Origin of the sequence: Williamsia sp. DF01-3 (assembly GCF_023051145.1) — a bacterium.
GTDB lineage: Bacteria > Actinomycetota > Actinomycetes > Mycobacteriales > Mycobacteriaceae > Williamsia.
This window is the reverse complement of sequence record NZ_JALKFS010000005.1, coordinates 3,273,500-3,331,170: the sequence shown is the minus strand read 5'-3', so window position 1 is coordinate 3,331,170 and position 57,671 is coordinate 3,273,500. Positions and strand designations below refer to the sequence as shown.

The 57,671-nt window shown below is 64.9% G+C and carries 49 protein-coding genes and 5 pseudogenes (2 of these 54 running past the window's edge); 31 read left to right on the top strand and 23 right to left on the bottom strand.

Annotated features, from left to right (window positions below):
- From MVA47_RS17790 to MVA47_RS17765, 6 genes and pseudogenes are all read right to left on the bottom strand, one after another.
- A pseudogene (locus MVA47_RS17790) lies at window positions 1-886 on the bottom strand (hemolysin family protein) (it extends 190 nt beyond the left edge of the window).
- Window positions 879-2,267, bottom strand: coding sequence for a hemolysin family protein (locus MVA47_RS17785; RefSeq protein WP_247209006.1), 1,389 nt, complete (start codon window positions 2,265-2,267; stop codon window positions 879-881). Before MVA47_RS17785 ends, MVA47_RS17790 begins: the two are co-directional and overlap by 8 nt.
- Before the next feature lie 170 nt (window positions 2,268-2,437).
- Entirely contained in the window at window positions 2,438-3,880 is a 1,443-nt protein-coding gene (locus MVA47_RS17780; protein ID WP_247209004.1) for a GuaB1 family IMP dehydrogenase-related protein, read from the bottom strand.
- 120 nt (window positions 3,881-4,000) lie between these two features.
- Window positions 4,001-5,443: an NADP-dependent phosphogluconate dehydrogenase gene (gene gndA, locus MVA47_RS17775; RefSeq protein WP_116915230.1), complete on the bottom strand. Its 1,443-nt coding sequence runs from the start codon at window positions 5,441-5,443 to the stop codon at window positions 4,001-4,003.
- Between the two features lie 42 nt (window positions 5,444-5,485).
- Window positions 5,486-6,433, bottom strand: a complete 948-nt coding sequence (locus MVA47_RS17770) for a M56 family metallopeptidase (RefSeq protein WP_030162622.1) — start codon at window positions 6,431-6,433, stop codon at window positions 5,486-5,488.
- 9 nt (window positions 6,434-6,442) lie between these two features.
- Window positions 6,443-6,859 (bottom strand): BlaI/MecI/CopY family transcriptional regulator, encoded by a 417-nt coding sequence (locus tag MVA47_RS17765; protein ID WP_247209003.1) that lies wholly within the window; start codon window positions 6,857-6,859, stop codon window positions 6,443-6,445.
- Window positions 6,860-7,197: 338 nt separating this feature from the next.
- Between MVA47_RS17765 and MVA47_RS17760 the strand changes: the two genes are divergently transcribed.
- The 8 genes from MVA47_RS17760 to MVA47_RS17725 all read left to right on the top strand — a co-directional run bounded on the left by MVA47_RS17760 (window position 7,198) and on the right by MVA47_RS17725 (window position 13,412).
- On the top strand, window positions 7,198-7,596 hold the full coding sequence (locus MVA47_RS17760; protein WP_281505425.1) for a PaaI family thioesterase: 399 nt from the start codon (window positions 7,198-7,200) through the stop codon (window positions 7,594-7,596).
- 11 nt (window positions 7,597-7,607) lie between these two features.
- The gene (locus tag MVA47_RS17755; protein ID WP_247209001.1) at window positions 7,608-8,864 is read left to right on the top strand and encodes an aldolase/citrate lyase family protein; all 1,257 of its coding nucleotides are present in this window, start codon (window positions 7,608-7,610) and stop codon (window positions 8,862-8,864) included.
- A gap of 104 nt (window positions 8,865-8,968) precedes the next feature.
- Entirely contained in the window at window positions 8,969-9,271 is a 303-nt protein-coding gene (locus tag MVA47_RS17750) for an urease subunit gamma (RefSeq protein WP_030162630.1), read from the top strand.
- Between the two features lie 10 nt (window positions 9,272-9,281).
- Window positions 9,282-9,608, top strand: a complete 327-nt coding sequence (locus MVA47_RS17745; RefSeq protein ID WP_247209000.1) for an urease subunit beta — start codon at window positions 9,282-9,284, stop codon at window positions 9,606-9,608.
- Window positions 9,609-11,330, top strand: a complete 1,722-nt coding sequence (locus MVA47_RS17740; protein WP_247208999.1) for an urease subunit alpha — start codon at window positions 9,609-9,611, stop codon at window positions 11,328-11,330.
- Window positions 11,330-12,016 carry an urease accessory protein UreF gene (locus MVA47_RS17735; RefSeq protein ID WP_247208997.1) on the top strand — a complete coding sequence of 229 codons (687 nt, stop codon included), beginning with the start codon at window positions 11,330-11,332 and terminating at the stop codon, window positions 12,014-12,016. The genes MVA47_RS17740 and MVA47_RS17735 overlap by 1 nt, the downstream gene beginning before the upstream one ends.
- Before the next feature lie 66 nt (window positions 12,017-12,082).
- Window positions 12,083-12,781 (top strand): urease accessory protein UreG, encoded by a 699-nt coding sequence (ureG, locus tag MVA47_RS17730; protein ID WP_247208995.1) that lies wholly within the window; start codon window positions 12,083-12,085, stop codon window positions 12,779-12,781.
- A 16-nt stretch (window positions 12,782-12,797) separates the two neighbouring features.
- Window positions 12,798-13,412: an urease accessory protein UreD gene (locus MVA47_RS17725; RefSeq protein WP_247208993.1), complete on the top strand. Its 615-nt coding sequence runs from the start codon at window positions 12,798-12,800 to the stop codon at window positions 13,410-13,412.
- A gap of 69 nt (window positions 13,413-13,481) precedes the next feature.
- Here the strand turns inward: MVA47_RS17725 and MVA47_RS17720 are convergent, their stop codons facing one another.
- Together MVA47_RS17720 and MVA47_RS17715 are read right to left on the bottom strand one after the other, a co-directional pair.
- Window positions 13,482-14,984, bottom strand: coding sequence for an NAD(P)/FAD-dependent oxidoreductase (locus MVA47_RS17720; RefSeq protein WP_247208991.1), 1,503 nt, complete (start codon window positions 14,982-14,984; stop codon window positions 13,482-13,484).
- Between the two features lie 133 nt (window positions 14,985-15,117).
- Window positions 15,118-15,771, bottom strand: a complete 654-nt coding sequence (locus MVA47_RS17715) for a GNAT family N-acetyltransferase (RefSeq protein WP_374474245.1) — start codon at window positions 15,769-15,771, stop codon at window positions 15,118-15,120.
- A gap of 267 nt (window positions 15,772-16,038) precedes the next feature.
- Between MVA47_RS17715 and MVA47_RS17710 the strand changes: the two genes are divergently transcribed.
- The 4 genes and pseudogenes from MVA47_RS17710 (at window position 16,039) to recD (ending at window position 25,138) form a co-directional block, all read left to right on the top strand.
- On the top strand, window positions 16,039-16,584 hold the full coding sequence (locus MVA47_RS17710) for a thioesterase family protein (protein ID WP_247208990.1): 546 nt from the start codon (window positions 16,039-16,041) through the stop codon (window positions 16,582-16,584).
- Window positions 16,585-16,655: 71 nt separating this feature from the next.
- Window positions 16,656-19,991, top strand: coding sequence for an exodeoxyribonuclease V subunit gamma (gene recC, locus MVA47_RS17705; RefSeq protein WP_247208988.1), 3,336 nt, complete (start codon window positions 16,656-16,658; stop codon window positions 19,989-19,991).
- Window position 19,992: 1 nt separating this feature from the next.
- A complete protein-coding gene (locus MVA47_RS17700; RefSeq protein WP_247208987.1) occupies window positions 19,993-23,292 on the top strand; it encodes a UvrD-helicase domain-containing protein in 3,300 nt (1,099 codons plus the stop codon).
- A pseudogene (gene recD, locus MVA47_RS17695) lies at window positions 23,289-25,138 on the top strand (exodeoxyribonuclease V subunit alpha). The gene MVA47_RS17700 and the pseudogene recD overlap by 4 nt, the downstream one beginning before the upstream one ends.
- Window position 25,139: 1 nt before the next feature.
- Here the strand turns inward: recD and MVA47_RS17690 are convergent.
- Window positions 25,140-25,916 carry a PIG-L family deacetylase gene (locus tag MVA47_RS17690; protein ID WP_247208986.1) on the bottom strand — a complete coding sequence of 259 codons (777 nt, stop codon included), beginning with the start codon at window positions 25,914-25,916 and terminating at the stop codon, window positions 25,140-25,142.
- A 117-nt stretch (window positions 25,917-26,033) separates the two neighbouring features.
- Between MVA47_RS17690 and MVA47_RS17685 the strand changes: the two genes are divergently transcribed.
- The 4 genes and pseudogenes from MVA47_RS17685 (at window position 26,034) to MVA47_RS17670 (ending at window position 30,135) form a co-directional block, all read left to right on the top strand.
- Window positions 26,034-27,737: an alpha/beta-hydrolase family protein gene (locus MVA47_RS17685; RefSeq protein WP_247208984.1), complete on the top strand. Its 1,704-nt coding sequence runs from the start codon at window positions 26,034-26,036 to the stop codon at window positions 27,735-27,737.
- A gap of 21 nt (window positions 27,738-27,758) precedes the next feature.
- A complete protein-coding gene (locus MVA47_RS17680; protein ID WP_247208982.1) occupies window positions 27,759-28,352 on the top strand; it encodes a sulfite oxidase-like oxidoreductase in 594 nt (197 codons plus the stop codon).
- On the top strand, window positions 28,328-29,065 hold the full coding sequence (locus MVA47_RS17675; RefSeq protein ID WP_308280566.1) for a ferredoxin reductase: 738 nt from the start codon (window positions 28,328-28,330) through the stop codon (window positions 29,063-29,065). Before MVA47_RS17680 ends, MVA47_RS17675 begins: the two co-directional genes overlap by 25 nt.
- A gap of 24 nt (window positions 29,066-29,089) precedes the next feature.
- Window positions 29,090-30,135: pseudogene (locus tag MVA47_RS17670) on the top strand (low specificity L-threonine aldolase).
- A gap of 18 nt (window positions 30,136-30,153) precedes the next feature.
- Here the strand turns inward: MVA47_RS17670 and MVA47_RS17665 are convergent.
- The 3 genes from MVA47_RS17665 to MVA47_RS17655 are packed head-to-tail and all read right to left on the bottom strand — an operon-like array spanning window position 30,154 to window position 32,833.
- Window positions 30,154-31,500 (bottom strand): TIGR01777 family oxidoreductase, encoded by a 1,347-nt coding sequence (locus tag MVA47_RS17665; RefSeq protein WP_247208980.1) that lies wholly within the window; start codon window positions 31,498-31,500, stop codon window positions 30,154-30,156.
- 9 nt (window positions 31,501-31,509) lie between these two features.
- Window positions 31,510-32,256 carry a cyclopropane-fatty-acyl-phospholipid synthase family protein gene (locus MVA47_RS17660; RefSeq protein ID WP_247208979.1) on the bottom strand — a complete coding sequence of 249 codons (747 nt, stop codon included), beginning with the start codon at window positions 32,254-32,256 and terminating at the stop codon, window positions 31,510-31,512.
- A gap of 52 nt (window positions 32,257-32,308) precedes the next feature.
- The gene (locus MVA47_RS17655; protein ID WP_308280565.1) at window positions 32,309-32,833 is read right to left on the bottom strand and encodes a VOC family protein; all 525 of its coding nucleotides are present in this window, start codon (window positions 32,831-32,833) and stop codon (window positions 32,309-32,311) included.
- 35 nt (window positions 32,834-32,868) lie between these two features.
- Here MVA47_RS17655 and MVA47_RS17650 point away from each other — a divergent pair, with 35 nt between their 5' ends.
- Window positions 32,869-33,717 (top strand): helix-turn-helix transcriptional regulator, encoded by an 849-nt coding sequence (locus MVA47_RS17650; RefSeq protein WP_247208978.1) that lies wholly within the window; start codon window positions 32,869-32,871, stop codon window positions 33,715-33,717.
- Between the two features lie 14 nt (window positions 33,718-33,731).
- Here MVA47_RS17650 and MVA47_RS17645 read toward each other — a convergent pair whose 3' ends face one another.
- Window positions 33,732-34,115, bottom strand: a complete 384-nt coding sequence (locus MVA47_RS17645) for a hypothetical protein (RefSeq protein WP_247208976.1) — start codon at window positions 34,113-34,115, stop codon at window positions 33,732-33,734.
- A 148-nt stretch (window positions 34,116-34,263) separates the two neighbouring features.
- Here MVA47_RS17645 and MVA47_RS17640 point away from each other — a divergent pair, with 148 nt between their 5' ends.
- The gene (locus MVA47_RS17640; RefSeq protein WP_247208974.1) at window positions 34,264-35,925 is read left to right on the top strand and encodes an FAD-binding dehydrogenase; all 1,662 of its coding nucleotides are present in this window, start codon (window positions 34,264-34,266) and stop codon (window positions 35,923-35,925) included.
- Between the two features lie 18 nt (window positions 35,926-35,943).
- Here the strand turns inward: MVA47_RS17640 and MVA47_RS17635 are convergent, their stop codons facing one another.
- Window positions 35,944-37,047, bottom strand: coding sequence for a hypothetical protein (locus MVA47_RS17635; protein WP_247208973.1), 1,104 nt, complete (start codon window positions 37,045-37,047; stop codon window positions 35,944-35,946).
- 125 nt (window positions 37,048-37,172) lie between these two features.
- Between MVA47_RS17635 and MVA47_RS17630 the strand changes: the two genes are divergently transcribed.
- From MVA47_RS17630 to MVA47_RS17610, 5 genes and pseudogenes are all read left to right on the top strand, one after another.
- Window positions 37,173-37,637 carry a cupin domain-containing protein gene (locus MVA47_RS17630; protein ID WP_247208971.1) on the top strand — a complete coding sequence of 155 codons (465 nt, stop codon included), beginning with the start codon at window positions 37,173-37,175 and terminating at the stop codon, window positions 37,635-37,637.
- A 19-nt stretch (window positions 37,638-37,656) separates the two neighbouring features.
- Complete coding sequence (locus MVA47_RS17625) at window positions 37,657-38,475, top strand: SDR family oxidoreductase (RefSeq protein ID WP_247208970.1); 819 nt, start codon at window positions 37,657-37,659, stop codon at window positions 38,473-38,475.
- Between the two features lie 77 nt (window positions 38,476-38,552).
- Window positions 38,553-39,777: pseudogene (locus MVA47_RS17620) on the top strand (acyl-CoA dehydrogenase family protein).
- Window positions 39,774-40,805, top strand: a complete 1,032-nt coding sequence (locus MVA47_RS17615; protein ID WP_247208969.1) for a phosphotransferase family protein — start codon at window positions 39,774-39,776, stop codon at window positions 40,803-40,805. The pseudogene MVA47_RS17620 and the gene MVA47_RS17615 overlap by 4 nt, the downstream one beginning before the upstream one ends.
- A 42-nt stretch (window positions 40,806-40,847) precedes the next feature.
- Window positions 40,848-41,738, top strand: coding sequence for an SDR family oxidoreductase (locus MVA47_RS17610; RefSeq protein WP_247208965.1), 891 nt, complete (start codon window positions 40,848-40,850; stop codon window positions 41,736-41,738).
- Here MVA47_RS17610 and MVA47_RS17605 read toward each other — a convergent pair whose 3' ends face one another.
- Entirely contained in the window at window positions 41,739-42,428 is a 690-nt protein-coding gene (locus MVA47_RS17605; protein WP_247208963.1) for a helix-turn-helix domain-containing protein, read from the bottom strand.
- Window positions 42,429-42,587: 159 nt separating this feature from the next.
- Here MVA47_RS17605 and MVA47_RS17600 point away from each other — a divergent pair, with 159 nt between their 5' ends.
- Window positions 42,588-43,424: a class I SAM-dependent methyltransferase gene (locus MVA47_RS17600; RefSeq protein ID WP_247208961.1), complete on the top strand. Its 837-nt coding sequence runs from the start codon at window positions 42,588-42,590 to the stop codon at window positions 43,422-43,424.
- Window positions 43,425-43,431: 7 nt separating this feature from the next.
- Here MVA47_RS17600 and MVA47_RS17595 read toward each other — a convergent pair whose 3' ends face one another.
- Complete coding sequence (locus MVA47_RS17595) at window positions 43,432-44,391, bottom strand: S9 family peptidase (protein WP_247208960.1); 960 nt, start codon at window positions 44,389-44,391, stop codon at window positions 43,432-43,434.
- Between the two features lie 130 nt (window positions 44,392-44,521).
- Window positions 44,522-45,709 (bottom strand): polysaccharide deacetylase, encoded by a 1,188-nt coding sequence (locus MVA47_RS17590; protein ID WP_247208958.1) that lies wholly within the window; start codon window positions 45,707-45,709, stop codon window positions 44,522-44,524.
- 261 nt (window positions 45,710-45,970) lie between these two features.
- On the opposite strand from MVA47_RS17590, the gene MVA47_RS17585 reads away from it, so the two are divergent.
- Window positions 45,971-46,411, top strand: a complete 441-nt coding sequence (locus MVA47_RS17585; protein ID WP_247208957.1) for an SRPBCC family protein — start codon at window positions 45,971-45,973, stop codon at window positions 46,409-46,411.
- A gap of 74 nt (window positions 46,412-46,485) precedes the next feature.
- Here the strand turns inward: MVA47_RS17585 and MVA47_RS17580 are convergent, their stop codons facing one another.
- From MVA47_RS17580 to MVA47_RS17570, 3 genes are all read right to left on the bottom strand, one after another.
- Window positions 46,486-46,680, bottom strand: a complete 195-nt coding sequence (locus tag MVA47_RS17580) for a hypothetical protein (RefSeq protein ID WP_023958137.1) — start codon at window positions 46,678-46,680, stop codon at window positions 46,486-46,488.
- Window positions 46,681-46,754: 74 nt separating this feature from the next.
- A complete protein-coding gene (locus MVA47_RS17575; RefSeq protein WP_247208955.1) occupies window positions 46,755-47,465 on the bottom strand; it encodes an HAD family hydrolase in 711 nt (236 codons plus the stop codon).
- A gap of 118 nt (window positions 47,466-47,583) precedes the next feature.
- Entirely contained in the window at window positions 47,584-48,183 is a 600-nt protein-coding gene (locus tag MVA47_RS17570) for a QsdR family transcriptional regulator (protein ID WP_247208954.1), read from the bottom strand.
- A 60-nt stretch (window positions 48,184-48,243) separates the two neighbouring features.
- On the opposite strand from MVA47_RS17570, the pseudogene MVA47_RS17565 reads away from it, so the two are divergent.
- Window positions 48,244-49,475 (top strand): annotated as a pseudogene (locus MVA47_RS17565) (acyl-CoA dehydrogenase family protein).
- Window positions 49,475-50,623: an acyl-CoA dehydrogenase family protein gene (locus MVA47_RS17560; RefSeq protein WP_247208953.1), complete on the top strand. Its 1,149-nt coding sequence runs from the start codon at window positions 49,475-49,477 to the stop codon at window positions 50,621-50,623. Before MVA47_RS17565 ends, MVA47_RS17560 begins: the two are co-directional and overlap by 1 nt.
- Window positions 50,624-50,736: 113 nt before the next feature.
- Here the strand turns inward: MVA47_RS17560 and MVA47_RS17555 are convergent, their stop codons facing one another.
- Together MVA47_RS17555 and MVA47_RS17550 are read right to left on the bottom strand one after the other, a co-directional pair.
- Window positions 50,737-51,021 (bottom strand): 4a-hydroxytetrahydrobiopterin dehydratase, encoded by a 285-nt coding sequence (locus MVA47_RS17555; RefSeq protein ID WP_247208951.1) that lies wholly within the window; start codon window positions 51,019-51,021, stop codon window positions 50,737-50,739.
- 39 nt (window positions 51,022-51,060) lie between these two features.
- Window positions 51,061-52,542, bottom strand: coding sequence for an MFS transporter (locus tag MVA47_RS17550; protein ID WP_247208949.1), 1,482 nt, complete (start codon window positions 52,540-52,542; stop codon window positions 51,061-51,063).
- 129 nt (window positions 52,543-52,671) lie between these two features.
- Here MVA47_RS17550 and MVA47_RS17545 point away from each other — a divergent pair, with 129 nt between their 5' ends.
- A complete protein-coding gene (locus MVA47_RS17545; RefSeq protein WP_247208944.1) occupies window positions 52,672-53,913 on the top strand; it encodes an alpha/beta fold hydrolase in 1,242 nt (413 codons plus the stop codon).
- On the opposite strand, the gene MVA47_RS17540 is transcribed toward MVA47_RS17545, so the two are convergent.
- Window positions 53,914-55,401, bottom strand: coding sequence for an NAD(P)/FAD-dependent oxidoreductase (locus MVA47_RS17540; RefSeq protein WP_281504799.1), 1,488 nt, complete (start codon window positions 55,399-55,401; stop codon window positions 53,914-53,916).
- A gap of 159 nt (window positions 55,402-55,560) precedes the next feature.
- Here MVA47_RS17540 and MVA47_RS17535 point away from each other — a divergent pair, with 159 nt between their 5' ends.
- The 3 genes from MVA47_RS17535 to MVA47_RS17525 form a co-directional block, all read left to right on the top strand.
- Window positions 55,561-56,688, top strand: coding sequence for a beta-mannosidase (locus tag MVA47_RS17535; protein WP_247208942.1), 1,128 nt, complete (start codon window positions 55,561-55,563; stop codon window positions 56,686-56,688).
- 313 nt (window positions 56,689-57,001) lie between these two features.
- Window positions 57,002-57,490 carry a MarR family winged helix-turn-helix transcriptional regulator gene (locus tag MVA47_RS17530; RefSeq protein ID WP_247208940.1) on the top strand — a complete coding sequence of 163 codons (489 nt, stop codon included), beginning with the start codon at window positions 57,002-57,004 and terminating at the stop codon, window positions 57,488-57,490.
- Between the two features lie 45 nt (window positions 57,491-57,535).
- On the top strand, window positions 57,536-57,671 hold the 5' end (the start) of the coding sequence (locus tag MVA47_RS17525; protein ID WP_247210872.1) for an MDR family MFS transporter. Its footprint extends 1,448 nt past the window's final position; 136 of the gene's 1,584 nt are visible here — the first part of the coding sequence; the start codon lies at window positions 57,536-57,538; its stop codon lies beyond the right edge, outside the window.

Below are 57,671 nucleotides of genomic sequence, written 5' to 3'. Positions count from 1 at the left end.
TCGACACCGATGATGCTGTCGGGACCCACCGATTCGTCGAGGATCTCGTCGAGGACATCCTTGAGGTGCAGGTAACCGGTGTAGGTGCCGTCGGTGCCGCGCACCGGGTAGCGCGAGAATCCGGTGTCGGTGACTGCTTGCTCGATCGAGCCGAGAGTTGGCCCGACACGGCCGGTCTCGGCGTCCTTGGTCACCTGCACACTGCGCAGTTCGCTGAGCGGGATCGCCACTTCGAGCACCGTGCGGCCAGAGGTCTGGAGTGCGCGCGTGAGCCGGTCGTGCTCTTCCTCGTCGATGAGGCCCTCTTGCCTCGACTCGCCCAACATCTGCGACAGCTCGTTGGCCGAGACGGTCGCGTCGAGTTCGTCCTTCGGCTCCACCCGCATGATGCGTAGGGAAACATTCGCCGACCAGTTGTAGAACGCGATCAGCGGCCTGGCGATCTTGATGAACAGCAGGTGCACCGGCACCAGGAGCATCGCCGAACGTTCGGGGCGGCAAGCGCGATGTTCTTCGGGACCATCTCGCCGAGGAGGATGTGCAGGACGACCACCAGCGACAACGCGAGCGCGAAGGCGATCGGGTGCAGAAGGCCGTGCGGTACGTGGACGAGTTCCAATGGCTTCTCGATGAGGTGGGCGATCGCCGGTTCACCGACCCGTCCGAGCAGGATCGAACAGATCGTGATGCCCAGCTGGGCTGCGGCCAACATCAGCGACAGATGTTCGCCTGCCTCGATGACCGTGCGCGCCCGGCGCTTGCCTTGCTCCTCGAGTGCCTCGAGGCGGTCACGACGAGCCGAGATCAGTGAGAACTCGGCGGCGACGAAAAAGGCGTTGCCGCCCAGGAGGAACACCGTCAGGACAACACCGAAGAGATCACCCATCGGAATGCTCCACATCTGACCCGGACAACGGCGTCAACGCGACGACGTCGATCCGGCGACCTTCCATCCGGACCACGCGCGCCTGCCACCGTTGATCAGACTGCGTCAGCGACGAATCCTCGTCGTCCTCGGAAGCGGTTGTATGGACGGGGAGATCGATCACGTCACCTTCTCTGGCGATACGGCCGAGCTGGAACATCAACAGCCCGCCCAGGGTGTCGTATTGGCCGTCCGGTGCCCGGTATCCGATCGCATCCAGCAACTCGTCGATTCGCAGCAGGCCGTTGCAGATGTATCCGTCCCCATCCCGCTGGACGTCGGCTTGCTCGTCGTCGTGTTCGTCGGTGACGTCGCCGACGATCTCTTCGATCAGGTCTTCGGTGGTGACGATGCCGGCTGTGCCGCCGTATTCATCGACGACCACGGCCACCTGGAATCCGTCTGCCCGGATCTGCTGCATCAATGCGTCACCGTCGAGACTTGCCGGAACCACGGGGACGTCCCGCGCGAGGGTGCCCAGTTGCGTGGTGGCGCGCGCGGTCAGAGGGACGGTGAACGCCTGCTTGATGTGGACGATGCCGATGATGTTGTCGAGGTCGCCGCCATCGAGGATCGGGAATCGGGAGTAGCCCGTCCGGGATGAGGCGAGGATCAGATCACGAACGGTGTCGTGAATGTCGAGGGACTCCACGGTCACCCGCGGGGTCATCAGTTCCTCGGCCGTACGTTCGCCGAACTGCAGGGAGCGGTCGACGAGAGCAGCGGTGCCGGGGTCCAGGGCGCCTTGCCGGGCCGAATTGCGAACCAGGCTGCCGAGTTCCTGGGGGGAACGCGCCGACCGTAGTTCCTCGGCGGGCTCGACGCCGAGGCGCCTGACCACCCAGTTCGCGGTGCCGTTGAGAGCGTTGATCAGCCACCGGAAGGTTGCCGAGAACAAACTCATCGGGCCGGCGGTGGCCCGGGCTGTGGGCAGTGGCTTGGAGATCGCCAGGTTCTTCGGGATCAACTCACCCAGAACCATCGACAACGACGTGGCGATGACAAGGGCGAGGATGAGCGAGACAGCCGTTGTCGCGCCGTCCGGGAGCCCTACCGCTTCGAAGGCCGGCTCGAAGAGCTGGGCCAAGACCGGCTCGGCGATGTAACCGGTGACAAGCGTGGTGATCGTGATGCCGAGTTGGGCACCGGACAGCTGGAACGAGAGCGACCGGTGGGCCTTGCTGACCTGCCTCGACCGAAGGTCACCCCGAGTCCGTACGTCGTTCTCGACCGTGGACCGTTCAAGAGCGGTCAGCGAGAACTCGGCCGCGACGAACAGAGCCGTTCCCAAGGTCAGTGCGACGAAGCCGAGAAGGCTGCCGGCCAGGATGAGCGCTTGCATCAACGATCACCACGGCCGTCTACGGGTTCCGATGACACAGCGAGGCGGAATTCGCGCGGTGACGTTCGTGACACGAGAACTTCGCTCCGCTCCTGGTGGAGGCGCAACAATCCAGCCTCCAGATGTAGGGCAGTGAAAGGTGATGCCGGAATATCAACGATCTTAACGGGTCACCAACCCGTCGGTAATGGCCGTCCCTCCGCGAAGCCCGCTGCCGACTGCACCCCCAGGACAGCTTTGTCGTGCAATTCGTCGAGCGAACGCGCGCCCGCGTACGTCGCCGTCGAGCGAACTCCCGCGCAGATGTGGTCGATGAGGTCTTCGACGCCGGGCCGCTCGGGGTCCAGGGCGATCCGCGAGCTCGAGATCCCTTCCTCGAACAGCGCCTTGCGTGCGCGGTCGAACGCGCTGTCGGTGGCTGTCCGTGCCGCGACCGCTCGTTTGGAGGCCATGCCGAAGCTCTCCTTGTACGGTCTGCCGTCGCGGTCCCACTTCAGGTCACCCGGACTCTCGTACGTTCCGGCGAACCAGGAACCGATCATCACGTTCGACGCGCCCGCGGCAACGGCCAGAGCCACGTCACGGGGATGCCTCACTCCACCGTCTGCCCAGACGTGGGCGCCCGAACCTCTTGCCGCCGAGGCGCATTCGGCGACAGCAGAGAACTGAGGCCGACCCACGCCGGTCATCATCCGAGTGGTGCACATGGCGCCCGGCCCCACCCCGACCTTGACGATCGACGCACCCGCGGAGATCAGGTCCTTGGTGCCCTGCGCCGAGACCACGTTGCCGGCGCACAGGGGCACGCCGAGATCGGCGTCGGCGATCTGCCCCAGCACCGCCAGCATGCGTTCTTGGTGACCGTGCGCGGTGTCGACGACGAGCAGATCGGCACCGGCCTCGACCAGCGCAGTCGCCCTGGCCGTCACGTCGCCGTTGATGCCCACCGCAGCGGCGACGCGTAGTCGCCCCGCGCCATCGACATTGGGTTGGTAGATGCCCGCGCGCAGAGCACCCACGCGGGTCAACACTCCCGCGAGGCTTCCGTCCGGCTCGGTGAGTACGGCCAGGTCGGTGTGGGCTCCCTCGAGCAGCTCGAAGATCTCTCGCGGCGGGGTTCCCGCGGGGGCGGTGACGAAGTCGGGATCGAGCACTTCGGTGAGCCGCGCGAACCGGTCCACGTCGACGCAGGCCCGCTCGGTCACCACTCCGATGGGCGTCGCCGCATCGGTGTCGAGGACGACCACCGCGCCGTGGGCACGCTTGGGCAGAAGCGCCAGGGCATCTGAAACAGCTGCGTCGCCATCGAGGACCACAGGGGTGTCGGCGACCAGGCGCCGTCCCTTGACGAACGAGATCATGTCGGCGGCCGCGCTGATGGGAAGGTCCTGCGGTAGCACCACGAGTCCACCACGCCGCGCCACGGTCTCGGCCATCCGCCGTCCTGCGACAGCGGTCATGTTGGCGACGACCAGGGGAATGGTGGTTCCCGAGCCGTCCGAGGTGGACAGATCGACATCGAATCGAGAGGTGACGTCGGTTCGACCGGGGACGAGGAAGACGTCGTCGTAGGTCAGGTCATGGCTCGGGAAATGCTCGTCAAGGAAGCGCACGTGAGGCAATTCTACCCGCGAAGCCCGAAAGCCCCGACCTTGTGCCGTTGTGACAGACCAACCTGCAGGTGGGAGGTGTCACAGCAACACAAGACCGGGGGCCGGTCGTCCAATCGGGGATCAGGCCTCGATCTCCGTGCGGTCTTCACTCCACAGCGTGTGGAACGTGCCTTCTTTGTCGACGCGCTGGTAGGTGTGCGCGCCGAAGAAGTCACGCAACCCCTGGGTCAGAGCAGCCGGCAGTCGCTCGGCGCGCAGGGCGTCGTAGTAGGAGAGCGACGACGCGAACGCCGGAACGGGGATACCCATCGTGGTCGCGGTGGCGACGACGCGGCGCCAGCTGTCCACAGCGTTCTCGACCGCATCGCGGAAGTACGGAGCGAGGAGCAGGCTGGGCAGCTCCGGGTTCTCCGAGTAGGCGTCCCGGATGCGGTTGAGGAACTTGGCCCGGATGATGCAACCGCCCCGCCAGATGGTGGCGAGGTCGCCGGGATGCAGGTTCCAGTCGTATTCCTTGCTGCCTGCCGCGATCTGGTCGAATCCCTGTGCGTACGCGACCACCTTGGACGCATAGAGCGCCTTGTTGATGTCGTCGATGAAGGTCGCCTTGTCCGAAGGTGCCGCCGCCAGAGTGCCCGACGCCAGGCCTTGTGCCTGCTTTCGCTGATCGGTTGCGCTCGACAGCGCTCGCGCGAAGACCGCCTCGGCGATGCCGGTGGTGGGGATGCCCAGATCGAGAGCGGACTTCACGGTCCAGCGGCCGGTGCCCTTCTGACCCGCAGCATCGACGATGACGTCGACGAGTGGCTTGCCTGTCTCGGCATCCACCTGGCTCAGGACCTCGGCGGTGATCTCGACGAGGTAGCTGTCGAGGTCTCCCGAGTTCCATTCGCGGAAGACGTCGGCGATCTCGGCGACGGGGAGATCCAGGGCCTTGCGCATGAGGTCGTACGCCTCGCCGATGAGCTGCATGTCGGCGTACTCGATGCCGTTGTGGACCATCTTGACGAAGTGCCCGGCACCGTTGGGGCCGATGTGGGTGCAGCAGGGCTCCCCGTCGACGTGGGCCGAGATCGACTCGAGCAACGGGCCGAGGGACTCGTAGGACTTGGCCGGTCCGCCCGGCATGATCGACGGTCCGTTGAGCGCACCTTCTTCGCCGCCGGAGATACCCGCACCGACGAAGTTCAGGCCGCGCTCGGACATCGCGGCTTCGCGCCGGATGGTGTCCGTGTAGAGCGAATTGCCGCCGTCGATGATGATGTCGCCTTCCTCCATCTCGGCGGCGAGCTCCTCGATCACCGCGTCGGTCGGGGCGCCGGCTTTCACCATGATCAGGACACGACGGGGCTTCTCGAGCGCCGCGACGAATTCGGCGACTGTCTCGGTCCGCACGAAGTCTCCCTCGTGGCCGTGCTTTTCGATCAGTGCGTCGGTCTTCGCGATACTGCGGTTGTGCAGTGCGACGGTGTGGCCGTGACGGGCGAAGTTTCGGGCGATGTTGGAGCCCATCACCGCCAAACCGGTGACACCGATCTGGGCGCGGGCAGCTGTTTCAGTCATGCGTACACCCTATGACTAAGCTCACCGGACCTCGCGGCGAGATCAGTTGTCGATCAGGCGATGCAGCTCGGTGAGCCAGGGAACGGCCACGGCGACCGTCGGGATCACCAGGATCGCGGCGGCGGCGACGTAGGCGAACGCAGAGATGGCCGTGGCCGGACGGGTGTCGACGAGCCGCTGCACTCGGGTGAGGGTGCTGGGTCCGCCGATGGCCATCGCGCCGCGAGGCGCCACCGAATCTGCGCACGCGACCAGGGCACGGCCGAGCTGCTTGCGCCCGGCACAGCGGATGGCGGTGTCGTCGGCGAGCAGCTCGACGAGCAACTGCACGGCACCCAGCGCTGAACGGCTACGGACGAACCGGGGAAAGGCTTCATGAACGGCGATGAAGGCTTCGAGTATCAGGTCGTGTCGGGCGCGTAGATGTGCGCGCTCGTGACTGATCACGGCGTCGAGTTCATCCCGGCGCAATCGGGCCACGGTGCCCTCGCTGATCACGACACGCTGTCGCAGGCCGGGCAGGCAATACGCCATGGGCTGATCGACCTCGAGCATGCGCACGTCGCGCGCACTGAGCGGATCGCCGGGGACGGTGCGATCCATCCGGTCGAGCAGGTCGATGAGTTCGCGGTGGGCCGACCGGCGCGCCCTGGTACGCATGGCGACCCGGATCACGGTGTAGAACAGCCGCGCTCCGATGAGGAGTGTGATCAAGAACACGCTGACGTAGACCGTCCAGAGCACCACGCCGAGGCTTTCGATCTCGTCGAACGGGTTCGTCGTGGGTCGTCCCTGCGCGTCGGGGACGAGAAGATTTGCGGCGATGGCGAGGCCGCAGCTGAACGCGGAGAGCACTGCCGCGATGGCGATCGACTGCCACAGAGCCATGGCCGCACGCGGGGCGCGGAGCGGCCACTGCGCGCGCGCGAGCCACGACGGAGCCGGGCCCACGAGCACGAGAGCCACGATCCCGAACACCAACGCGGTCAAAATAGGTTCCTAGGGCTCAGAAGATCGATATGACTCGCTGTGGGCTCCGCGGGCCGATTCCAGTTCATCCAGTGCACGTCGAAGCGCTTCCGCCTCGTCGGCGCCGACCCGGCCCACAAAGGAAACCAGGGCGGCCTGCCGTGATCCAGCCTCGTCCGCTTCGCTCAGCGCGTCAACCATCAAGCTCGCCACGAGGTGCTCACGCGGATGGGTGGCCGAGTAGCGGTGGGCACGGTCATCGCGCAGCTGCGTGACGAGATTCTTCTTCGCCAGTCGCTGGAGCACGGTCATCACGGTCGTGTACGCGAGTTCGCGATCCGCCGACAGAGCCGCGTGCACCTGCCGCACCGTTTGCGGTTCGGCGGACGACCACAAATTGTCCATGACTGCCCGCTCGAGCTCACCCAACCCGTTCATTCTTCTCACTTTACGTTTCTTCTCATCAAACAGCTCAACGCGTGGTGCCATCAATTTTCTTCCGTCGCAGTTGACAGGTTGGTAAGGCTAGCCTACATTCATTCTCACGTGGGACCGAGCGAGTGTCCTGAGGGCTGCAGAGACCCCCGGTCCGCGCCACAGCAGGCCCCACCGAGAGGTGGGGCCTGCTGATTCTTTTGTCGTGCCCATCCGATCGGGAGGGTCACCGCGGGCGGACTCGTCATCCGGGTTTTGACAGACTGTCGATCACGCGACGCGTAGTCCGAGAGCGCGGCCTCAGGCAAGGGAGAACCACGGTGACAGACAACATCGATCTGACCGAGACGATGGGCACGCTGCCCAAGGGCTTCGACAACGAGCTCGGGTTGCAGATGCAAACGGCAACAGCTGACGAGGTCACCGCGACGTTCGAGATCGCCCCCAAGCTCCTGCAGCCCTGGGGCATCGTTCACGGGGGCGTGTACTGCTCGGTGGTCGAATCGGTCGCGAGTACGTCGGGTCAGATATGGCTGCACAGCAAGGGGATCACCGATTCCCATGTCGTCGGGGTGAACAACAGCACCGACTTCCTGCGCGCGGTGAGCACGGGCACCATGACTGCACGTTCGAAGCCGATCCACCGGGGCCGTCGTCAGCAGCTGTGGGAGGTCGACATCACCGACCAGTCGGGCAAGTTGATCGCACAGGGCCGGGTACGGCTGCAGAACATCGCCGCCGAGAACTGATCTGCGTCGGTATGGGACACGATGCGGCACCGGCCGCGACACGATTGTCCGACCCGGCGCGAGCCCGCATCGATGCGGTCCTCTCTGCCGTCGATGTCGAACTCGACCGGGCTTATCCCGGCGATCGCGCCGAGAAGCAGCCTGCCCACACCGTCTATGTGAGTGCCGCCGACGTGGACGCGGACACCCCCGGCACCTGGGGGGACCGGGCGTCGGCGATCGCCGATGACGCCGCCGCCGTGGTTGCGGACCTCGATCGCACCGGCATCGCCTCGCTGGTCCAGGCCCGATTGCGGGGGCAGCCGATCGAAGACCTCCGAATAGACCTTGAAGACGGTTACGGCTGGCGACCGGATGCGGTCGAGGACCGCGACGCTCGAGCGGCCGGTCGCACGATCGCCACATGGTCTGCCCGACCTGAGCAGGCGCCCAGCGCCTACGGTGTTCGCTGCAAGGGGCTGGGCGCCACTGAGCGGGCGCGTGGCTTGCGGTCACTGGAGCTTGTGCTCGATGCTGCCGGCGGGGTGCCGGACGGGTTTGTGTTCACCGTCCCCAAACTGCGCGCGGCAGTCCAGGTGGATGCGGTGGTGATGATCTGTGAGGAGCTCGAACGCGCGCACGGACTGCCCGAAGGCGCATTGCGTTTCGAACTGCAGATCGAGAGCCCTCAGGCGGTGCTCGGTGCCGACGGACGGGCCACGGTGGCCGAAGCGATCCATCGTGGCGTGCCGCGGCTGACCGGATTGCACTATGGGACATACGATTACAGCGCCGCCTGCGGCATCGTGTCGTCCCAGCAGTCGCTGGAACATCCGGTCGCCGACCATGCCAAGTCGGTGATGCTCGTCGCGGCAGCACAGACCGGGGTCTGGGTGTCGGACGGGTCCACCCAGGTGTCCCCGGTCGGTTCCGCCAAGGTCGTCGAAGCGGCTCTACGCCGTCATCACCGACTCGTCACCCGCAGCCTGGAGCGTGGCTTCTATCAGGGGTGGGACATGCACCCGGGCCATCTCGTCACTCGATGGCTGGCGGTGTACGGCTTCTTCCGGTCGGCGATGTCACCGGCCGTGACGCGGTTGCAGTCGTACTTCGACCGCCAGAGTTCGGAGTTTGTGGACGAGCCCGCGACTGCACAATCGCTGGCACTCGTGGTGCTGCGTGGACTGTCGGTGGGTGCGTTCACCGAGGCGGATGTGCTGGCCGTCGGACCCCGGTGTTCGGCAGCGGCCCTGGGTGAACTGCGCGCCAGTGGGGGCGTGCTCGGCTGACCCTGCGGTTCTCTGGCGTCTTCCACCGCGCCGACGCGGGCTCTGCGTGGCAGTATGAGTCGGTCGATGCGTGTTCATCGGCTGTTCACACCGAGGAGGACATCGTGCATCTGTCGCCGCATGAGCAAGAGCGACTGATGATCTCGTACGCTGCGGAATTGGCACGTCGTCGGCAGGCGCGCGGGTTGCTGCTCAATCACCCCGAGGCCGTTGCGGTCATCACCGACCACATCCTCGAGGGGGCACGCGACGGACGGAACGTGGCCGAACTGATGTCCACGGGACGCGAAGTTCTCAGTCGCGAACAGGTCATGGACGGGGTCCCCGAGATGTTGCACGACGTGCAGGTGGAGGCAACCTTTCCGGACGGCACCAAGCTCGTGACCGTGCACAACCCGATTTCCTAGAGGAGTCACGATGGCAGAGCTTGCTCCCATCCCTGGCGAGGTACTCTGTGCCCCAGGAGAAATCGTCATCAACGAGGGTGCCGAGATCACCGAGGTCGTGGTCACCAATGCCGGCGACCGCCCCGTTCAGGTGGGCAGCCACGTGCATTTTCCCCAATCGAATGCTGCCCTCGACTTCGACCGTCAGGCCGCACACGGGAAGCGCTTGAACATTCCGGCGGGCACCGCCGTTCGGTTCGAACCAGGCATCGAGACCACCGTGGAGCTGGTCCCGATCGCCGGTACCCGTGAGGTGCACGGTATTTCGCTGAACCCACCCGGAAAGTTGGATTCGTAGATGGCATCGCTGAGCCGTGCGCGTTACGCCGATCTGTTCGGTCCCACCGTGGGGGACCGGATCCGTCTGGCAGACACCAACCTGCTGATCGAGGTCACCGAGGACAGGTCGGGCGGACCGGGTCTCGCGGGTGAGGAGGCTGTCTTCGGCGGTGGCAAGGTCATCCGCGAATCGATGGGCCAAGGCCGCGCAACCCGGGCCGATGGTTCTCCCGACACCATCATCACCGGTGTCGTGGTGCTCGATCACTGGGGGATCATCAAGGCGGACCTGGGTATTCGTGACGGCCGGATCGTGGCCCTCGGGAAGGCAGGCAACCCGGACACCATGGACGGGGTACATCCGGATCTCGTGATCGGCCCGTCCACCGAGATCATCGCGGGCAACGGCAAGATCGTCACGGCGGGCGGCATCGATTGCCATGTGCATTTCATCTGCCCGCAGATCATGGACGAGGCACTGGGAAACGGGATCACCACGCTCATCGGCGGGGGGACGGGTCCGGCGGAGGGCAGCAAGGCGACCACGGTCACGCCCGGTGCCTGGCACCTCGCCTCGATGCTGCAGGCCACCGACCACTGGCCGATGAACATTGCCCTGCTGGGTAAGGGCAACACGGTCAGCGCCGACTCGATGCGCGAGCAATTACGCGCCGGCGCTTCGGGATTCAAACTCCACGAGGACTGGGGCAGTACACCGGCAGCTATCGACGCGTGTCTGCGGATCGCTGATGAGTCTGGGGTGCAGGTGGCGTTGCACTCGGACACCCTGAACGAGGCCGGGTTCGTCGAACAGACACTCGGAGCCATCGCCGGGCGTGGCATCCACGCGTACCACACCGAAGGCGCGGGCGGCGGGCACGCACCCGACATCATCACGGTCGCGGCGTACCCGAACGTGCTGCCGAGCTCCACGAACCCGACTCGGCCGCACACGGTGAACACGCTGGACGAACACCTCGACATGCTGATGGTCTGTCATCACCTCAATCCCAGTGTGCCCGAAGATCTTGCGTTCGCCGAGAGCCGCATCCGGCCGTCGACCATCGCCGCCGAAGACCTGCTGCACGACATGGGCGCGATCTCGATGATCGGCTCGGACTCGCAGGCGATGGGTCGCATCGGCGAAGTGGTACTGCGAACGTGGCAGACCGCGCATGTGATGAAGGAACGTCGAGGTGCCCTTGCCGGCGACGGGGCCGCCGACAACACCCGCGCGCAGAGGTATGTGGCGAAGTACACCATCTGTCCTGCGATCGCTCACGGTCTGGACGACGAGATCGGTTCGGTCGAGGTGGGCAAGCTCGCCGACCTCGTGCTGTGGGATCCCGCGTTCTTCGGCGTCCGCGCGCATGCCGTCATCAAGGGTGGGGCGATCGCGTGGGCGGCCATGGGCGACGCCAACGCGTCCATCCCGACTCCGCAGCCGGTGCTGCCCCGACCGATGTTCGGCGCGGCGCCCAAGCTCGCCGCGGCGACATCGCTGAGTTTTGTTGCGCCGCAGGCCATCGAGGACGGACTTCCCGACCGATTGGGACTCGATCGGCGCCTGGCGGTGGTGAAGGACGTGCGTCGGGTCGGCAAGGCGGACATGACGAACAATGACGCACAGCCGGAGATCCGGGTGGACCCCGACACTTTTACGGTCACCATCGACGGCCAGGTGTGGGACCAGCAGCCGGCCGCATCGCTGCCCATGGCCCAGCGGTACTTCCTGTTCTGATGACCGCGATCTCGACAGGGGAGGCAGCGCCACCTTTGGGTGGGTCAGCCGCCAAGAACCTCGCAATGTTGCTGACTCTGGCGGACTCTCGGCTTCCGGTGGGCGCTCATGTCCACTCTGGGGGACTGGAGGAGGCGATCACGTCCGGCGTGGTCCGAGACGTCCCGTCACTCCGGGCGTTTCTCATCAGGCGGGTACGCACGACGGGTCTGGTCGCCGCGTCGATCACGGCCGCAGTGGTCGACCGCCGACTCGAGGTGTCGGCTGCCGACGTCCAGGCCGACGCGCGAACACCGTCGGCCGCGGCTCGGTCGGCGTCCCGGTCGCAAGGCCGAGGCATGCTGCGCCTGGGGAAAAAGGTCTGGCCGCACCATGATTGGACGGAGCACTCCGCCAGGCCGCACCTACCCGTCGTGACGGGTTCGGTGGCACGTGCCGCCGGCCTCGACGGGTACCAGAGCGCTCTTGTGCTCATCTACACGACCATGACCGGATCAGCCACCGCCGGCCAGCGGCTGTTGGCGTTGGACCCTGGCGACGTCGCTCTGCTCGGCGTCCAGATGACCGAGCTCTGCGAAGAGACCGCGGCGATCGCCTGTACCGAACTCGCCGACTATTCCGATCCGCTGCTCGATGTGTTCGCGCAGCGGCACGAGCTGCGCGCCATGCCACTGTTCGCGTCCTGACAACCCAAAGACGACGTCGACCCGGGCGTTGCCACAACACGTCCTGCACAACCGAAGGAGAACAACATGCCCCCGCACCTCATCGACGGACAACCGCACACGCATGATCACTCGCGACCCAAGCGCGAACGAGTCGCCGGTGAAGCACTCCGCATCGGAATCGGTGGTCCCGTCGGTTCTGGTAAGACCGCGTTGGTGGCCGCACTGTGCCGCCAGCTCCGTGATGAACTGTCGGTCGCTGTGCTGACGAACGACATCTACACCACCGAGGATGCCGATTTCCTGCGCCGCAATGCCGTCTTGCCGGATGAGCGCATCACCGCCGTCCAGACAGGTGGGTGCCCCCACACCGCGATCCGCGACGACATCACCGCGAACCTCGATGCCATCGACGACCTCTTAGAGGCCAATCCGCCCCTTGACCTGATCCTGGTGGAGTCGGGCGGAGACAACCTCACGGCAACGTTTTCGACGGGGTTGATCGATGCACAGATCTTTGTGGTCGATGTGGCCGGCGGCGACAAGGTGCCGCGCAAGGGAGGTCCCGGAGTGACCTTTTCCGACCTGCTCGTGGTGAACAAGACGGACCTGGCACCGATGGTGGGCGCCGACCTCCACGTCATGCGAAGCGATGCGGAGAAGGTGCGTGAAGGACGTCCGACGGTGCTCATCTCTCTGACCGACGACCCCGCGGCGACCGACGTGCTGAGCTGGGTGCGTGACCAACTCGCGGCAGCGCGGACTCAGCCCTTGAACACGGTGTGACGAGCCGGCACATCACATGCACACCGAGCTGTATCTCGAGGCGCACAAGGGGCGATCACCCCGGGTCCGGGCAAGCGGCGGCCTTACGGTTCGTCAGACCGGGCGCGACGTCCTGCATCTGATCTCCAGCGCAGCGACCCCCCTCGGTGGAGACCGGATCGACATCCACGTCGATGTGAGATCCGGTGCTGTACTGACGCTGCGCAGTGTCGCTGCCGCCATCGCGCTGCCGGGCCGCTGCGACACCGTCTCGGACATGTCGTGGCACATCACCGTTGCCGACGGGGCCACGTTGATCGTCGATCCACAGCCAACGATCGTCGCGGGTGACGCGGTGCATCACACGCGGTGCACGGTGGAGATCGCCGGGTCGGGGGAGTTCCGGTTCTGTGAACGGGTGCAGGTGGGCCGTCGCGGCGAGGATGCCGGACGGTGGTCGGGTCGTATGAGCGTGGACATCGCGGGCACGGCTGCGTTGCGGCATCAACTGCGCCTCGGCCGGCCGGACACCGACAGCCTCAGCTCACCTTCGGTACTCCTGAGTGAGTACCGCTACCCCGACAGTCGGCCCGACACCGTGCACCCGACCGCGACAGCGGCACGCCTGGGGCTGGTAGCGGCGGCAGCATGACAACCGTTCTGGCGAATACGCTGACCGCGGCGGACCGGACGGCAGCCGAACTGGTCGGCTGAGGTCAGATCAGCTGGCGGCCGGCTTGGACTGATCCGAGTTTCGTTCGGATGTGAACGACTTGGTGGGGTCGGAGAGAACCGGCTTGTCGCCGGGGGTCTGGTCGCGGTCCACAGGCACGGCGTCGCCGCCACCGTCCTTGATTCTGTCGAGCTCGATCTGAGCCAACTGGTCCATGGCGTTGCGCGCCAGCACCTGCTGCTCGGTGATGGTGAGCTGCGAGCGACCTCGGGTGAGGAATGCGAACGACCAGTCGACAATTGTCGTGAGACGGTTCCTGAACCCCACGATGTACACCAGGTGCAGCAGCAACCATCCGAGCCACGCGAAGAAGCCCTCGGTCTCGAAGTTCTTCTTCAGGCCTGGCACCGGCACCGACATCACGGCACTGAACTTGGAGATGGTCGCCATCGAGCCCTTGTCCCAGTACTTGAACGGCTCACGATCTTCGGGTTTGCCACCCTTGAGCTCGGCCTTGATCGCGTCGGCCGCGTAGCGCCCACCCTGGATCGCCCCTTGGGCCTGGCCCGGCACGTTCTCGACCGACATCATGTCGCCTACGACGAACACATTGGGGTGCCCGGGGATGGACAGATCGGGCTCCACCTTGACGCGTCCGGCGCGGTCGAGTTCCACTGCGCTCTGCTCGGCGAGTTGTTTGCCCAGCGGGCTGGCGGCCACACCGGCCGACCACACCTTGCACTGCGACTCGATGCGCCTGGTGCTGCCGTCTTTGTCTTTCACCACGAGGCCGTCGTAATCCAGGTCGACGACCATTGCATTCAGCTGGATCTCGACGCCCATGCCCTCGAGCCGTTCGGCAGCTTTGGTTCCGAGCTTCTTGCCCATGGGAGGAAGGACTGCGGGCGCCGCATCGAGGAGGATGACGCGCGACTCTGTGGGGTCGATGTTGCGGAATGTGCCCTTGAGGGTCTTTGCACTCATCTCCGCGATCTGACCGGCCAGTTCGACGCCGGTGGGACCGGCACCGACCACCACGAAGGTGAGCAGTCGAGCCCGTTCCTCGTGATCCTCGGACAGCTCGGCCTGCTCGAACGCTCCCAGGATGCGACCACGCAGCTCCAGCGCGTCGTCGATGGTCTTCATGCCGGGCGCGAACTGAGCGAAGTGGTCGTTGCCGAAGTAGGACTGATCGGCACCCGCTGCGATGATCAGGCTGTCGTAGGGCGTCTCGGTGATCCGCTCCAGCAGTCGGGACGTCACAACTTTCTTCTCGAGGTCGATGCCCTCCACATTGCCCATCAGGACCTGAGCGTTGGCCTGCTTGCGCAGGATCACGCGGGTAGCGGGCGCGATCTCACCTTCGGAGATGATGCCGGTGGCCACCTGGTAGAGCATCGGCTGGAAGAGGTGATGTGTGGTCCGTGCGATCAAGGTGACCTCGACGTCGGCTTTGCGCAGGCGCTGAGTAGCGAACAGCCCCCCGAAGCCGGAACCGATGACCACTACCCGATGCCGGGTCGAACCTGCAGTCTCGTCGCTCATGACCATCTCCTGTCGGTTGGCGGTGTGCGGCGGGGATCTCAGGGCTGGTCAAAACCCGCTCATTGGCTAACGGTAGTCAATGAGCTCGCGTTGGTCGCGGCAAGGGCCGGATTCGCCCGAAGGTGTGCAGGTGAGCGGTTCAGGCGATCATGCTCGATGCGATTCGGGCGGATTGTGCCCACGGGAAACTGCTTGATTCCCAATGTGTTTTGAGGATCTCGTACTCGACTTCGCCGCGTTCGGAACCTGCGATCGAGGTGTCGGCGCAGTCGTGTAACCGGGCCAGCCGCAGACCCGACTTCTCCATCACGCGGCGCGAGGCAGCGTTGACTGCCATGGTGCCCGCGAAGATGCGGCTGATGTTCAGCTCGGTGAAAGACAGCTGCACCAATGCCCGAGCTCCCTCGGTGGCCAATCCTCGCCCCCAAGCGCGGCGGCGCAGCCGGTAGCTCAGTTCGAACTCCGATTCCGACGAATGGCGAGGCGCCCGCAAACCGAACCAGCCGACGAACCCGCTTGTTTCTGCGTGGGGGTCGCCGACGGAACGCGCTGCGACGACGTCGAGCCGATCGAGTGCAACCCAGACGCCGGCACCGCCGCGGTGGCCCGCCTCGGCCAGCGCTCGCGGGATCACCCAGTCCTCGATGACCTCTCGAGGGGTGGCGGTCCCACCGGTGACATAACGCATCACGGCCGGGTCGCTGTCGAGTTCGACGAGGTGGTCGGTATCGGCAATCGACACCGGCCGCAAAACCAGGCGATCGGTCTCGATGATCAACTCTTCATTCCCCATTCCACTGACGTGATGTCGGCATCCTACGGTCTCGTGCGACGCAAGTGGTAGACCTCGCCGGAGAGTGTCGGAGCAGACCATTCAACCAGGGCATCGGTGCTGGTGAGAGGTGAGATTCGGGCTTGCGACAGCTTGCGGGTGGGTGGCGATCGTCAAATCGCGAGTCGGCGAGGATCGCCGCTGCTGGTTGCGGTCGGTCGACCCGCCCGGCGCCCGGGTGGCCAAGACATGCTGGTGAGCGGATTTGCGCCGAAACCCGTTCGGCGAGTGCGCAACACACGATTCGCCGTTGTCGCCAACGCGGCGATGGACCCGTCCCCGGATCTCTTCGGCCCTGCCATTACGCTGGCACCGGTGAAAGACACCTCTTCTGGTTCAATCCCCACCGACCTGGACACGGTCGAGCTGCAGTTGCGTTGGGGCGACTTGGACACCAACCATCACGTGAACAACGTGCAGTTCGCGCGATTGTTCGAAGAAGCCCGGGTCCGCACCGTCACCCGCTGGTTCGCCACTCAGGGCCGCAGTACCGGCGCCTTCCATCTCGCCCGGCAGGAGATCGAGTTCGTGGCGCCGCTGTACTACGGCCCCGAGCCCGTGACGGCCAAGGTCTGGATCAGTCGTCTCGGCACATCGTCCTTCGACTTCGCCAGCGAATTGCGTGATGGGAAAGGCAACCTGGTGGGACTGTGCGAGACGACCGGGGTGATGATCGACCCCGAGACCGGCGGCACCAGACCTGTGCCCGACGCCGTACGCGACCTCCTCGAGGCAAAGATGGCAGATCCGGTTCCTTTCCGGCGCCGCGCTTGACCGCACTGTGACGATCGATGTCGGGCAGCGGTGATATACCGGCCTGACAACCGCGGACGAGGGGGCGTGCAGTGCTGAGACTTCATCGTGCCGAACGCACCAGCACGCTGGTCGCGGCTTTGGCCGGCATCCTCTCGGAGCCGCCCGGCGACCCTTTCGCCGGTGAGGTGGTCGCGGTGCCTGCGCAGGGTGTCGAGCGCTGGCTGACCCAGCAGTTGTCGTTGACCCTCGGAACGAGCCGGGCGCCGGGTGGCGACGACCATGGCGACGGAATTGCGGCGAACATCGCGTTCCCCTCGCCGTCGGCGCTGGTCGACGATGTTGTCGCCCAGGTCAGTGGTACCGCCGCTGCAGGCAGACCCGACGACGATCCTTGGGCGCCCGCGCGCATGCAGTGGACGCTGCTCGGGGTGATCGACGACGCAGTCGACGACCCCGCGTGCGCAATCCTCGCCCGGCATCTCGGGCACCGAAGCGCCGCCGGGACCGGCCGGGACGCAACCTCGGGTGCGGGGACCACGTCACCAGCTCCCGGTTTCCGTGTCGGACGCCGGTTCGGGACAGCGGAGCACCTGACGCAACTGTTCCGCAGCTACGCCACCCACCGGCCCCAGATGATCCTCGACTGGGTTGCCGGTTCGGACACCGATGGAGTGGGTGACCAGCTCGACGAAGACGTGCGGTGGCAGCCGCATCTCTGGCGGATGTTGCGTGAGCGCATCGACGCACCCAGCCCGCCGGAACGTCTCGACGACGTCTGCACGGCACTGCGGCGACAGGCCTCGGCGGTCGACCTGCCTGAGCGTATCGCCCTCTTCGGGGCCACCCGCCTCACCACCCAGCAGCTGGCGATCCTGTCAGCACTCGGCGCCCACCGCGACGTCAACCTCTTTCTGCCGCACGCGAGTCCGGCTCTGTGGGAGAAGATGCCACGATTCGACGGGCAGGTGCGCCGCAGCGATATCGACGCCAGGTTCATCGAGCACCCCCTGGTGGCGTCGCTCTCGCGAGAAGTGCGTGAACTCCAGGTCCGGCTGAGCGACATCGCGGACGAAGATGTCCACCACCGCGCTGACGAGCCAGTCGACACGCACCTGCGGCGACTGCAGCACGCGATCCGCACCGATGCGGTCCTGCCCGCTGTCGGGGTGGCCGATGGCAGCGTCGAGGTCCATACGTGTCACGGGCCGGCCCGGCAGGTGGAGGTGCTCCGCGAACTGGTCTTGCACATGTTCCAGGAAGCTCCGGACCTGGACCCGCGTGACGTCATCGTCATGTGCCCCGACGTGGAGACCTACGCTCCGTTGATCCGTGCGTCATTCGGGCAATCGATCAACGTGCACCCTGGCCATCAATTGCGTGTGCGACTCGCGGATCGGGCTCTGCGCCAGACCAATCCACTGCTCGAGGTCATGTCGGATCTGCTCGAGCTCGCCGGGGGGCGCGTCAAGGCCAGCGAGGTGCTGGGGCTGGCGGAGAGCGAACCGGTGCGAACGAGGTTCGATTTCAGCGACGACGACCTGGAACGACTGCGGCAGTGGACCGCCGAATCAGGTGCGCGCTGGGGTATCAACGACAACCAACGCAAGCCGTTCGGGCTCGGCGGATTCGGGCAGAACACCTTCGGCGCAGGGTTGGACCGGATCCTGCTCGGGGTGGCGGCCGACGAAAGTGAACTCGGCTGGCTCGACACCGCGCTGCCGCTCGACGACGTCGACAGCGCAGACGTCGACCTAGCCGGCCGCTTTGCGGAGTTCATCAGCCGACTCGACGACTCACTCGCCACCCTCCGAGGTCCGCGACCAGCAGTCGAGTGGTCCCAAAATCTTTCGAGGGCAATGGATCTGCTCACGGCGGTGAAGTCGGCAGATAGCTGGCAGCGCAGTCAGGCGCACCGCGAGTTGGCTGCCGCGACCGAACACGGTGGCCAGGCCATCGTCCGGTTGGCCGACGTCCGCGCGATGCTCGCGCACCGTCTGGCCGGCCGACCGACCAGGGCGAACTTTCGTACCGGCGAGCTGACCGTGTGCACCATGGTGCCCATGCGGGCCGTGCCACACCGAGTGGTGATCCTGCTCGGGCTCGACGACGAGAGCTTCCCGCGGGTCGGAAGTGTCAACGGTGACGACATCATGGGCCGCAATCCCTGTGTGGGAGAACGGGACATCCGTAGTGAGGACCGTCAGCTGCTCCTCGACGCCACCATGTCGGCCATCGACCGCCTGGTCATACTGTTCACGGGGAACGATCCGGTCACCGGGCTTCGTCGCCCGCCCGCCGTTCCGGTGGGTGAGTTGATCGACTCGGCCAACGCAATGCTGGCCGAGGGGTCGACGGTGGTGCGTGCGCACCCGCTGCACGCGTTCGACCCCGTCAACTTCGATGCCGGTGCCCCGTTCAGCTTCGATGATTCTGCGTTGGCCGGTGCGCGCTCTGCACAATCGATCCAGATCAGCGAGCCTGAGTTCCTTCCGGAACCATTGCCGGAGAAGCTCGGCGACGTCGAGTTGGCCGACCTCATCGCGTTCGTGGAACATCCGATGCGGGCGTTCTGCCGCCAGCGGCTGGGTATGTATCTGCCCGGCGACGACGAAGAACTGAGCGATGTGTTCAGCGCGGACCTCGACGGTCTCGACCGGTGGGCCATCGGCGACCGAATGCTGCAGTCCCGACTGGCAGGTGTCGAGGGGGCCGCTCTACGCGCCGCCGAACTGCGGCGGGGTTCGCTTCCACCGTTCCGGCTCGGTGGTCAGGTGTTCCAACGTATCGCCGGCGACGTCGAGTCCCTGGTGACCGCCGCCGCCCCGCTGCACGAAAAGCCTTCGGAATCAAGGGATGTCACGGTGGAGCTCGGCGGTGGACGACGACTGTCCGGTACGGTGCCCGGCGTGCACGAAGGTGTTGTCGTGCGCACGATCTTCTCGCGAGTGGCTCCGAAACACCGGGTGGCGGCCTGGGTGGCGTTGCTGGCGCTGTCGGCGAGTGAGTCGGGTGATCGGTCGGCTGTGGTGCTGGGTCGGGGAAAGTACGGGGGCCGCCTTGCGCGATCAGACATCAAGAGTCCTCCCGATCCCGCGGCGACGCTCCGTGACCTGGTCGCGATGCGCGATGCCGGCCTGCGTGCGCCGCTGCCGCTTCCCACCACTGCGGCCTGTGAATATGCCACCCGTCGCAACCGGGGCGACGGTGTCGAACTCGCCATCGAGGCTGCCGAGGTGAGCTTCAAAAGCGACTTCGGGGGAGAGGGCCAAGACCTGTACGTGAAGTACCTGTACGGCACCGAGTTCGGTGCGATTCTGTCCGAGTCGCCGGCACCGGATGCGGCTGTTCTCACCGAACCTTCGAGGTTTGGTGCCTTGGCGACCGGCCTGTGGGCTCCGCTGCTCGATGCCGAGACGGTGCGCTGAGATGACCCAGAGCAGTCTTTCTCCCGTCACCTTCGACATCACCGGACCGCTGCCCGGCGGCACAACGGTATTGGAGGCCAGTGCCGGCACCGGCAAGACGTACGCGATCGTCGGTCTGGCCGCTCGGTACGTGGCGTCCGGGGTGCCGTTGTCCGAACTACTCCTGGTCACCTTCAGCCGATTCGCCACAGCTGAACTTCGAGAACGAACCCGGCTGCGACTGGCCGATCTCGCACGGGCACTTGCCGATCCGCAACGTGCGGCGCAATCCGATGACCCCCTCGTGGCGATGCTCGCCCGCGGCAGCGTCGAGGAGGTGGGTGTTCGTCGCGAACGGTTGACCGCTGCGTTGTCCGACTTCGATGCGGCGACCATCGCGACCACACACACATTCTGCAGCCGCATGCTGGACGGGCTCGGTCTTGCCGGCGACTTCGAGAACGACATCACTCTGGTGGAGGACGTAGGCGATCTCATCACCGAAGTCACCGACGACCTGTACCTGCGGCGCTTCAGTGGTACCGACGCGGTGCCGTTCAGTCTTCTTGACGCCCATGCCTTCTCGCGGGCGGCGGTGTTCGGGCGGCAGGCGCGGCTGGGGCCTGACGCCGAACCCGGGGCGGACGAGTACCTGCGGGTGGAGTTCGCCACGCAGGTACGCAAAGAGGTGGAACGGCGTAAACGCCTCACCAATGTGCGTGACTATGACGACCTTCAGATGTTGCTGCGCGACACATTGGCCGACCCCGCACACGGGCCGGCGGCCTGCCGACGGATCCGTAGCCGTTTTCGGGTGGTGCTCGTCGACGAGTTCCAGGACACGGATCCGGTGCAGTGGGAGATCTTTCGCCTCGCGTTCCACGGGCACACGACGTTGGTGCTCGTCGGCGACCCGAAGCAATCTATCTACGCCTTCCGAGGCGCAGAGGTGTTCAGTTACCTCGATGCCGTACGCGCCGCAGACAACCATCAGGCTCTTCCGACGAACTGGCGAAGTGACGCCGGACTGATCGAGGCGCTGGACCGGATCTACGCCGGAGCAGCTCTGGGTAGCCCGGACATCGTTGTGCACCAGGTGACCGCGAACAACGACGGATCCCGACTTCCCGGCCTGGTCCCGCTGCGGTTGCGCCATCTGAACCGCAAGGGACACGGGCCGCTGAACAAGTCGGGGTTTCCGGTGCTCGACCGGCTGCGCCGGGCGGTGGCCGACGACGTCGCCGCGGACCTCACCGACCTGCTCAACTCCGGCACCGACCACGTCACCGGTGGGAAGACGAGGCCGGTCGAGCCCGGAGACGTCGCAGTTCTGGTTCGAAATCACAAACACCTGAGCATGATTCAAGGTGCCCTGGACGCTGCGGGGATACCGTCGGTGCTGGCGGGAGGTACCAGTGTCTACAGCACCCAAGGAGCGCTCGACTGGCTGTGGTTGTTGCAGGCCATGGAGCAGCCGAGTCGTACGGCCCGAATCCGGTTGGCTGCACTGACCCCGCTTCTGGGGTGGACTGCCACTGAGCTCGATGCAGGCGGAGACGAGCTGACAGCGGACATCAGCGCGATGATCCGCGAGCTCGTGGCGGTCTATCAGGACGCCGGGTTTGCGGCGGTGTACGAGCATCTGTCCGGACGCCGCGACATCGCCGGTCGTCTGCTGGGTATCACCGGCGGTGAACGTCGACTCACCGACCTCACCCACATCGCCCAGTTGTGCAACCGTGCCGTGGTGGAGCAGGGGCTGGGCCTCACCGCGCTCGTGCGCCGACTCGCCGAGCTGATCAAGGATCCGGTCGCAGGCAATCAGGGCGAGCAGAGCCGCCGTCTCGACAGCGACGCCGCCGCGGTTCAACTGCTGACCGTGCATCGCAGCAAGGGACTGGAGTTCCCGATCGTCTATGTGCCCTACGGCTGGGACGCAGCACGCCATCCGAACCCGACAACTCTGTTGCTGCACAACGACTCAGGAGAGCGAATCCTTGACGTCGGAGGCAAGGACGCACCCGGGTACCGGGCCCGCCGGGACACCGCCGCTGCCGAGGAAGACGGGGAAGAGTTGCGATTGTTGTACGTGGCGCTCACACGCGCTGCCTCCGCTGTGGTGCTGTGGTGGGCGCCTGCGACTGCCACCCGCTCGTCGCCGCTTCACAGGCTGCTGTTCAGCCGCGACAAAACCAGCCCCGAACCACGTCCGGTGGTACCCGACGATGCACGGGTGGCCCGCTTCTTCACCGAATGGGGTGAGGCGGCAGGCGACGTGGTCACCGTGCAGCCGGCGACGTTTGCGCCAATGGGCAGTCCCCGTTGGCAGCAACCGAAGCCGTCGGCAGGCGACCTGGGGTCAGCGTCCTTCACCCGCGTCATCGACCGCACGTGGCGGCGCACCTCCTATTCGGCGCTGGTGGCGGGTACACATCAGCCGGGCGTGGCGAGCGAGCCCGAGGTCACGGACAAGACAGACGAACAGACGGTGGAACCTCTTGCCGAGGCGACCACGGAAGGCCCTGCCGAACTCAAACACGTGTCGCTGATGAACTCGCTGCCTTTCGGGGCGGCCTTCGGAACGCTTGTCCACGAGGTACTCGAGACCGTCGACACCGATGTCGCCGATCTGGCGGGCGAAGTGCGGCGCCGCTGTGTCGAGGCCGCGCTGGCGCGGATGGCGGAGGTCGACATCGATGTGCTCGCCGAGGCGCTGACCGCGGTGATGCACACACCTCTGGGCTCTGATCGCGAACTCACCCTCGCGCGCATACCTTCGAAGGATCGCTTGTCGGAGCTGACCTTCGAGTTCCCGCTCGGATCGCAGACCGATCCGACCCTGCGAGACATCAGCGACCTGATGGCGGAGCATCTGTCGCCCGATGATCTGCTCGCCGACTATCCCGCCCTGCTGCGTCGGGTGCCCGCACCGCCGCTGCGCGGATTCCTCACCGGCAGCATCGACGCGGTTCTGCGGATTCCGGGCGATCGATTCGTGGTGGTGGACTACAAGACGAACCGGACCGCGCGCGGCGACCTCACCTGCCTGGACTACACACCGGAGTCGATGGCGCGGGAGATGATGCACTCGCACTATCCTCTGCAGGCGTTGCTGTATTCGGTTGCGCTGCACCGCTATCTACGATGGCGATTGAAGGATTACAACCCTTCGGTGCACCTCGGTGGCGTTCAGTACCATTTCGTCCGCGCGATGATCGGGCCGCAGACGCCATCGGGCTGCGGCGTGTTCGAATGGAAGCCCTCCGCGTCCCTCATCGCCGCCGTGTCCGACCTCATCGCCGGAAGGGCGGTGGCCGCGTGACCGCCGACGTAGACGCGCGGATCGTGTTGAACGCCGCTGCGCCACTGGTGCCCTTCAATCAGGCAGGCGTGCTCAGCGCCGCCGATGTCCATGTGGCTCAACGACTTGCTGCACTGTCCAAGACCGACATCGAGCCGACGGTGTTGATCGCCACCGCGCTGGCAGTGCGCGCGGTGCGGTTGGGGTCGGTCTGTGTGGAGGTCAACCGGCTCTCCGAGATCGCCATCGACGACGAGGAGTCGGGGATCGATCCGGACACGTTGCCGTGGCCGGACCCGGCCGACGTCGTCAGAGCGCTCGAGTCGAGTCCTCTGCTGGCGGGTGCGGCATCGGGACCGTTGAGGCCGCTCCATCTCGCACACACGCCCGAGGGCCCGCTGCTCTACCTCCGTCGCTACTTCCAGCAGGAACAGCGGATCCGGGAGCTCCTCGACAACCGGGCCCGTACGCACCCGGATCTCGACGCCGGGCGATTGTCGGAGGGGCTTCACCGGCATTTCCCCGACGCCGGTCCCGACCGACAGCGGATTGCGGCTGCCCTGGCAACAGCCGGGTGGACAACGGTCATCGCAGGGGGCCGGGCACCGGTAAAACGCACACCGTTGCGCGGGTACTGGCCCTCATGTTCGACGAGTACGGACCGGGTTTTCGCGTTGCTCTGGCTGCCCCGACGGGCCGGGCAGCGGCCCAACTCGAGGCATCGGTGCGCGCTCAGGCACCCGAACTCGGGCTCCCGGAGCATCTGACGGCAACCACCCTTCACCGGCTACTCGGATGGCGGCCGGGTAACCGCAGCAGATTCGCACACGACAGCACGAACCGGCTGCCTCACGAGCTGGTGGTCGTCGATGAGACGTCGATGGTGTCGCTGACGATGATGTCGCGACTGCTCGATGCGTTGCGCCCCCAATCCAGGCTTGTCCTGGTGGGGGATCCCGATCAACTGGCCTCTGTGGATGCCGGGGCTGTGCTCGCCGATCTGGTCGCGAGGCCAGTCACCGAGCAGACCAATCCGGTGCTGAGCAGTCTGGTCGCCGATGACCTCGAACCCGACGCCGACAACGTCGACGCGCTGTCGGTCGAGGAGCGTGAACAGTTGGGCGGAGGGGTGATCCGTCTCACGCGGGTGCGCCGATTCGGAGAGAGAATCGAACAGTTGGCAGCGGCTGTGCGCCGGGGCGACGCCGATGAGGTGATCGATCTCCTCGGTGCCGGCCATGACGAGTTCGAACTCGTCGGGTTCGACACTCTCGAATCGGTGCGGCGCGACGTCGTCGACTCCGCCACCGCAGTGCGGGTGGCCGCGGAGGCCGGGGACGCTGCGGCGGCTCTGGCCGGTCTGAGCTCGCATCGACTGCTGTGTGCTCATCGGGAAGGTACGTCGGGCGTCGAATACTGGTCGCGATTGGCGACCGAGTGGATCGACGCACCGGAGGAGGCTTTCGACACGGGCCGGTGGTTCGCCGGACAACCACTGCTGGTGACCGCAAACGATTACGACACCGGCATCTACAACGGAGATACCGGGGTGGTGGTGAACATCGACGGCAGGCCGATGGTGGCGTTCGCGCGCGGCCAGTCGATCAAGATGCTGCATCCGTCTCAGCTGGTGTCGGCAACGTCGGTGTATGCCATGACAATCCACCGCAGCCAAGGGTCACAGTACGAGTCCGTATCCGTGGTGATCCCTCCGGAGCGGTCGTCCCTGCTGACACGCGAACTGCTCTATACGGCCATCACCCGGGCAAGTGCTCGCGTGCGGCTCGTCGGCACCGAAGAAGCCATCAGGGCCGGTGTGAATCGGAAAGTGCTGCGCGCAAGCGGCTTACGGACCAGGCTCGAGTGAGCTAGGACGGAAAGCGTAGGGCGTCGAAGGCTTCCGCGTCGGGCTGGAGCGCCATTCGCTGAAACCACTCGGTTCGCAGGACATCCCAGCGAACTTCCTCTGGTAGGGCAGCGAGCATGGTCATTGCGCCACCTCTGGCGATCTCGCTCTTGTGTGCTGACAAGGCGTCCCATTTGGTCTGCAGCCACGCGGTCACGTCGACGAAAAGATCTATCTCCTCGTCGGGCACCCCGGGCAGCGGCCCCACCGGGCGGTTCGCCTGTTTTCTCACCGCAGGCCAGAGAAGCTGGGCAGCCGAGAACGGCATGGTGGCCTGGTAGAGGAGTTTCGGCCGCCAGGGTGGGCCCGCCTCGGGGTACAGCTGCGGATATCCGGATGCTCCGATCGCAGCTACCGCAACGCGATGTGTCTGAATGTGGTCGGGGTGCCCGTACACACCCATCGGGTCATACGTCAGCACGGTGTCCGGCCGGAATGCGCGGATGTGGGCGACCACCGACTCGACCAGTTCATCAAAAGGGGCATCGCAGAACGAGCGATAGTCCTCTGTGGTGTCGGTGACACCGAGATCTGCGTAACCCAACAGCCTCGGGGCACCGGCATTCAATATCTGAAGGGACCGCTGCAGTTCGCCGGCCCGTTCGGAGCCCGGGGGCCACGTACACGTCACAACCGACGTGCGACCGCCGAGTTCTGCGCACCGGAGGAGGACACCTCCTGTCCAGAGCGCTTCGTCATCGGGATGCGCGTGGATGCAGAGCAGGCTCGGATGCGACACCGGTTCAGCCTAGTCCGCGCCATCTCTGGTGCGGCCCGAGATGGTGGTCGAGATCGGCGCAGCTGCCGATCTCGACCGAGAGCAGGCTGCGAGGCGCCGCGAGGCTAAAGTCACCACATGGCCGATGGTGCGGGGACCAGGGCGCCGGCGATGCTGCGTCGCCTGGTACCCCGTCGGTACGTCTTCGGCGGGCTCTGCGGGGCGTTGGTGAGCTTGTGGTTGTCGTTGACGCCGTCACTCCTTCCACGGGGTTGGCTGTTCCAAGGTGTTGTCAGTGGAGCATCGGTGGCCCTCGGCTACGGACTGGGAGTGCTGCTGTCGGCGGCGCTGCGTCGTGTCATTGCCAGGGAATCATCGCCTGCTTTCAAACGGTGGGCCTGGCGGACGCTCGTCGTCGTCGCGCTGATCGGGACGGTGGCGATACTGGCCTGGTTCGGCTTGTGGCAACGGGAACTACGAGAATTGATGGGGGCCGCGTCGTTCCCGCGATACGGCTATGTGCTGGTGCCCGTGTCGGCACTGGTGTTCGCTGTGCTGTTCATCGCCCTCGGCCGGACCATGCGCCGCGTGACCGCGATGGTGACCGCCGTGCTGAACCGAATCGTTCCGCCCGCGGTCTCCGCGGTTGTCGCCGTCCTTCTGGTGATCGGCGTGACGATCGGGGTTCTCAACGGAGTGGTGGTGCGCGCCACGATGTCAGGCCTGAACGAATCGTTTGCCGCGATCAACGACGAGACCGACCCGGAGACAGCGCAACCAACGAGCCCGTTGCGGTCGGGAAGCCGGGAGTCCGTTGTCACGTGGGCCTCACTCGGCAAGCAAGGGCGATCGTTTGTGTCCTCGGGTCCGTCGGCCCAGCAACTGCGCGCCTTCAACAACGCATCGCCGCAGGAGCCGATCCGGGCATACGCCGGACTGGCCTCAGCCGGGGGCTACGGCGCCGAGGCCGACCTGGTCGTCGACGACCTCGAGCGGGCGGGCGCCTTCGAGCGCGCAGTCATCGCGGTGGGAACCACCACGGGCACCGGATGGGTGAACGAGAGCACCGTGAGCGCGCTGGAGTACATGTACAACGGCGACACCGCAGTGGCCTCCATGCAGTACTCGTACCTGCCCAGTCCGATCTCGTTTTTGGTCGACAAGGAACGGGCCCGCGCCGCCGGTCAGGCTTTGTTCGAAGCGGTGTATGCGCGGTGGCATGTCCTACCCGAGGACTCGCGCCCCAAACTGGTGGTCTTCGGAGAGAGCCTGGGGTCCTTCGGAGCCGAGGCGCCGTTCACGAGCATCGAAGACCTCGCGGCCCGCGCGGACGGCGCCCTGTTCATCGGTCCGACCTACACCAACGAGGTGTGGCAGAAGACCAGCGCCGACCGTGCTCCCGGCTCTCCGCAGTGGCTGCCCATCTACAAAGACGGCAGCACCGCCCGTTTCATCGCCGGCGCGGACGATCTTTCCCGCCCTGATACCGACTGGCCATCACCGCGGGTGGTCTACCTGCAGTACCCGTCCGATCCGATCACCTGGTGGTCACCCCACCTTCCGTTCCGCAAACCCGATTGGCTACGCGAAGCACGCGGGCGAGACGTACTCGACAGCATGCAATGGATCCCGGTCATCACCTTCCTCCAGGTGTCGGCGGACATGGCCGTGTCCAACGACGTTCCCGACGGGCACGGTCACACGTTCCACGCGGACATCGCCGATTCGTGGGCGGCGATCCTGCAGCCGACTCAGTGGAGCGCCGACCAGACCCTGCGGTTACGCGAACTCCTCACAGAACGCCGGCGAGTGAGTTCGGGCCTGTCGATGCATGATCGGTGAGCACAGCGCACAATTGCACCCATGGCCATCATCAACAAGGGCTTCGGGGCCCGCCGCCGGCAGAAGGACGATCGGCTACCGCCAGGGCAATACCTGACCCGCGACTTCCCCGTCCTGACCGCCGGACCCACCCCGGCGATCCGACAAGAGCAGTGGGGCTTCGACGTCAAAGGGCGAGACGGTGAGCTGCAGAGCTGGACGTGGGACGAGTTCATGGCGCTGCCCCAGGAGGACATCACCGTCGACATCCATTGCGTGACGGCGTGGTCCAAGCTCGACACGACCTGGCGGGGGGTCTCGCTGGATGTGCTCCTCGGCGACGACGTCGATCCCGACGGTTTCATCTTGGCCCACTGTTACGGCGGGTACACCACCAATGTGCCGCTGGAAGATGTCCTCGACGGCAAGGCGTGGGTGGCGCACACCTACGACGGTGAGCCACTTGCGGCCGAACACGGTGGGCCGGCACGACTGTTGATCCCGCACCTGTACTTCTGGAAATCAGCCAAGTGGGTCAACGGCCTGACGATCATGGACGACGACGTGCCGGGCTTCTGGGAGACCAACGGATACCACAACCACGGAGATCCGTGGAAAGAAGAGCGGTATTGGTGAACGGCTGGCGGCCCGCGACGGTGGTCGCGGCCGAAATGGAGACGCAAACCGCACGCACCCTGCGCCTACGGCTGCCTGATCGCGGCAGGGTGCTGCCGGGTCAACACATCGACATCCGCCTGACCGCAGAGGATGGGTATCAGGCGGTGAGGTCCTATTCGATTGCCGCGGCCACCGGTGACGACCTGCTCGAGACCACCGTCGAGGAGCTCGAGGACGGAGAGGTCTCGCCCTACCTGGTGTACGACCTGCAGGTGGGTGACCAGGTGGAGGTCCGCGGACCGATCGGTCGCTGGTTCGTCTGGCGTGCGAACGAACAGAACCCGGTGCAGCTGATCGCAGGTGGTTCAGGCGTGGTGCCACTCATGTCGATGATCCGGGAACACGAACACACGTCCTCCCAGGCGCCTTTCCGGCTCTTCTATTCGCTGCGCACACCCGCAAGTCGCTACTACGCGCACGAACTGGAAAGCCTGGTCGCTTCTGAACGACTGCGTGTGGACTACGTGTACACCCGGCAGGCGCCTGAATTGTCGACGCGACCGGCCGGTCGTCCGGACATCGGCGAGTTCGCGGCCGCACTGATCCCGGTGGACCTCGATCCGCAGGTGCGAGTCTGCGGGCCAACGGCTTTCGTTGAACAGTATGCGCAGTGGCTTCTCGATCTGGGTTATCCCGCCGCGAACATCCGTACCGAGCGTTTCGGAGGGTGAGACCCCACATGGAAAGCAGAATCCTTGAGACGACATGACCCCGAGTGGCGTGCATTCGCGTCCGACAATTACGCCGGAGTGTTGCCAGAGGTGATGACTGCCATCGCCGAGGCAAACGGCGGCCATCAGGTGTCTTATGGCGAAGACGACTACACCGATGCGCTGCGGGCGGTCATCCGTAACGAATTCGGCTCTCGCGCCGAGGTTTTCCCCGTCTTCAACGGTACCGGCGCCAATGTGGTGGCACTGACGTCGCTGATGCCGCGTTGGGGTGCGGCAATCGTGACGGAGTCTGCGCACGTCCATACCGACGAAGGCGGTGCGCCCGAACGCGTCAGTGGTATCAAACTGCTGACGGTGCCCACCCCGGACGGCAAGCTGACGCCGGAATTGATCGCGACGGAGGCCTATGGCTGGGGATTCGAGCACCGGGCACAGCCTGCTGTGGTCAGCCTGACCCAGGTCACCGAGCTCGGGACGCTCTACACCCCCGCAGAGATCGCGGCCAACGCCGACTTCGCTCACCGGAACAACATGGCGTTGCATGTCGACGGAGCCAGGTTGTGGAATGCGGCTGCGGCCCTGCAGATGCCGATGGGGCGGTTCACCACCGACGTCGGTGTGGACATCGTCAGCCTCGGCGCCACCAAGGTCGGTGCGCTCGGCGCCGAAGCGATCGTGGTGATCGACCCAGACCGGGCCGACGGCTTGATCTATCTACGCAAACTGAGCATGCAGCTGGCCAGCAAGATGCGATTCATCTCGGCGCAGCTGCTGGCACTGTTCGAGGACGGCAACGGTATCCACGCTGCCGCACACGCGAACGCGATGGCTGCGCGTCTACGAGCCGGTCTCGAAGGTGTTCCGGGGCTTCGTTTCGCGCAGTCCACCGAGTCGAACGCCGTGTTCGCCGTCCTCGATCGCGCAGCCGCCGAACGGGTCCGTGAGTCGTGGCGTTTCTACGACTGGGATGAGTCGGGGGAACGGTGCGATGGATGTGTTCGTTCGACACCACCGACGACGACGTGGACCGCTTCATCGAGACCATCAGAAAAGAGCTCGCACGCTAAAGGTGTGCACTTCCCGACCTACGTCCGGCCGGTGACACCGCCGAGTTGATGGCGCAGTGCGTCGGATACTTCCGGCCACCGGAAGCGATGCCCGATCGCGGCGAGCCGGGACGGCACCACATGCTGGTTGGCCAACGCGAGTTCGCGAGCGCCTTGCGCGCCGAGGATCAGTTGTGGACCCAGGCTGGGTACGGGCACGATCGCCGGCCGGTGCACCGCCCCGGCCAAGGCTGCGGTGTAGTCGCTGTTCCGCACGGCATTCGGTGCCACCGCATTGATCGGTCCCTGCAACGTCTCGTCGACGATGGCGCGATGGTAGATGTCCACCAGATCGTCGATCGCGATCCACGGCAGCCACTGCTTGCCGTCCCCGATCCGCCCGCCGAACCCCACTGTGAACAGAGGGCGTAACAACCGTAGGGTGCCACCGGCCGCGGCCTGCACGATGCCGGTGCGGACGATGACCACCCGGACGCCGGAGTCGCCTGCGGCTTCGGTCGCCGCCTCCCAGCCAGCGACAACGTCGGCAAGGAATCCCTCACCACGCGAGGCCTTTTCGTCGAGCAGCTCGTCGCCGCGGTCGTAGCCGTAGAAGCCCACGGCCGAGGCGCAGATGAGCGCGGGCTGGGGTGTGGTTGCCGCGATCACCGACGACAACTTCGCCGTCGGGTCGATGCGGCTGTCGCGCACCGCTCGTTTGTGGCTGTCACTGAATCGGCCCGCGATGGATTCGCCGGCCAGATGGACCACTGCGTCGACGCCGTCCACCAGGTCTGGTGCCGGATTGTCGGGATCCCAGCGTCGCTCGTCTCCGTGTGAGGGATCGCGGCGCACGAGTGAGATCACCCGGTGCCCGCCGGTGGTCAAGAAGGCCTTGAGAGCGGTACCCACCAGGCCGGATGAGCCGGTCATCGCAATGGTCATCGGTCCGCGCCCGAACTCGCTCGCCCATGCGTGGGCCGCCAGGTCGTCGGCGAGCTGGCGATGCCGGTAGCGAAACATGGGCCGTAGCAACGCAGTCGGGACCGGTGTGTCGACAGTGTCGGTGACCAGTGTGGAGTTCGCGTCGACGGCAGAGAATCCGTGGTGGTGCGTCCACGTCAGCACGGACTTGAGTGGCCACGAGTCCAGCTTGTCCACGAACTGATTGGGCGGGTGGTACCTCGATGGCTGATGCCGCGCGACCCATTTCAGTCCACCCGGGAACCCCAACACCGCAGTTCCGTCACTGAGCGACTCGGCTTCTTTGATCAACGACGGTGGTCCCCAGGGTGGCGCCAGCCGCGTGAAGGCGCCCGGCCGTCCGTGCCAGGCGAACACCTCGTCTACAGGAGTGGGGACGGTACTCGAATGCGTGATGCCCATGGGCCCACGCTACGCATCGGTGTCCGTCTGTGCGGGACGCAGCACATACCCGACGTAGCCGTACTCTGCACCGAACCGGCGACGGATGTGTATTTCCTCCTCGACGATGTCGAGGGCTTCGTCGTCGGCGCGCTGTTCATGGCGCAGGCGGTTGATGCTTGCCGCCAGCGGGCCGTACAGCTCGTCCCAGTCGCTGTCGGGTAACAGGTATGTCGCTGCCACCACCCAGCCCAGAGCCTGGGCCGCATCGATGCTCTGGGCGACGGTTCGCATCCCGGGAGCGGCGGATCGCCAGAAGTCGGCCGCTTCGCGACTCGGATCGGTGGTCAGCCAGTTGGCGTCGGTGAGTACAACGGCACCACCGGGTGCGAGCAGCCGCCGCCACCGCCTGAGCGCGTTGTCGACGCCCATGATGTACGCCGAACCCTCCGACCAGATGAGGTCGAAATGGTGGTCGGGATAGTCGAGTGTCTCCATCGCGACCTCATCGATGGAGATCGAATCCGCCACCCCTGCGGTGATTGCGTTGGACAGCAGGTCGTCCAAAAAGGGCCGATGAGTGTCCACGGCCGTCACGCGAGCCCCCAGCTTCGCCAAAACGATTGCGGCAGGACCTGTTCCGGCGCCGACATCGAGGACGTGAGGAACGGGCGTCTTCACGTCGGCCAACCTGAACAGCAATTGAGTCGTCGCGACCGACCCCGGTGCCTCGCGGGGCAGTCCCTGGTGAGCGGCGAAGAAGACGTCATCAAGCATTCAGCGATGCTCTCAGGCGGGCACGAGACCGGGCAAGGCAATTGATCGCCGATCACCGGGTCAACGGTTCGTCAGCCCTGCTGCGTGGCCCACTCCTCGATTCTCGCGGCGCTCTCGGCGGGGAGAGGTCTTCGATCCGGGTCATCACCGACCATCGGACCCCGAAAGGGTCGCGCACCGAGCCGAACCGATCACCGGAGACGAATGTCTGTACCTCCTCGCGGATGATCGCACCCGCATCGACGGCCCGCTGCACCACGGCATCCACGTCGGTGACGTAGATGGCCATCGAGTAACAGTCGGAGTCCCCGTCTGGCCTCGGCACCAGTCCATACTGAGGGTTGGGGTCGCCCAGTTGTAGACGCCCCGTCCCGAAGTCGAGGTCGGCATGCGCGACAATCGGTTCACCGTCGGGACCGGGGAAGTCGGTGCGCTGTTCAACGCGTGCCCCGAAGACGTTGCTGTAGAACTCGATTGCCTCGGCAGCAGGCGTGACGACGATGAAGGGTGTGAGGGAGGTATAGCCGTGGGGGATTCCGTGATCGGTGAATTGCCCGTTGGCAGCGTGGATACTCATGAAGGCGATGGTCCACTGACGCAGGGTGTGAGCGCTTGAAAAAACGCGACAGTTCCCACCATGGGCCCGTCGGGCCGCGTGGCGACCTGCGCCCGGGCGCCGGTGGCGTACAGATCTCACGCCTCGCGATCCCTCCCGGACACCAGGCCGGGAGCATCTTGCGGCATGTCTGGATCGCATGCTGGAACCTTCCGGCACCAATCGTTCAACCAGTTCTCGAGCACCCCGGTGGGAACGTGGTCGTCGAGCCGGAGAAGGCTGCGCTGTACTGCGTCAGTCAGGGGACGAGTGAGCAGAAGCTCGAAGGGAAGAGCTGGGCCGCGGCAGTTCTGCTGCGACCGGCCGCGATCACTCTGATGACAGGCAGATCGCTGGCGGGTGCGACGGTTGGCGGACCGGTGTTGCCGATCGGTGAGCCTCTGCCCATCCCCGGCCGGGTCGATGTCGCAGGAGCAGTGCGGACGGCGATGCGCTCACACTCGGAATCGGATCGGCGCGCCTACGAGGCGGTCCTGTCCGTATACCTCGACTGGGCCACGGAGTGGGAGATCGATGACGAAGGCGAGTTGATCAACCGGGTCGTCGATGTGGTCGAAGACGATGACGGGCCGCGCCGCGTCGCCGAACTCGCAGACGCGGTGAACATGTCCACGCGCGCCCTTCAGCGGTTGTGCGTACATCGAACGGGCCTGAGCCCCAAGTGGTTGATCCAGCGTCGCCGGTTGCAAGACGCCGCGCTCGCCCTGCGTGAAGGCCGGATGTCGGTAGCGGATGTGGCAGCGTCACTTGGATACTCCGATCAGGCGCACCTGGCCCGCGAGTTCAAGGCTGTTGTCGGTCGGACACCCAGTGACTACGTGCGGTCTGCCGCCCGGCGGGATTGAGGTCGCGGTGACGGTCAGCGCCGGCGTCCGATTCCCAGCAGGCCACGCACCATCGCCTCGGCGGATGCCACCGGTGCAATCAGTGTTTCGGCGACATCGACGATGTTCTCCACCCGTCCGACAACACGTTCGATCCGTTCGACCACCGCGACCATTTTCGTGACCGTGCTGTCCACCCGCGTCAGCGTCGCCGAGAAGTCGTCCATGGCCGCGCCGAAACTGCCGAGGGTCCTGTCGAACTCGCCCATCGCCCTGTCGAAGTCGGTGAGGGCCCCGCCGAGGTCGCCGATGATCGTGTCCAGTTCCCCGACAGTGACGTCTGCGTTCATCGCCGCTTGCGCCAGCTTCCGGAAACGCTGCCGTTCGTGGCCGTCTTCTCCACTGTCCGTTGTCACCACGCCCCAAGTATCTTCTCCGCGCCTCGGCTGTGCCGGGCAATTCGCAAAGCCGCCGTAGCGCGGACTGCCGCCCGCGTCGTTCTTTATGCTCTGTTCGGATGCGCCGGGTGAACGTCATGCCGGGTATTGGACGCGAGGAGGCGCCGTGGTGGCCGACAGGTTTGACGTCATTGTGGTCGGGGGCGGGCTGGCCGGGCTGGTCGCAACCCATGAACTGGTGAAGGCCGGCAAGCGTGTGGCCGTGCTGGAACAGGAGAACGAACAGAACCTGGGTGGGCAGGCTTTCTGGTCGCTGGGTGGTCTGTTCTTCGTCGATTCCCCCGAGCAGCGCAGACTCGGCATCAAGGATTCGGTCGAACTGGCCCGGCAGGATTGGTTCGGTTCCGCCGGATTCGATCGTGACCGTGAGGACCACTGGCCGCGGCAGTGGGCCGAGGCCTACGTGAACTTCGCCGCCGGCGAGAAGCGTTCGTATCTGCAAGATCTGGGCCTGCGGGTGATGGCGACCGTAGGTTGGGCCGAGCGTGGCTCCGGTCTCGCTGCCGGCCACGGCAACTCTGTCCCGCGATTCCACATCACCTGGGGGACGGGCCCGGAGGTGGTCCGGGTGTTCCGCGAGCCGGTTCTCGACGGTGCTGCCAAGGGTCTGGTCACCATCAAATACCGGCATCAGGTGGACGAGCTCATCGTGGAGAACGGGGCGGCAGTCGGCGTACGGGGATCTGTCCTGGTGCCCTCGACCCAGCGGCGAGGTGTGTCGTCGAGTCGTGAAACCGCCGCTGAGTTCGAACTCCGTGCCGAAGCTGTGGTCGTGACTTCAGGAGGCATCGGCGGCAACTTCGACCTCGTGAAGAAGAACTGGCCGGTAGACCGTCTCGGGCCTGCCCCAGCACACATGATCACCGGCGTACCCGCGCACGTGGACGGGCGAATGCTCGAGATCACCAAGAACGCCGGCGGCAACATCGTCAACAGCGACCGCATGTGGCACTACCCCGAGGGGATCAAGAACTGGGACCCGATCTGGCCCAACCACGCCATCCGGATCATCCCGGGCCCGTCGTCACTGTGGCTCGACGCCACGGGTAAACGCCTACCGGTTCCGAACTTCCCTGGTTTCGACTCGTTGGGCACACTGGGAACGATCACTCGTGGCGGCCACGACTTCACCTGGTTCATCCTGACCCAGGCGATCATCGAAAAAGAGTTCGCCCTGTCGGGTTCGGAGCAGAACCCGGACTTCACAGGCAAAGACATCAAGCTTCTCCTTCAGCGCGTCCGCAAAGGCGCAACGGGTCCGGTCGAGGCCTTCAAGGAGCACGGCATCGACTTTGTCGTTCGCGACAATCTCCGCGATCTGGTGGCCGGGATGAACGAGATCACCACAGGCCCGCAGCTCGACTTCGCGAGCATCGAAGCCGAAGTGGTGGCCCGCGACCGCGAACTGGACAACAAATACACCAAGGACATGCAGATCATGGCGATCCGCAATGCCCGAAACTACCTCAGTGACAAAATCATCCGGGTGGCACGGCCCCACAAGTTGCAAGACCCGAAATACGGCCCGATGATTGCCGTCCGCCTGCATCTGGTGACCCGAAAGACGCTGGGTGGGCTGGAGACCGATCTCGATGCGAAGGTGATCCGGCCGTCCGGTGAGCCGTTCGAAGGTCTGTATGCAGCCGGCGAGGTCGCGGGTTTCGGTGGCGGCGGGGTACACGGCTACAACGCACTCGAGGGCACTTTCCTCGGTGGCTGCATCTTCTCCGGCCGGGCGGCCGGGCGCGCACTCGCCCGCGACCTCGGTTGAGGCGGAGTACCGAGCGGCTCAGTCGCGGACGGGAGTGCTTGCCGCCAACGCTTCCTCGTGTGCCCGAGGCCTGGCCACCCTGGCACGGACATCGATCCGGTAAGAGATGATGGCCAGGGTGAACAGCCCGACAGACAGGTTCACCAGAGCGGCGAATCCTTCGGTTGCGAAATCGACCAACGCATTGAGCATGGTGAAGGTGAGCGCTCCGTACCGCAGGAAATGCAACGGCCACATCTTGTCGGTTCTACGCAGCATCACCATCGCCGGGAGCGAAAAAGCAAGTGTGACGGTCGAACTCAGGAGAAGGATGGCGGTGGCCATGCTCATGCCCGCCAACTCGAACTTCACGTTGTCGTCGTCCAGGTAGACCCCGTTCATCGCGACGCCGAGAAGACCGAAGCCGAACGCCAACGCCGCGGTCACGGTCATCAGCCAACCGACGATCGGCAGCCATCGCGGACTTCGGAACCACGATGGGATCAAGCGGGGAGCCCACTGCGACAGCGCGTACAACCGTGCAGATGCGATGCCCGATGTCAGCAGAAGGCTGCGAATGTGTTCCGCCGCGACCTTGTCATAGCCCATCTCCTCGGCTTCCTCCACCAGGCGCAGCGCGAGCTCGCGCCGGTGCGGGGCGAGGCCTCGGGCAACCCCGTCGGCCGCGATGGAGGCTGCCGACGAGACCTTCTCGTGAGCGCTCAGAGGCCGTACCTCTCGTAGGACCCGACCGACGATCAGAACGAAAACGACCAATACATACATGATTTCGGCGGAAGGTCCGTAGAAGTAGTCGTTGTCCTTGGTGACGAACTTGCCCACCTCGTCGAGGAACAGACCGAAACCGATACCGCCGAGGACAACACAGAACAAGCGGGCGCCGAACCCCAGCAGCCACCAACTGATCAGCAGCGACAGCATCATGAACGCTCCGCCGTAGAGCGCGTGGGCGATGTGTAGGTTTCCGCCCCCGACTTGCGGATAGTCGGTGATCCACAAGTAGCCCCGGGTGACGAGAATGGTGGTGATCGCGATGATCATGAACGCCTCTGCCGAACTGAAACCCACGGCGTTCCTAGTGAAGAAGCCGAGGCGGGACGATCGGTTGGATGAACGTGTCACGTCGCTCCTCATGGTGAAACCGGCAATCCGGCTGTGCGCAAGAATTGTACGGCGGCCGGTTGTCGAAGGATCGGGTTCGTATCGAACACTGCGTGAGGCGGCTCGATCGCCGTTACGCTCAGCAAATGAAACAACTCATCCGGTCTGTGACCGCAGTTTTGCTGGTGACGGCGGCATTGTTCGTCGGTGCGGCCAGTGCCACGGCGACGCCCAGCAAAGACATTTCGGCCAAGACTCTCGCGGATTTCGAGATTCCCGCCGAGTTGATCCCATTCATCCCGGCCGGTGTCCACGTCGTGGCGCGCGAGATCACCATCGCTCCGGGCGGGACCACCGGGTGGCACTACCACGATGGACCGGTGGTCGGATTCGTCGGTGCGGGCACCCTGACCCATCCGGGGCCCGACTGCGTTCCCCAGATCTTCCGTACGGGCGATTTCATCAACGAACCGAGCGGGGTCGCCAACACCCACGTCGGACGCAACCTCGGCACTGTCCCCGTGGTTCTGTACGTCGCCTATCTGGAGCCCTTGGGTGATCCGCTCTTCGAGGACGCGCCCGCCCCGGCGTGTGACGTCGCCGCCGGGTGACTCGCCTACGATCGCAGAGATGGACGTAGCCCAGAAAGTTGCTGTTGTAACCGGCGGTGGAGCCGGAATCGGCGCGGCCCTCAGTCGTGCTCTGGCAGAGGCCGGCAGCCGGATTGTGGTTGCAGACCTGAACGCGGGCAAGGCAGAGGCCGTCGCCGACGAGATCAACGCTTCGCATGATGGTCGTGCTGTCGCGGAGGGCGGTGATGTCGCGGATGAAGGTGTGCTCCAGCGGATTGTCGACCGCGCCGAGAGTGAGTTCGGGCCGGTGGACATCTTCTTCGCGAACGCCGGCACCACCGCCGGACTGGGCCTGGACACTCCCGACGACCTGTGGGACGTCGCCCTCGAGGTGAACGTGATGGCCCACGTCCGTGCCGCGCGGATGCTCGTTCCGCGATGGATCGAGCGTGGCGGCGGATATTTCGTGTCGACGGCGTCTGCGGCAGGTCTGCTGACACAGATCGGTTCGGCCACTTACTCGGTCTCCAAGCACGCTGCAGTGGGCTTCGCCGAGTGGCTCTCGGTCACCTACGGCGACCAGGGTGTGAAAGTGAGTTGTCTGTGCCCCATGGGTGTGGACACCGAGTTGCTTCGCTCCGGGTTCGAGACCGATCAGCCGGGCGCCTCAGTCGCCGCCAGCGCAGTGACCGGCGCGGGTGCGGTGCTTCAGCCGGCAGACGTGGCGGTCCAGGTTCTCGCCGCGGTCGAGCAGGAGAAATTCCTGATTCTCCCGCATCCTGAAGTGCTGGACTTCTACCGTAACAAGGGGTCGGATTACGACCGTTGGATTTCCGGGATGCGTCGTTATCAGCGTCATCTGCTCGCGGATTCCTGACGATCCGAACCAGCCGGCCTTCGACTCGGGCAATCAGGTCTGCCCGAGACATCTCCACTCGATACAGGACTCATCACATGGATTTCGCTTATTCCGACCGATGCCTCGAATACCGAGATCGCCTTCTCGATTTCATGACGGGGCACGTGTATCCGGCGGAGGAGATCTACGCCAGGCAAATGGCCGAATCCGGCGATCCGCATTTCGACCCGCCGATCATCGAAGAACTCAAAACCGAGGCGAAAGAGCGCGGGCTGTGGAATCTCTTCCATCCCGATCCCCGCTACGGCGCAGGTCTGACCAACTCGGAGTACGCGCCACTCGCCGAGATCATGGGTCGAAGTGCTGCACTGGCACCGGAGGCGACCAACTGTTCGGCTCCGGACACCGGGAACATTGAAGTGCTGTCATTGTTCGGCAGTGATGAACACAAGGAGCGCTGGCTGACACCACTCCTCGAGGGCACGATCCGGTCCGCGTTTGCGATGACCGAACCGGCGGTCGCCAGCTCCGACGCCACAAACATCCAGATGAGCATGACCCGGTCGGGGGACGAGTGGGTCCTCAACGGCCGAAAGTGGTGGACGTCGAACGCTTTACACCCCAACTGCAAAGTATTGATCGTGATGGGAAAGACCGATCCCGACGCGGCCGCTCACGCGCAGCAATCGATGATGGTGGTCCCGATCGACGCTCCAGGTGTCAGGGTGATCCGCAACCTGCCGGTGTTCGGGTACCAGGACAGGGAGGGACACGCCGAGGTTCTCTTCGAGGACGTACGCGTGCCCGACAGCGATAGTCCTGGCCGGGGCCGGCGCAGGTTTCATGATCGGGCAGGCCCGCCTCGGTCCGGGGCGGATACACCACTGCATGCGAGCAATCGGGATGGCCGAGCGCGCTCTGGAGCTGATGTGTGAGCGCGCTTCCTCGCGCATCGCATTCGGTAAGCCGCTCGCCGCCCAGGCGAACATCCAGGATTGGATCGCCGAGGCGCGCATCGACATCGAGATGAATCGACTGCTCACCCTCAAGGCGGCGTGGTTGATGGACACGGTGGGGAACAAACAAGCGCGCACCGAGATCGCTGCCATCAAGGTCGCCGCACCCAACATGGCGCTCAAGATCGTCGACCGGGCGATACAGGTCCACGGAGGGGGAGGGGTGTCCGACGACTTCCCACTCGCCAGCATGTACGCGCACCTGCGCGCACTTCGTCTGGCCGACGGTCCCGACGAGGTGCACAAGCGGACCATCGCGCGCCAGGAGCTCGGGCCCTACCGTAAGACAGAGGCGAAGGCATGAGTTCGGCCGTCGGGATAGACACTGATCTCGTCACCGAATGGATCGTCGGTCTCGACATCGGAGCTGTTGCCCCGCTGACGTTTTCGCGTATCGGCAATGGTCAGTCCAATCTGACGTATCGAGTCGGGGACGCCGGTGGCCGGCACTGGGTACTCCGTCGCCCGCCACTGGGAGCGTTGCTGGCATCGGCACATGATGTGCTGCGCGAACACCGGATCATGTCTGCACTGCAGAACACCCCGGTGCCGGTGCCGAAGATGATCGCCACCACCAGTGATCCGGCTGTCACAGACGCCCCGCTTGTGTTGATGGGTTATGTCGACGGGGTTGTGGTCGACGATGTGGCGGTGGCTTCGGAACTGTCGCCCGAGCGGCGGCGAGCCATCGGGTTGAGTCTGCCGCGGGCACTGGGCACCGTTCATTCGGTCGACCTCGCCAAGGTCGGTCTCGACGATCTGGCGAGCAACAAGCCGTTTGCGGCCCGACAGCTCAAGCGCTGGTCGGCGCAATGGGAACACTCCAAGACCCAGGACATCGCCGAGATCACCGAGGTCGCCCAGGCGCTTGCCGCGCACGCCCCTGATCAGTCCGAGGTGACACTGGTGCACGGCGACTACTACATGAGCAACGTGATCACCGGGGTCGACAACGGTGAAGTGATCGGCATCGTGGACTGGGAGCTGTGCACGCTCGGTGAACCGCTCGCCGACCTGGGCAACCTGTTGGCGTTCTGGCCGGAAGCCGGAGACGGGGTGGCCGGGCACTTCACCGCGCCGACACTGCCGGGGTTCCCGCGGCGGGCCGAGTTGATCGCCGGCTATGCCGAGGCGACGGGTCGGGACGTGACCGATGTGGGCTACTGGCACACCCTTGCCCTGTGGCGGTTGACCATCATCGCCGAGGGCGTTCGACGACGATTGATCAACGATCCGCGCAATGCTTCGCGCGACGGCGGACCCACGAACAAGGTCATCGACGATCTTGTCGTCCGCACCGTGCAGGTAGGGCGCGAATCCGGAATTCTGTGATGGCAGAGACGAACCCGGCCACCGGCCGACAGGGAGGAAACCATGACGCAGAGCTATGAGCTCGCGGGTAAGACTGTCGTCGTCACGGGGGCCACATCGGGGTTGGGCAAGGAAACCGCGCGGCGGTTGTACGCACAGGGCGCCGACGTAGTCCTCGTGGCCCGAGACGAGGTGAAGGCTGCAGAAGTGGCCGGCGAGCTCGGTTCAGGATCACCGGGTCGATCGCCGACCGGCAGTGTCAATACAGCGCTGGCAGATCTGTCCGATCTGGCGGATGTGCGTGCGCTGGCGATCGATCTGCAACAGCGATTCGAGCGTATCGATGTGCTGATCAACAACGCCGGCATCGACATCGGTGAGCCACGTGAGTCCAAGGACGGGTTCGAACTCACCCTTGCGGTCAACTACCTGGCGCCCTTTGTACTCAGTACGTCGCTGGCGCCCGTCATGGCGGAAGCAGCCGCTGCCGGCGAACCGTCGCGGATAGTGAACATCAGTTCGTCGGGGCACCGCGGCGGCCACATCGACATCCAGGATTTGCAGGAGAGGGGCCGTAAGTTCAGCGGCCAACGTGTGTACAACAATTCGAAGTTGGCGCTGACGCTGTTCACCACAGAACTCGCGCGCCGCAACGACCCAACTCGGTTGGTGGCGAATTGTGCCGATCCGGGATTCGTCAAAGGCACCACTCTCGGGCGTGATCTGCCCTTCGGCTATCAGGTGATCGGCGTATTGCTCACGCCGTTCATGGCCACGGTCGACAAAGGTGCTCGGTCAGCGGTGTGGGCGGCATCCGCACCCGAGGCGGGCACCTTCACCGGCCGCTACGTCAAAGGCGGCAAGCAGATCGAGCCCAGCAAGGAGGCTCAGGACACCGAGCTGGCGGCCCGGCTGTGGGACGCCACCGAAAGACTCATCTGCGGCACGCGGTGATCATGTCTGCCGTGCGGTGACAGGCCTGGGGATCGCCGCCATCTGACCCTGCCCGATCCATCCGGGCACACGACGGCGAATGTCGGAGGGGCCGACGATCTGGACGGCGCCGATGGAACACGCTGTGTCCCAGGAGCGGTCGCCCCGCCAGACGGCGACGAGGTCACGGAGCTCGGCCACAACCGTGGCGGTGGTTTCGAAGCCGGGGTCGTAGTCGCAGATGTCCACCTGGCCTTGCGTCACGACCAGCCACCAGCGGTCGGCGTTGGCAGCCACGCCGCCGAGCCGGAAGGCTATCACCGTGCGGCTCGTCGGCCACACGTCTGTGGGTACTGTCCGGCGCATGTCCCACATCAGCAGGTGGGGGTCGAGGTCTTCGTCTCCGAGCTCGCCGATCCAGCGGATGCCCCAGGCGTTGAGGGCCTCGACCACCGACGACAGCTCTCGGCCGCTTGCAGTCATCGCGTAGCTCGTCCGTCCGCCCGCGACGTGGCGTTCGACGACGCCCGCGTGCTCGAGAGTCCTCAACCTCTTGGACAGCAGCGCAGGTGACATCCGCGGTACACCGCGCCGCAGTTCATTGAAATGCGTACTGCCGGCTAGTAACTCACGAACTACGAGCAGAGTCCATCGTTCGTCGAGTACTTCCATCGCCTTCGCGACAGGACAGAACTGGCCGTATCCGGACATCAACCCTCCTTTGGACCACTCCAGTCAGTACACACCTCGTCGCGAGCGCGGACCAGTACAAACTCTGTACTGGATCGGTTCAGATCCAGCACTGGACTGCGGGCGGGCCACGGTCGGATTCTGAGATGAACCGATCACGCACGAGATGAGGAACATGCCATGGCCACCGACACCACAACCACCACAGCAGGTCACCAGACGAATGAACTCAAGATGCGGCATCGCGCCATGTGGGCCTCGGGTGACTACCCGGCGGTCGCCACGGAGGTGATCTCCGCTCTCGGCGAGACCCTGGTGGCCGAGCTCGACCTGCAGCGCGGTGACCGCGTGCTCGACGTAGCAGCCGGCTCGGGCAACGCGTCCGTACCGGCAGCCCGGGTCGGAGCCGAGGTGGTCGCGGCGGACCTTGCCCCCGAGCTGTTCGAAGCCGGTCGTGTGTTTGCCGCCGAGCAGGGCGTACAGCTGACCTGGCAGGAGGCCGATGCCGAGGCTCTTCCCTTTGCCGACAACAGTTTTGACGTGGTGATGTCGTGCGTGGGCGTGATGTTCGCTCCTGATCACCAGCGATCTGCCGCTGAACTGGTCCGGGTCTGCCGCCCGGGAGGGCGTATCGGATTGATCAGCTGGACGCCCGGCGGGTTCGTCGGCCGGATGTTCGCGACCATGAAGCCGTACGCACCCGCGCCACCGCCGGGGGCGCAGCCTCCACCGCTGTGGGGCGACGAAACCCACGTCCGCGAACTGTTCGGCGACCATGCCGACATCACTGCCGAGCGGCGGACACTCACCGTCGACCGCTTTCAGACTCCTGAAGAGTTCCGCCGCTTCTTCAAGGCGACGTACGGACCCACCATCGCGGTCTACAAAGCGAATGCGGCGGACCCCGCGGCAGTCGCAGCACTCGACGACGGTCTGGACGATCTTGCCCGCGATGCGATGAACCACGACGGCGTGATGGAGTGGGAATACCTGCTGGTCACAGCAACGGTGAGATGACCGTTCGTCACTCGCTCAGTTGGTCGACAGTCTTGGTCGATCCCTCGGTGATGATGTCGAGTATCTGCCGATAGGCGACGGAGTTCGAGCTCACGATCGAACCGTGATCCTCGCCGTCGATCAACACCACACGACCACTGCCGTTCTCGTTCTTCAGCGCAGTGACGTACCGCTGCGACAACGAGGGGAGTACCACGGTGTCCCGGGTTCCGTGGACGGCGATCACCGGAGTTCCGGGGTCGAGATTCTGGATCGGGTCCACCGACGCGTAACGCTCCGGTACCTGCCCGGGCGTTCCGCCGAGGGCCGCGACGATCCGGTCATCGCCGTTGCGAACTGCCTGCACCATGTCCAGCGGACCGGCCAAGGAGACCACTCTGGTAGGCCGGAACTTCGGATTGCCACCGACCTCGGTGGGATCCAGTTTGTGTCGTGTCCCGCCCCAGACCGCCAGCTGGGCTCCGGCGCTGTGTCCGACCACCAGTGCGTCGGTGGTCTCCAATTGGGGGAACCTCTTGTCGATCGCGATGACATTGTCGAGGGCCTGCGAAACGTCCTCGAATGTGGTCGGCCAACCCCCGCCTGAACCCAGCCGGCGATATTCGATGTTGTACACCGCCATTCCCCGCGCAGCGAGGTCACGGGCGAAGGGATCAAAGAGATCAGCACCCAGTTGGGACTGCCATGCGCCGCCATGGATCAAGACGACCAGCCGGGTCGAATCCACCGCCTGCGGTCCGGCAGGCAGATAGAGATCACCCCAGTTCTGCTCCGGGTCCGTTCCATCCAGAGTCGGGTAGTCGATCCGGGTCACCGTGACCTCGTCTGAGACCGAGGGCCCGGCGCTCGCGGCGGACGACTGGGCACCCACTGGTCCGGCGTCGCCCCCATCGTCGGAACAGCCGGCGATCAGGCCGGCCGCGGCGGCCAGTGAACCGAGCAGGGCAAGAATGCGGTGTTGTCGCATCAGGGAGACCTTCCATGGTTTTCAGGCAGTGGGGCGCGGGTTCATCGCTCGACGGATGGCCGGACTCCGGGCAACGAGCGTCGCGCCCACATGGGCACGCAGGGCATACGGGGCACATCGGGCATGCGGGTCAACTGTCGGCGTCGACGGCAACCGGTGCCATCTTTCGCCATGGCGCCAACACTGCCGGATCCTGCAGTTCCATCCACGCGATCACGTCTTGATAGGTGGCACAGATCGTTTCGGGTTTCACACATGCCTCGCGCATGAAATCAGCTGTGGCGGGGTTGAACGCGTTCCCGCTCCAATCATTGAAGTGATTGGCGATGACCAGCGGGGCCCGGTTGCCCTCATAGGCGCGCCGGAACATGTAGTCGTAGGACTCCTTGACGATACGGCGGATCTTCGGTGCGCTGGCGGGGCTGTCCTTGGCTTGGTTGAACGTGAACCAGTAGTTGTAGTCGAGGGCGGTCTGCCTGTGATTGAGCGGAGGTGACCACGTGTACGGGATGGGGAACTCCCAGATGCTGCCGACCTTCGTCGGCCAGTAGATGCCCGGTTGCCGGGCCGCCTTCGACGAATCCCACGTCATGTCGTGCGCTCCCAAGGCCGGGAACAGTTGCCCCATACCGCCTTCGAGACAGGGCGTACGCCCACCTTTGACGGCTTCGGGTCCGAAAGCCAGATCGGGTGTGTTCCGGATGTTGTTGAGCGACTTCCACTCGGTCATCAGCCGGAAGAACTGATCGAGTTCGTGGTTCCATTCGGCGGTGGTCCAGTCGCGGCCGGGGTTCTTTGTGCCGACACAGAAATGGCCGACGTAATGAGTGCCCATCTCATGACCGGCGAACCACGTGCGATTGAGGTAATCGACCTGTTCGATGACTTCCTTATCGGTACCTCCGAAAGCCAACGGCGACTCTCCGGGTGCGTAGCCGGGGCCGGTGTACTTCTTCTTGTTCTTGTCGGTGAGGAAGTACAAGCCGGTCATCAAGGCCGTGAAGCGTGCATCGACCTCGCTCGCGGTGTCCAGGAACAGATCCCAATTTTCTGATACGCCGACACCGTCGAAGGAAAACAACACGAATTGGGGTGGTTTCGCGTTCGGCGAAAGACGTTCCATCACGACGTTGCTTTCACGCCGAGCCGGTGCGGGCGGAGGCGTCTCGACCGGTTCGGACGTGGCATCGACTGGTCGCACTGCGACACTTCCGGGCCCGTCCCCATCACCGGCGGTTCCACAGGCGGCCAGGATCACAGCGGCCACGGCCAGCGAGAGCGATCGACGGACGTGATGCTCTATGCGTCGCAACTGCAACGTATTCACCTTTCGCGCGGCCATCGGCCGCCCGAGCGCCGCCTTGACTCGCGCGGAGCTTAACAGTTCGGCAGGTGAACGGCCGGACGAATCGCCGTCGGCCGCAGTGGCGTCCGCTCCCCGGAAGCGTGGTCACGTGTGAGATCGCCGCCGGTGGGTACATCGGACCGTAAGATCGACAAACGGGTGAGACAGCGGCACTGCCGCTTCGCGCGGGTCGAGTCCCGACCCGCAGGCCTGCCGAGAGCACTGGAGGGGTTCGTGGCTACAACGCATGAAACAACCGCGTCGACTGAAGATGTGTGGCGTGTACTCGCAGACGGCTGGTCATATGCCAATTGGGTAGTCGGCTCGTCACGGATACGTGCGGTCGATGCGAACTGGCCGCAACCGGGAAGCAACATCGCGCATTCGGTTGGGCTGTGGCCTGCCCTGCTCAACGACCGGACGGAGTCGGTGGGCATGGAGGAAGGTCGCGAGCTGCGATTGATCGCCCGGGCTCTGCCCTTCGGCAAGGCCGAGATCATCCTGCGCCTGCACGAGATCCCGCAAGGGTGCCGCATCGAGATGATCGAGCACGCGGCGAACGCACCATGGTCACTGATGCCCGACCAGATCCAGCACCTGGCGGTTCATCCGAGGAACTCGGAAGCTCTGCGGCGTCTGGCGTTGCTCGCCGAGCGGTCCCGAACGGCGGAGTAGCAGAAAAAGCTGCATCCAACGGTGTGTCCGTTGGATGCAGCAAGTCCGCCGGCCTTGCGGCCGTGTGCGCGAGGTCAGTCGCGTGACCTGGTTCCGTCTGTCTGGTCGAAGAATCGCCAGTCTCCGTCGACGTTGACCTCCATACGGAAACCGAGCTGTCCTGAAGGCACCTCGCGATTCTTGAACCACTCGTAGGCGTCTTCGGCGTTGTTGAATTCGACCTTGTCGACAACATCCTCGTCTGGATTGAGAACTCGATACTCCGCCATGTCTCCCTCTCGTCGCCGTACTCGCCCGAGGCTGCTGCCCGGGCCGTCAGGCGGATACCCGCCAGTTCGCAGCGCTACACATCGCGGTGCGTGACGTTCGACTCCTCGCGGCGTGCGGCGGCGGTACCGACCGCGGCGACCACCTCGGTCAGCCTGCTCAGGTCGGGGACCACCGCATCGGCGATGGACGGGTCGTCGCTCTGGCCGAGTCTGTTGACCCACACCCGGGGGATGTCGAGAGCATGAGCCGGGATGATGTCGTGGAAGTAGCCCTGCGCGACGTGGACCCACTGACCGGGTCCGGGCTCGAAGGTCTGGGCGAACCTTTCGAAGTGCGGATGGGCCGGCTTGTACGAGCCCACGTCCTCAGCGGTGATCACCGCATCGACAGGAGTCCCGAGGCGGCGCTGCGCTGCGCCGATGATGTCGCGGTCGCAATTGGTCAGCAGGGCGAGACGCCACCCTGACGCCCGCAGGCGGGCCAGCTCCGCAGCTGTGTCGTGAAAGGCCGGCCAGTAGGCGATACCTGCGGCCAGCACGTCCGCGTCGTCGAGTCTGAGGACAAGTCCGGCTTCGTCGGCGGTGCGCCGAAACGCCTCGGTCAACACATCGCGGTAGCGCATCTCCGGGTACTGGGCCTGGACCTGCGGTTCGTGCCGGTTGAACGCGTCGAGGAGGCCCGCGCCGCGGCCCGGGAAGACAAGCTCCATCCCGGTCGAGAGACCGTGACGCCAGTCGATCAACGTGCCGTAACAGTCGAACGTTGCCCAGCGGATGTCAGTCATGGCAGGCAGCTCGATGGTGTGGTCGCGACGCCATGAGTGAATGCTATCCGCGGGTCGCCTTCCTGGCCCGGGTGCAGCCGGACCGGGACCCGTGGATGCTGTACGGCCACGGCGCAGATCAGGCTCGACCAGACGAGTTCGCGCATGCGCCCGCGATCAACATGCCCACCATCGCGGTTGCCTTGTCGGGTTGCGGAGGGTCGCCGGTGATCATGTCGCTCCAGATGAACGATTCGCCCAGGCGGACGACTGCATACGCGAGACCGGAGGTGTCCGGGTACCGCGAGAGCTCGGGCATGGCCGCCAATTTGCCCACAGTCCACTCGATCAACCTGCCCTGCACCACGCTGTACCGCGAGGTGAGGACCCGCAGCGCATATTCGGGGTCATCTGCGACGAACCGTTCGAGCGGTTGGTAATTTCGAACGGTCTCGGCGAGGAAACCGAAGTTGCTGACGAACTTGTCGGCGTCGAGCTCTCCACCACGCGCCTCGACTCGTTCGATGGCGTCGATGAGTATTCGCCACACGACTTCGCCGAGAACCACTTCCCGGCCCGCGAACCATCGGTAGATCGTCGCGCGGCCGATCTTCAGTTCGCGGGACAGCGCCTGTATGTCGACCCGCCTGCCGGCGAGGAACCAGTCGTGAGCGAGGTCGATCACGTCGTCACGGTGCACGCGAGGGTGTGACCGGCTGTTGACGGTCTCGTGAGACATAAGTAGATTTTGTCTCCGACCGGCCCTCCGGTCAATCAGCACACCGCTTCAGGAGCGCACATGGACTTGCAATGGTCGGCCGCCGATTCGGAGTTTCGAGACGAGGTGCGCGCTTTCCTCGACGAGAAGTTGACCCCGGACCTGCGCCGGGCGGGCCGTCTGATGACCAGCGTCTACTCCGACCACGAGGCGAGCATGGAGTGGCAGCGCATCTTGCACGAGCGGGGCTGGGCAGCGCCTGCGTGGCCGGTCGAGTACGGCGGTTGCGACTGGACCCTCACCCAGCACTACATCTTCAGTCGCGAGTCCATCATCGCCGGGGCACCGTCGTTGTCTCCCATGGGGATTCGGATGGTTGCCCACGCCATCATCGCCTTTGGCACCCAGGAACAGAAGGACTACTATCTGCCCGGGATCCTCACCGGCGAGGTTTTTTCTGCCAGGGATATTCCGAACCCGAGGCCGGTTCGGATCTTGCGTCCCTCTCGATGGCGGCGAAGGACGACGGCGATGACCTGGTCTGCACCGGCAGCAAGATCTGGACAACCCATGCCACCGAGGCGAACTGGATGTTCTGCCTCGTTCGCACATCCCGGCAGCAGAAGAAGCAGCAGGGCATCACCTTCGTGTTGATCGACATGAACTCGCCGGGCATCGAAGTACGGCCATTGGTGATGACATCGGGCGAGCAGGTCCAGAACCAGGTGTTCTTCGACAATGTGCGGGTGCCCAAGGCAAACGTGCTCGGAAAGATCGATGACGGCTGGACCGTGGCGAAGTATCTCCTCGTGTTCGAGCGAGGCGGGGGCGCGGCCGCCCCGGCGTTGCAGGTGATGGCGGAGTCACTGGCCACCTCGGCGGCGTCGCAGCCGGGGCCTGGTGGACGCCCGCTCATCGACGATCCCGCGTTCTCTGCCAAGCTGGCCGAAGCCCGCATTCGCACAAAGGTTCTCGAGATCCTGGAATACCGAACGCTGTCGGCGATGGCGTCGGGCATAGATCCGGGTCCTGCCTCGTCGATGCTCAAAGTGCTCGCGACCGAGCTCAGCCAGAAGCTCACCGAACTCACCCTGGAGGCCGCCGGTACACGCGGACGGGTCTACCAACCGCACGCGACCAAGCCTGGTGGTCCGATCTCCGAGTTCACCGAGCCCGCGGACGGTTACGTCAGCGGTGAACCGTGGGAGGCAGTCGCGCCACTGCGTTACTTCAATGACCGGGCGGGCTCGATCTACGCCGGTAGCAACGAAATTCAGCGGAACATTCTCGCAAAAGCAGCATTGGGGCTCTGATGGACTTCAACTTGACCAAAGAGCAAGAACTGCTCCGCGATGGCCTCGCCAAGTTCTTGGCCAACCGTTACGACCTGGAGAAGAGTCGGGCGGCCGCCAAGACCGGGGCAGGATGGCAGCCGTCGATCTGGCGAGCCTTCGCCGACGAACTCGGGATCCTGGGTGCGACCCTTCCAGAGGAAGCCGGTGGAATCGGTGGTGGGCCGGTCGAATTGATGATCGTCACCGAAGCACTCGGCCAGGCGCTTGTTGTCGAGCCCTTCGTGGACACAGTTGTCTTCGGCGGCGGTCTGTTGCAACGGGCGGGCGGGGACCGCGCCACGGCCGTTCTCGAGAAACTCATCGCGGGGGATGCGGTCACGGCGTTCGCTGCCACCGAACCCACATCGGGTCCTGACTTCAATGACGTGTCGACGATCGCCCGTAGACACGGCGACGAGTGGGTGCTCGACGGCACGAAAGTGGTTGTCAGCAGTGCACCCCTCGCCGGCCATCTGCTTGTCACGGCCCGGACTGCGGGCGGGCGACGCGACACCTCGGGGATCTCGTTGTTCCTTGTTGATGTTGATGCCGACAACCCTCCTGAAGGTCTGGCCGTTCACGCCTACCGCACCATCGATGACCGGCGTGCGGCGGATCTCGTGTTCTCCGGGATGCGCCTACCCGCCGATGCCCTTCTGGGTGGCGAAGGCGATGCGTGGGCGTCGATCGACCGTGCAGTGGACGAGGCCACGGCGGCGGTGGCATCAGAGGCTGTCGGACTGATGCGAAAAGTGTTGGGAGACACTGTCGAATACGCCAAGCAGCGTCAGCAGTTCGGTCAGACGATCGGCAGTTTTCAGGCGTTGCAGCATCGGATGGTCGACATGTACATGGAGCTCGAACAGTCGATTGCCGCGGTGTACCTCGCCATCTTGAATCTGGAGGCCGAGCCTACCGAACGCGCGCTGGCGGTGTCGGCGGCAAAGGCGACCATCGGTCGGGCGGCGCGATTCATCGGGCAGAATGCCGTTCAGTTGCACGGTGGGATGGGCATGACCGAGGAACTCGCGATCGGTCATTACTTCAAACGGCTCACGGCCATTGAGTACGAGTTCGGTTCTGCGGACATGCACATAGCGCGATACGCGGCGCTCACCAAGGCCTGACACCGCATCACTGTTCTCATCCGCACGGGGGCGCAACACCCGCCGGGCGGGCCGCGCAGGCTCGCCCGGCGGTGTCTTCGATACGGACTCGCTCGTCGGGACCGCCGACCGGGTCAGGGAGCAAGGTTGTCTATTCGCTGCGCCAACATCACGTCGAGGCTTGTGATTCCGCCCGCCGAATGCGTGCTGAGGGTAAAAGTCACTGTGCGCCAACGGATATCCATATCGGGGTGATGGTTGGCCTCTTCCGCGGCCTCGGCCACCCGATTCACCAATGCGATCGCCGCCGGAAAGTCCGGGCAATCGATCGTCTGAGTCAACGATTGGCCCTCACGTTGCCATTTGGGTAGATCGGCGAGTGCGGCGGTGATGTCGGATTCGGTCAGCAGTGCGGTCATCGTCCCGATGTTTCCACCACCAGGCCTTCGCTTCAATCGTCATCGGGGCATCGGTGGATGCACGCCGTCACTGGCCGACGACCGGCCGGACGTCAGGGGAGTGGTCGAGCGATCACAGCACTGTGCGGCCGCTGTCACCGCGACCTGTTCGGGATGGTGGCCGTGGTTGCGGATACCGAAGGCCGCCACCACGCCGCCGATTATGAACAGGGCCGCGGTCACCACCAGAACACGGTGGAATGACGCGGTGTCCAGCGTGCCGCCCACGATGATCCCGGTGCAGGCAACAGCGATCAGGCCGGCGATACGTGAGATCGCGTTGTTCAACGCCGAGCCGATCCCGCTGTGTTGCCGATCGATCGATGCAAGGACGGCCGAGGTCAGCGGCGTGACGGTGATCGACAGGCCGAGCCCGAAGAGCACGAGCCCGGGGAGCATCTGTGTCCAGAAATCGAAACCGTCGACAGTGGTGAGCATGAGCAGGTAACCGCATCCGGCGATGATCGGCCCGGACGCCATGAACACGCGGGGCCCGTATCGTGCCGAGAGCGCCCCCACCGGTCGAGCGATGAAGAACGAGAGCAGCGGGACCGGCAACGTCGCGAGCCCGGCCATCAGCGCCGAGAAGCCCGCGACCTCTTGCAGGAACAGAGCCGTCACCAGCGTGCCCATCGACAATCCGGCGTAGATGAACGTCGTCGAGAGATTGCCGACACCAAAGTTCCTGACCGCGAACATCTTCGCTGGGATCATCGGATGGTCGGTGTGCGTTTCGCGCCAGCCCAGCCCGGCCAGGCACAACAGTCCGAGTGCCAAAGCTGCAGCCACCGCAGGGTTGCCGACACCGAGACGTTGCTGCTCGATGAGGGCGTAGACGGTTCCGGCGAGACCCCCGGCCGTCAGCACTGCGCCTGGTACGTCGATGCGTTCGCGCGGTGTCGTCCGAGCCGGTTCGACGAGTCGCATCGACAGCACCAGGGTGATCGCCACCGGCACGACGTTGACGGCAAAGATCCACCGCCAGTTCAACGTGTCGACGAGTACACCACCGAGTAGTGGACCGATCACAAAGGCCGTGCCCGTCCATGCGGTCCACGTACCGATCGCTTTGGGCTGGTCGTCCGGGGTGAAGGCCGAGTTGATCAATGCGAGCGAACTGGGCACCAGCAGGGCCGCACCCACACCCTGCAGCCCGCGGGCGATGATCAGGACGAGGTCGGTCGGCGCTGCCGCGCACGCGACGGATGCCAGGCCGAAGATCACGAGCCCGATCCGGAGCATCGGCAAGCGCCCGAACGCATCAGAGATCGCGCCGGCCACCAGAATCAGTGCGCCCAGGGTGAGGAGGTATGAATCGACCACCCACTGCTGTGTACTCAGCCCACCTCCCAGGTCGTCTGAGATGGCGGGAAGGGCGAGGTTCACCACCGATCCGTCGAGGAACGCGACAAAAGACGCGAGGATCGCGACAACCAGGACGGGACCGGGCGTGGGCCTGGAGGTGGGCGTGGCGGCGCTCACCTCCATCGCCACCCTCGAGTCGGTGCGGAGCGGTGCAATCCCATGGTCGGACGGTAGCCGGTGTGCACTGTGCTGTCAGGAAAGCGGTCGCCGGAGACCCTCGTCAGTGCACGGTTGTACACTGAATGCATGATCGATGTGGATGGCTCGCGGCAGGACGAAGTTCGCGCGCTGGCGGAACTGGCCTTCGAGGAGGTCGGGAAGGCGGTGACCGGGGTCGGCACCGTACACAGGGCGATATCCGACCGCGTGTTCTCGGGGGTGCAGCTCGGTGTCGGCCCCTGGGCGGCACCGTCGCGGATCATTCACAACGCGATCGCCGATGGAACGTATCGATCCATCGCGGTTGCCTGTGAGGTGGCAGCGCAGGTGGCATCACGGACGGTCGACGGACGTGGGCGGGTGCCCTCGGAGACCAAACGCGGTGCGATTGCGCTCGGTGCGTTGACCGGTTTGATCGGTGACGCGCTCGCCGAACAGGATTCGCCACTGGCCACGCCGATGTCGCTTCGGGTCGACGGGCGTATCCAACACGCGGACAGCAAATCCCTGGCGAAAGCGTATCCTCACGCGACGCCCAAGCTGGTCTTCTTCACGCATGGGTTGATGGAGACCGAAGTCGCCTGGGGTATCGGCGGCAGGCCGACGTATGGGGCCAGATTGTCCGCGGAGCTCGGCTTCAGCGAACTGCAGGTGCGTTACAACACGGGTAGGCACATCTCCGAGAACGGCCGTGATCTCGCCGTGCTCATCGAGGACGTGGTGAGGAACTGGCCTGTACCCGTGGAGGAGATCGTGCTGGTCGGGCACTCGATGGGTGGTCTCGTGGCACGTAGTGCCTGTCACGGGGCCTCCCTCGTGGGGGCTGGGTGGGCCGGAAAGGTCCGCCACATCGTCTGTCTCGGATCTCCGCATCTGGGGGCCCCGTTGGCGCGGACAGTACACACCGCCACCGCGCTGTTGCAGATGCTGCCCGAGTCCCGTCCGATCGGCCGGCTACTGCACAGGCGCAGCGCCGGGATCCGGGACCTGTATGCCGGTTCGCTGGTGGACGAAGACTGGACGGGTCGAGACCTCGATGCCTTGCGCCAGGCCGCCATCGCGGAGGTCCCGTTGCTCGCCGATGCCGAGCACAGTTTTGTGTCGGCCTCGATCACCCGAGACCCGGAACACCTGCTCGGTCGTTACCTCGGTGACGGTTTGGTACTGCATGTCAGTGCCCGTGGCCGAGACAAGCTGCGCGACATCGGTTTTCGTGACGACGACGGGATGCATCTCGGGTCGGCCCACCACTTCACCCTGCTCAACAACGAAGCCGTCTACGAGTGGCTGGCTACGCGGCTGCGGGAGAAGTCGACACCGGTCGGCTGATCAGCCGGCCGACGTCAGGGAAGCGCTGCGCTCCCTGAACCTCATCGGGGCGTCCGCAACCGTGCCGTGGCGCAAGGTGAGGACATCGCGGTAGTAGTTCATCCGCAGCCTCCAGGGAGCACGTGAACCCTGGTGCGGAAACGAGTCGACCGAACGCAGAACGTATCCGGCAGCGAAATCGAGGAACGGTTCCTCCTGTACGGACGGGTCCTTCACCGGGACACTTTCGCCGTATCCGTTGGCGTCCATGTGTTCGAGCAGGCGACACATGTACTCGCACACCAGGTCTGCCTTCAAGGTCCACGATGCGTTCGTGTACCCGACAACGTAGAAGAAATTGGGGATGCCGCTGAGCATCATGCCCTTGTAGGTCATCGTGTCGGTGAGGTCGACTTCCTCCCCGTCGACTACGAACGTGAGCCCGCCCAGGGCGAGCAGATTGAGGCCGGTGGCTGTGACGATGATGTCGGCGTCGAGATGGTCGCCGGATTCCAGCTCGACGCCGTTTTCGGTGAACGTGGCGATCCGGTCGGTGGCCATGGACACCGACCCTTTTCTGATGGCGCGGAACAGGTCGCTGTCGGGCACGAGGCACAAGCGCTGATCCCAGGGGTTGTAGCGCGGGGCGAAGTGGGTGTCGATGTCGAAATCTGGCAGTTGACGCTCTTGCCATGACCGGATCTGCTTCTTCATGAACTGTGGATGACGTTGACACAGTTGATAGATGGCGGTGGAGACGGCGATTCCCTTGCCGCGCGCGGCAGCGTAGGCCCATTTCGCGGGAAGTAGTTTGCGCAGTCTGTTCGCAATGGCATCCTGCTTGGGAATGGAGATGACGTAGGACGGCGAACGCTGGAGCATGGTGACGTGTGCGGCTTCGGGGGCCATCGACGGCGCCAAGGTGACGGCGGTGGCCCCGCTGCCGATGATCACCACCCGCTTGTCGGTGTAGTCGAGGTCGGTCGGCCAATGCTGCGGATGCACGATGGTCCCGGCGAACCTCTCGATCGCGGGGAAGTCGGGTGTGTAGCCCTCGTCGTAGCGGTAGTAGCCGCTACAGGACATCAGGAAGTTGGCGGCGATGGTCTCGGTCTGGGTTTCGGCGCCCACGTCGGTGCGCTCGATGTGAACCCGCCAGAGCTGTTCGCTGCTCGACCATTCCGCACGCACGGCCCGGCGGTTGAACCGGATCGTCTCATCGATCCCGTAGTCGGCGGCTGTTGCCCGGACGTATTCCAGGATGGAGGAGCCGTCTGCGATCGCGTTGTCACCCACCCAGGGCCGGAACTTGTATCCGAGGGTGAACATGTCCGAATCGGACCGGATCCCTGGGTACTTGAACAGGTCCCATGTACCGCCGATGCGGGGCCGGCTCTCCAGGATCGCGATGCTGCGGTCGGGGAACTTCTCCCGCACGTGGCAGGCGGCGCCGACTCCTGAGAGTCCTGCTCCGATGATCAACACATCTACGCGATCTGACAGGGTCATCGGTCCTCTTCGGTCGTGCCGGCGGCGATCGCGCAGGTCACCGTGTCTTTTGACGGACGGTCGCGTTCTCGCTGTTTTCCTTTGCGAAGCAGTTTCCTCGTTCACGAAGCTGTGCAACTATGAGCGTCACGGTCAAAACGAGGACAGGCTCTCCATCACATGCAACGCACCACGCATCGTACGTACTACTTCTTCGCATTGGCCATGATCCTGCTGGTTGGTGTCGGGTCGACCCAGTGGGCCCAAGCCGGGCCCGCAGAAGCGGCCGGGCCGAACAGGGTGGAGGCGACGGCGGACGGTCTCGAGCTCGATGGAACGCCATGGTGGCCGAGCGGGTTCAACGCCTACCAGCTCGCGACCGATTGGTCGGTGAACCAGGGTTGCGGCGCGATGGTCGACCTCGACTCCTACTTCTCGTCGCTCGAGCCCAACTCGCTCACGCGCTTCAACGCTTTCCAGCGTCTGGCCGTCAACAAGTTCACGGGCGAGCTCGATTTCGGTCCGATGGACGCGGTGTTCGCCGCGGCCGAAGCTCATGACCAAATGCTCGTGCCGGTCTTCACCGGTGGCGACGGTGCCTGCGAAGACGAGTTGTTCAAGGGTCGGAGCTGGTACACGTCCGGTTGGAAGACCTTGGTCCCGGCGGGGGCGCCCCTACGGTTCGATCAATGGGTGACCACGGCGGTCAACCGGTGGAAGTCGTCGCCTGCGCTGGCCGGTTGGGAATTGGTCGGCGAACCCGAGACGAGTCTGTGCGGCGATTCTGCGTGCAGTTGGCAGAACCGCACGTGCCCGTCCGACTCGGGTCAGATCCTGCGGAACTTCTTCGACCAAGCCGGAGCCAAGGTTCGGGCAGCGGACCCGTCCACCCCGATCTGGGCGGGCCTGCTCGGTGGCGGGCAATGTGGGTCGGCCGGCGGTGACTATCAGCTGCTCGGGGCTTCACCCCACGTCGACGTGCTCGAGTACCACGACTACGGCGCTGATGGTGTGCCGTTGCCCGGCGACGTGTGGAATGGCCTCGCCACCCACATCGTGCAGGCCCAGGCGGTCGGGAAGCCACTGGTGGTCGCCGAGATCGGGCAGAACGCCGGGTCGTGCGGCACCCGTGAGGATCGGGTGGACGACTTCGAGACCAAAATCGACGGTCAGCGCGCCGCCGGTACTGCGGGTGCGCTGTTCTGGGCCTTCGTGCCGGATCCGCGCGAGCAGCAATGCACGTTCGACATCGGCCCGGACGATCCTGCTTTCGATCTCGTTGCCGAGCTCAACACTGTTGGGCCCTGACGCGCGGCAGGTACGCGCGTGGTGTCGTTCTACGACTGGTCGAACATCCATCCGGAGTGGCGAGCCAAAGGGATCTTTCCGGTGATCTCTGCCACTGCGCTTCGCAGTACCCTCGGCATCCTCGACCGAACTGTACGGCGCGGGTACCCGCTGGCCTCGCCAGATACGCGCTTGACGCGCTAGTCGTACGGCCCGACTCCGACAAGGCTTCCGTCCGGTCCGCGGATGTACCCCGCGCCCCGGGAATAGTTGATTGCCGCATGTAACTTATATAAGTTGTGTAGTGCAATCAATTATATGAGGGGAAGTCGTCGTGCCGGTGTCATCAGGAACAGCGAGCGAATTGATCGAGGAGCTGTACCTGATGGGTCGCGCTTTTCGCGGAGCCGTCGTGTCCACGGACGAAGGGCCGACATTGCCAGGTGGTCTCGGTGTGCTCATGGCCTTGGAGGCACGAGGGCAGTGCCGCCAGAACGAGTTGGCATCGGATCTGTGCATCAGTCAGTCCGCCTTGAGTCGGCACGTGGCCGAGTTGGTCGCCGAGGGATACGTCGCTCGCCGTCCGGACCCAGGTGACGGGCGGGCCACGCAGTTGCTGACGAGGAGTGCAGGTAGCGAGCTCCTCGGTCGAACGAGGGCTGCGCGTGCTGAGTCGTTGCAGACCGCACTCGACGACTGGGACGAAGCAGACGCGCAAGCGGCCGGCAGCGCCTTTCGCAAACTCAGAGGTTCATTGACCAGACACGCGCACCGGGCCGATCGGCCGGCGCAAAAAACGATCACAGGGAAAGACAGGAAGTAGATGTCAAGTTCAACCGAGGCGGTGGCGAAGCACGATCCATACGCGATGTCCCACCGCGAAATCCTCGAGGCGATGATCGGGCTGCTCGCAGCGTTGTTCACCGCTTTGCTGAGCACAACGATCGTCGCCACCGCCCTGCCGACGATCATCGGCGATCTGAAGGGGTCGCAGACGGCCTACG

Coding starts and splice junctions, on each gene's coding strand:
- MVA47_RS17785 (WP_247209006.1), bottom strand. CDS start 2,267: ATGCAAGCGCTCATCCTGGCCGGCAGCCTTCTCGGCTTCGTCGCACTG.
- gndA (WP_116915230.1), bottom strand. CDS start 5,443: ATGACTGAAACAGCTGCCCGCGCCCAGATCGGTGTCACCGGTTTGGCG.
- MVA47_RS17760 (WP_281505425.1), top strand. CDS start 7,198: ATGGGCACGCTGCCCAAGGGCTTCGACAACGAGCTCGGGTTGCAGATG.
- MVA47_RS17755 (WP_247209001.1), top strand. CDS start 7,608: ATGGGACACGATGCGGCACCGGCCGCGACACGATTGTCCGACCCGGCG.
- MVA47_RS17745 (WP_247209000.1), top strand. CDS start 9,282: ATGGCAGAGCTTGCTCCCATCCCTGGCGAGGTACTCTGTGCCCCAGGA.
- MVA47_RS17740 (WP_247208999.1), top strand. CDS start 9,609: ATGGCATCGCTGAGCCGTGCGCGTTACGCCGATCTGTTCGGTCCCACC.
- MVA47_RS17735 (WP_247208997.1), top strand. CDS start 11,330: ATGACCGCGATCTCGACAGGGGAGGCAGCGCCACCTTTGGGTGGGTCA.
- ureG (WP_247208995.1), top strand. CDS start 12,083: ATGCCCCCGCACCTCATCGACGGACAACCGCACACGCATGATCACTCG.
- MVA47_RS17725 (WP_247208993.1), top strand. CDS start 12,798: ATGCACACCGAGCTGTATCTCGAGGCGCACAAGGGGCGATCACCCCGG.
- MVA47_RS17720 (WP_247208991.1), bottom strand. CDS start 14,984: ATGGTCATGAGCGACGAGACTGCAGGTTCGACCCGGCATCGGGTAGTG.
- MVA47_RS17715 (WP_374474245.1), bottom strand. CDS start 15,771: ATGGGGAATGAAGAGTTGATCATCGAGACCGATCGCCTGGTTTTGCGG.
- MVA47_RS17700 (WP_247208987.1), top strand. CDS start 19,993: ATGACCCAGAGCAGTCTTTCTCCCGTCACCTTCGACATCACCGGACCG.
- MVA47_RS17685 (WP_247208984.1), top strand. CDS start 26,034: ATGGCCGATGGTGCGGGGACCAGGGCGCCGGCGATGCTGCGTCGCCTG.
- MVA47_RS17680 (WP_247208982.1), top strand. CDS start 27,759: ATGGCCATCATCAACAAGGGCTTCGGGGCCCGCCGCCGGCAGAAGGAC.
- MVA47_RS17665 (WP_247208980.1), bottom strand. CDS start 31,500: ATGGGCATCACGCATTCGAGTACCGTCCCCACTCCTGTAGACGAGGTG.
- MVA47_RS17660 (WP_247208979.1), bottom strand. CDS start 32,256: ATGCTTGATGACGTCTTCTTCGCCGCTCACCAGGGACTGCCCCGCGAG.
- MVA47_RS17655 (WP_308280565.1), bottom strand. CDS start 32,833: ATGAGTATCCACGCTGCCAACGGGCAATTCACCGATCACGGAATCCCC.
- MVA47_RS17630 (WP_247208971.1), top strand. CDS start 37,173: ATGAAACAACTCATCCGGTCTGTGACCGCAGTTTTGCTGGTGACGGCG.
- MVA47_RS17625 (WP_247208970.1), top strand. CDS start 37,657: ATGGACGTAGCCCAGAAAGTTGCTGTTGTAACCGGCGGTGGAGCCGGA.
- MVA47_RS17615 (WP_247208969.1), top strand. CDS start 39,774: ATGAGTTCGGCCGTCGGGATAGACACTGATCTCGTCACCGAATGGATC.
- MVA47_RS17610 (WP_247208965.1), top strand. CDS start 40,848: ATGACGCAGAGCTATGAGCTCGCGGGTAAGACTGTCGTCGTCACGGGG.
- MVA47_RS17605 (WP_247208963.1), bottom strand. CDS start 42,428: ATGTCCGGATACGGCCAGTTCTGTCCTGTCGCGAAGGCGATGGAAGTA.
- MVA47_RS17600 (WP_247208961.1), top strand. CDS start 42,588: ATGGCCACCGACACCACAACCACCACAGCAGGTCACCAGACGAATGAA.
- MVA47_RS17595 (WP_247208960.1), bottom strand. CDS start 44,391: ATGCGACAACACCGCATTCTTGCCCTGCTCGGTTCACTGGCCGCCGCG.
- MVA47_RS17580 (WP_023958137.1), bottom strand. CDS start 46,680: ATGGCGGAGTATCGAGTTCTCAATCCAGACGAGGATGTTGTCGACAAG.
- MVA47_RS17575 (WP_247208955.1), bottom strand. CDS start 47,465: ATGACTGACATCCGCTGGGCAACGTTCGACTGTTACGGCACGTTGATC.
- MVA47_RS17570 (WP_247208954.1), bottom strand. CDS start 48,183: ATGTCTCACGAGACCGTCAACAGCCGGTCACACCCTCGCGTGCACCGT.
- MVA47_RS17560 (WP_247208953.1), top strand. CDS start 49,475: ATGGACTTCAACTTGACCAAAGAGCAAGAACTGCTCCGCGATGGCCTC.
- MVA47_RS17555 (WP_247208951.1), bottom strand. CDS start 51,021: ATGACCGCACTGCTGACCGAATCCGACATCACCGCCGCACTCGCCGAT.
- MVA47_RS17545 (WP_247208944.1), top strand. CDS start 52,672: ATGATCGATGTGGATGGCTCGCGGCAGGACGAAGTTCGCGCGCTGGCG.
- MVA47_RS17540 (WP_281504799.1), bottom strand. CDS start 55,401: ATGACCCTGTCAGATCGCGTAGATGTGTTGATCATCGGAGCAGGACTC.
- MVA47_RS17535 (WP_247208942.1), top strand. CDS start 55,561: ATGCAACGCACCACGCATCGTACGTACTACTTCTTCGCATTGGCCATG.